The organism is Chitinophaga sp. (assembly GCF_039596135.1).
Lineage (GTDB): Bacteria > Bacteroidota > Bacteroidia > Chitinophagales > Chitinophagaceae > Chitinophaga.
Window position 1 is genome coordinate 1 of sequence record NZ_JBCNKH010000016.1, and the last position, 57,671, is coordinate 57,671.

The 57,671-nt window shown below is 42.8% G+C and carries 44 protein-coding genes and 1 tRNA gene (1 of these 45 running past the window's edge); 25 read left to right on the forward strand and 20 right to left on the reverse strand.

Features of this window, described 5'->3' with window-relative positions:
- On the forward strand, positions 1–347 hold a 347-nt coding region (locus ABDW16_RS12405), incomplete at its 5' end, for a hypothetical protein (protein ID WP_343670107.1).
- 404 nt (positions 348–751) lie between these two features.
- On the opposite strand, the gene ABDW16_RS12410 is transcribed toward ABDW16_RS12405, so the two are convergent.
- A complete protein-coding gene (locus tag ABDW16_RS12410) occupies positions 752–1,390 on the reverse strand; it encodes a biopolymer transporter ExbD (protein ID WP_343670108.1) in 639 nt (212 codons plus the stop codon).
- Positions 1,391–1,445: 55 nt separating this feature from the next.
- Between ABDW16_RS12410 and ABDW16_RS12415 the strand changes: the two genes are divergently transcribed.
- Entirely contained in the window at positions 1,446–1,745 is a 300-nt protein-coding gene (locus tag ABDW16_RS12415; RefSeq protein ID WP_343670109.1) for a hypothetical protein, read from the forward strand.
- Between the two features lie 158 nt (positions 1,746–1,903).
- Here ABDW16_RS12415 and ABDW16_RS12420 read toward each other — a convergent pair whose 3' ends face one another.
- The 6 genes from ABDW16_RS12420 to ABDW16_RS12445 all read right to left on the reverse strand — a co-directional run bounded on the left by ABDW16_RS12420 (position 1,904) and on the right by ABDW16_RS12445 (position 10,498).
- On the reverse strand, positions 1,904–2,815 hold the full coding sequence (locus ABDW16_RS12420) for an AraC family transcriptional regulator (protein ID WP_343670110.1): 912 nt from the start codon (positions 2,813–2,815) through the stop codon (positions 1,904–1,906).
- Positions 2,816–3,085: 270 nt separating this feature from the next.
- Positions 3,086–3,820 (reverse strand): DUF4421 family protein, encoded by a 735-nt coding sequence (locus ABDW16_RS12425; RefSeq protein WP_343670112.1) that lies wholly within the window; start codon positions 3,818–3,820, stop codon positions 3,086–3,088.
- 304 nt (positions 3,821–4,124) lie between these two features.
- Positions 4,125–5,525 carry an efflux transporter outer membrane subunit gene (locus ABDW16_RS12430; RefSeq protein WP_343670114.1) on the reverse strand — a complete coding sequence of 467 codons (1,401 nt, stop codon included), beginning with the start codon at positions 5,523–5,525 and terminating at the stop codon, positions 4,125–4,127.
- Positions 5,512–8,658 (reverse strand): efflux RND transporter permease subunit, encoded by a 3,147-nt coding sequence (locus ABDW16_RS12435; protein ID WP_343670116.1) that lies wholly within the window; start codon positions 8,656–8,658, stop codon positions 5,512–5,514. The genes ABDW16_RS12430 and ABDW16_RS12435 overlap by 14 nt, the downstream gene beginning before the upstream one ends.
- Positions 8,659–8,677: 19 nt before the next feature.
- Positions 8,678–9,826 carry an efflux RND transporter periplasmic adaptor subunit gene (locus ABDW16_RS12440; protein ID WP_343670117.1) on the reverse strand — a complete coding sequence of 383 codons (1,149 nt, stop codon included), beginning with the start codon at positions 9,824–9,826 and terminating at the stop codon, positions 8,678–8,680.
- Positions 9,827–9,916: 90 nt separating this feature from the next.
- Positions 9,917–10,498 carry a TetR/AcrR family transcriptional regulator gene (locus ABDW16_RS12445; RefSeq protein ID WP_343670118.1) on the reverse strand — a complete coding sequence of 194 codons (582 nt, stop codon included), beginning with the start codon at positions 10,496–10,498 and terminating at the stop codon, positions 9,917–9,919.
- 274 nt (positions 10,499–10,772) lie between these two features.
- Between ABDW16_RS12445 and ABDW16_RS12450 the strand changes: the two genes are divergently transcribed.
- The 9 genes from ABDW16_RS12450 (at position 10,773) to ABDW16_RS12490 (ending at position 23,660) form a co-directional block, all read left to right on the forward strand.
- Positions 10,773–14,870: a PA14 domain-containing protein gene (locus tag ABDW16_RS12450; RefSeq protein ID WP_343670119.1), complete on the forward strand. Its 4,098-nt coding sequence runs from the start codon at positions 10,773–10,775 to the stop codon at positions 14,868–14,870.
- Between the two features lie 159 nt (positions 14,871–15,029).
- Positions 15,030–15,569, forward strand: coding sequence for a heme NO-binding domain-containing protein (locus ABDW16_RS12455; RefSeq protein ID WP_343670120.1), 540 nt, complete (start codon positions 15,030–15,032; stop codon positions 15,567–15,569).
- Position 15,570: 1 nt separating this feature from the next.
- On the forward strand, positions 15,571–16,398 hold the full coding sequence (locus ABDW16_RS12460) for an ATP-binding protein (protein WP_343670122.1): 828 nt from the start codon (positions 15,571–15,573) through the stop codon (positions 16,396–16,398).
- Complete coding sequence (locus tag ABDW16_RS12465; RefSeq protein WP_343670124.1) at positions 16,395–16,826, forward strand: response regulator; 432 nt, start codon at positions 16,395–16,397, stop codon at positions 16,824–16,826. Before ABDW16_RS12460 ends, ABDW16_RS12465 begins: the two co-directional genes overlap by 4 nt.
- A gap of 292 nt (positions 16,827–17,118) precedes the next feature.
- Positions 17,119–19,092, forward strand: coding sequence for a thiamine pyrophosphate-binding protein (locus ABDW16_RS12470; protein WP_343670125.1), 1,974 nt, complete (start codon positions 17,119–17,121; stop codon positions 19,090–19,092).
- Between the two features lie 13 nt (positions 19,093–19,105).
- A complete protein-coding gene (locus ABDW16_RS12475; RefSeq protein WP_343670127.1) occupies positions 19,106–20,770 on the forward strand; it encodes an FAD-dependent oxidoreductase in 1,665 nt (554 codons plus the stop codon).
- Positions 20,771–20,937: 167 nt separating this feature from the next.
- Positions 20,938–21,492 (forward strand): hypothetical protein, encoded by a 555-nt coding sequence (locus tag ABDW16_RS12480; protein WP_343670128.1) that lies wholly within the window; start codon positions 20,938–20,940, stop codon positions 21,490–21,492.
- 282 nt (positions 21,493–21,774) lie between these two features.
- A complete protein-coding gene (locus tag ABDW16_RS12485; protein ID WP_343670129.1) occupies positions 21,775–22,329 on the forward strand; it encodes a dihydrofolate reductase family protein in 555 nt (184 codons plus the stop codon).
- A gap of 275 nt (positions 22,330–22,604) precedes the next feature.
- The gene (locus tag ABDW16_RS12490; RefSeq protein ID WP_343670130.1) at positions 22,605–23,660 is read left to right on the forward strand and encodes a hypothetical protein; all 1,056 of its coding nucleotides are present in this window, start codon (positions 22,605–22,607) and stop codon (positions 23,658–23,660) included.
- Between the two features lie 282 nt (positions 23,661–23,942).
- On the opposite strand, the gene ABDW16_RS12495 is transcribed toward ABDW16_RS12490, so the two are convergent.
- Complete coding sequence (locus ABDW16_RS12495) at positions 23,943–24,917, reverse strand: WG repeat-containing protein (RefSeq protein ID WP_343670131.1); 975 nt, start codon at positions 24,915–24,917, stop codon at positions 23,943–23,945.
- A 157-nt stretch (positions 24,918–25,074) separates the two neighbouring features.
- Between ABDW16_RS12495 and ABDW16_RS12500 the strand changes: the two genes are divergently transcribed.
- Positions 25,075–26,481 carry a RagB/SusD family nutrient uptake outer membrane protein gene (locus ABDW16_RS12500; protein WP_343670133.1) on the forward strand — a complete coding sequence of 469 codons (1,407 nt, stop codon included), beginning with the start codon at positions 25,075–25,077 and terminating at the stop codon, positions 26,479–26,481.
- A 1-nt stretch (position 26,482) separates the two neighbouring features.
- The gene (locus ABDW16_RS12505) at positions 26,483–27,370 is read left to right on the forward strand and encodes a glycerophosphodiester phosphodiesterase family protein (RefSeq protein WP_343670134.1); all 888 of its coding nucleotides are present in this window, start codon (positions 26,483–26,485) and stop codon (positions 27,368–27,370) included.
- A 333-nt stretch (positions 27,371–27,703) separates the two neighbouring features.
- Here the strand turns inward: ABDW16_RS12505 and ABDW16_RS12510 are convergent, their stop codons facing one another.
- Both ABDW16_RS12510 and ABDW16_RS12515 read right to left on the reverse strand, forming a co-directional pair.
- Positions 27,704–28,096 (reverse strand): hypothetical protein, encoded by a 393-nt coding sequence (locus tag ABDW16_RS12510; RefSeq protein ID WP_343670135.1) that lies wholly within the window; start codon positions 28,094–28,096, stop codon positions 27,704–27,706.
- 53 nt (positions 28,097–28,149) lie between these two features.
- Positions 28,150–29,070 (reverse strand): hypothetical protein, encoded by a 921-nt coding sequence (locus tag ABDW16_RS12515; RefSeq protein ID WP_343670136.1) that lies wholly within the window; start codon positions 29,068–29,070, stop codon positions 28,150–28,152.
- A gap of 416 nt (positions 29,071–29,486) precedes the next feature.
- Between ABDW16_RS12515 and ABDW16_RS12520 the strand changes: the two genes are divergently transcribed.
- Positions 29,487–30,413, forward strand: a complete 927-nt coding sequence (locus ABDW16_RS12520) for a DUF4238 domain-containing protein (protein WP_343670137.1) — start codon at positions 29,487–29,489, stop codon at positions 30,411–30,413.
- 355 nt (positions 30,414–30,768) lie between these two features.
- Here the strand turns inward: ABDW16_RS12520 and ABDW16_RS12525 are convergent, their stop codons facing one another.
- The gene (locus ABDW16_RS12525; protein WP_343670138.1) at positions 30,769–32,283 is read right to left on the reverse strand and encodes a WG repeat-containing protein; all 1,515 of its coding nucleotides are present in this window, start codon (positions 32,281–32,283) and stop codon (positions 30,769–30,771) included.
- A gap of 221 nt (positions 32,284–32,504) precedes the next feature.
- Positions 32,505–33,362 carry an SDR family oxidoreductase gene (locus ABDW16_RS12530; RefSeq protein WP_343670139.1) on the reverse strand — a complete coding sequence of 286 codons (858 nt, stop codon included), beginning with the start codon at positions 33,360–33,362 and terminating at the stop codon, positions 32,505–32,507.
- A 143-nt stretch (positions 33,363–33,505) separates the two neighbouring features.
- Here ABDW16_RS12530 and ABDW16_RS12535 point away from each other — a divergent pair, with 143 nt between their 5' ends.
- Both ABDW16_RS12535 and ABDW16_RS12540 read left to right on the forward strand, forming a co-directional pair.
- Entirely contained in the window at positions 33,506–33,910 is a 405-nt protein-coding gene (locus ABDW16_RS12535) for a helix-turn-helix domain-containing protein (protein ID WP_343670140.1), read from the forward strand.
- Positions 33,911–35,524: 1,614 nt separating this feature from the next.
- Positions 35,525–37,078: a family 43 glycosylhydrolase gene (locus tag ABDW16_RS12540; protein ID WP_343670142.1), complete on the forward strand. Its 1,554-nt coding sequence runs from the start codon at positions 35,525–35,527 to the stop codon at positions 37,076–37,078.
- Between the two features lie 302 nt (positions 37,079–37,380).
- Here ABDW16_RS12540 and ABDW16_RS12545 read toward each other — a convergent pair whose 3' ends face one another.
- Positions 37,381–38,814: a serine hydrolase gene (locus tag ABDW16_RS12545; RefSeq protein ID WP_343670143.1), complete on the reverse strand. Its 1,434-nt coding sequence runs from the start codon at positions 38,812–38,814 to the stop codon at positions 37,381–37,383.
- 956 nt (positions 38,815–39,770) lie between these two features.
- Here ABDW16_RS12545 and ABDW16_RS12550 point away from each other — a divergent pair.
- Positions 39,771–40,988 carry a hypothetical protein gene (locus tag ABDW16_RS12550; RefSeq protein ID WP_343670144.1) on the forward strand — a complete coding sequence of 406 codons (1,218 nt, stop codon included), beginning with the start codon at positions 39,771–39,773 and terminating at the stop codon, positions 40,986–40,988.
- 349 nt (positions 40,989–41,337) lie between these two features.
- On the opposite strand, the gene ABDW16_RS12555 is transcribed toward ABDW16_RS12550, so the two are convergent.
- The gene (locus ABDW16_RS12555; RefSeq protein ID WP_343670145.1) at positions 41,338–41,682 is read right to left on the reverse strand and encodes an EthD domain-containing protein; all 345 of its coding nucleotides are present in this window, start codon (positions 41,680–41,682) and stop codon (positions 41,338–41,340) included.
- Positions 41,683–41,782: 100 nt separating this feature from the next.
- Between ABDW16_RS12555 and ABDW16_RS12560 the strand changes: the two genes are divergently transcribed.
- Positions 41,783–42,133: a helix-turn-helix domain-containing protein gene (locus ABDW16_RS12560; RefSeq protein ID WP_343670146.1), complete on the forward strand. Its 351-nt coding sequence runs from the start codon at positions 41,783–41,785 to the stop codon at positions 42,131–42,133.
- A 357-nt stretch (positions 42,134–42,490) separates the two neighbouring features.
- Here ABDW16_RS12560 and ABDW16_RS12565 read toward each other — a convergent pair.
- Positions 42,491–42,574 (reverse strand) — tRNA-Leu (locus ABDW16_RS12565).
- A gap of 151 nt (positions 42,575–42,725) precedes the next feature.
- On the reverse strand, positions 42,726–43,538 hold the full coding sequence (locus tag ABDW16_RS12570) for a 2,3,4,5-tetrahydropyridine-2,6-dicarboxylate N-succinyltransferase (RefSeq protein WP_343670147.1): 813 nt from the start codon (positions 43,536–43,538) through the stop codon (positions 42,726–42,728).
- 137 nt (positions 43,539–43,675) lie between these two features.
- Here ABDW16_RS12570 and ABDW16_RS12575 point away from each other — a divergent pair, with 137 nt between their 5' ends.
- The 5 genes from ABDW16_RS12575 (at position 43,676) to miaA (ending at position 48,451) form a co-directional block, all read left to right on the forward strand.
- The gene (locus tag ABDW16_RS12575) at positions 43,676–44,806 is read left to right on the forward strand and encodes a glycosyltransferase family 1 protein (RefSeq protein WP_343670148.1); all 1,131 of its coding nucleotides are present in this window, start codon (positions 43,676–43,678) and stop codon (positions 44,804–44,806) included.
- Positions 44,807–44,809: 3 nt separating this feature from the next.
- Positions 44,810–45,385, forward strand: coding sequence for an L-threonylcarbamoyladenylate synthase (locus ABDW16_RS12580; protein ID WP_343670150.1), 576 nt, complete (start codon positions 44,810–44,812; stop codon positions 45,383–45,385).
- 48 nt (positions 45,386–45,433) lie between these two features.
- The gene (locus tag ABDW16_RS12585; protein WP_343670151.1) at positions 45,434–46,867 is read left to right on the forward strand and encodes an HD domain-containing protein; all 1,434 of its coding nucleotides are present in this window, start codon (positions 45,434–45,436) and stop codon (positions 46,865–46,867) included.
- A 103-nt stretch (positions 46,868–46,970) separates the two neighbouring features.
- Complete coding sequence (locus ABDW16_RS12590) at positions 46,971–47,549, forward strand: hypothetical protein (RefSeq protein ID WP_343670152.1); 579 nt, start codon at positions 46,971–46,973, stop codon at positions 47,547–47,549.
- A 5-nt stretch (positions 47,550–47,554) separates the two neighbouring features.
- Complete coding sequence (gene miaA, locus ABDW16_RS12595; protein WP_343670154.1) at positions 47,555–48,451, forward strand: tRNA (adenosine(37)-N6)-dimethylallyltransferase MiaA; 897 nt, start codon at positions 47,555–47,557, stop codon at positions 48,449–48,451.
- Between the two features lie 77 nt (positions 48,452–48,528).
- Here miaA and ABDW16_RS12600 read toward each other — a convergent pair whose 3' ends face one another.
- From ABDW16_RS12600 to ABDW16_RS12615, 4 genes are all read right to left on the reverse strand, one after another.
- Positions 48,529–50,700 carry a DUF3857 domain-containing protein gene (locus ABDW16_RS12600; protein WP_343670156.1) on the reverse strand — a complete coding sequence of 724 codons (2,172 nt, stop codon included), beginning with the start codon at positions 50,698–50,700 and terminating at the stop codon, positions 48,529–48,531.
- Between the two features lie 13 nt (positions 50,701–50,713).
- Positions 50,714–52,588 (reverse strand): transglutaminase-like domain-containing protein, encoded by a 1,875-nt coding sequence (locus ABDW16_RS12605; protein WP_343670158.1) that lies wholly within the window; start codon positions 52,586–52,588, stop codon positions 50,714–50,716.
- A 104-nt stretch (positions 52,589–52,692) separates the two neighbouring features.
- The gene (locus ABDW16_RS12610) at positions 52,693–54,273 is read right to left on the reverse strand and encodes a hypothetical protein (protein WP_343670159.1); all 1,581 of its coding nucleotides are present in this window, start codon (positions 54,271–54,273) and stop codon (positions 52,693–52,695) included.
- Between the two features lie 89 nt (positions 54,274–54,362).
- Positions 54,363–55,346 carry a hypothetical protein gene (locus ABDW16_RS12615; RefSeq protein WP_343670160.1) on the reverse strand — a complete coding sequence of 328 codons (984 nt, stop codon included), beginning with the start codon at positions 55,344–55,346 and terminating at the stop codon, positions 54,363–54,365.
- Positions 55,347–55,623: 277 nt separating this feature from the next.
- Here ABDW16_RS12615 and proS point away from each other — a divergent pair, with 277 nt between their 5' ends.
- Together proS and ABDW16_RS12625 are read left to right on the forward strand one after the other, a co-directional pair.
- Positions 55,624–57,099: a proline--tRNA ligase gene (gene proS / locus ABDW16_RS12620; protein ID WP_343670161.1), complete on the forward strand. Its 1,476-nt coding sequence runs from the start codon at positions 55,624–55,626 to the stop codon at positions 57,097–57,099.
- 172 nt (positions 57,100–57,271) lie between these two features.
- Positions 57,272–57,671: the 5' portion of a histidine kinase gene (locus ABDW16_RS12625; RefSeq protein WP_343670162.1), read on the forward strand. The gene runs 2,477 nt beyond the window's last position; only the first 400 of its 2,877 coding nucleotides appear in the window; it begins with the start codon at positions 57,272–57,274; its stop codon lies beyond the right edge, outside the window.

A 57,671-nucleotide genomic window follows, 5' to 3' on the forward strand; every position in this document is an offset into this window, starting at 1 on the left:
TGGAAGATCCGGAGCTGAAGGCTTATTATAAGTCGCTGGCAGGCCCGGGCCAGAATGCTTATAATATGGCGGTGAAGGATGCTTATCGGTCTCCTGAAATCCAGAATATTCAGTTCGAAGAAGAGACTGTGGTGGTGACTGCGAAAAACGAATTCAGGGTAGCGGAAGTGAATGTACGTGTACTTGATGCTGCAGGCGGTATACTGGAAAGAGGAAAGGCAGTTTTAGGCCGGAATGGTGTGGACTGGTATTATAAGGTATCAAGTCTGCCGCCGGACGGAAAATTAATAATTGTGGCGGTGGATTTGCCGGGCAATGAAACGGTCCGGGAACTAAGACTAGAATAACGAAAGTTGGTGTGAAGTACACAGGCAGGATATGTGCTGTGACAATTAATCAATGATTATTGTTGCATGAACATGGTAGTGTTGTCATGTAATCAAATATTGGTGTTGCACGAATATGTTGATGTTTTCATATAATCAAATGATTATTGTTGCATGAACATAGTAGTGTTTTCATAAAATCCAATGATTATTGTTGCATGAACATGGCAGCGTTTTCATAAAATAAAATGATTATTGTTGCATGAACATGGTAGTGTTGTCATAAAATCAAATGATTATTGTTGCATGAACAAACTGCTATTTTCATATAATCAAATCACCTACTGCTGTTTTCACACGGAAACATTTGCCTCAGTAATCTTAACCTACCGAGACAAATGCCTGTGTCAAATCAGAAGCCTATCTTAACTCTTCTCTGCCGCCGCCGTCCCTTCAGGCGCTGCTTCCAGATTCGTAACCAGATTAACATGCTGAATGTTCTTCTGTTTAAATGTCTCCAGCACCCTCCTGATTACCGGGTACGGCGTTTCATTATCCGCCTTGATACAATATTTCAATTGCTTAATATTACTGGTCTGCGCGGCTCGGCCGTACTCAATCCAGGATACTAATTCATTATTAGTTGAATCAGTTGGAATGCCTTTTTCCAAAGGAGATTGTTTCCTGGCATTAGATTTCAGAGAAAGATAATTTTTCAGATGTTGAAAATCTGTCCCTACTGATGCACCCATTGTAAAGTTAATCATCTGCGCGTCTGACAATCCCAATTTAAACTGATCATTGATATCCTGGATTAACTTTTGCCGTTGTGGCTGACCCTCTATGTCAAAAAATACCCGTCCATTTTTATCAATACTAACTAAAATTACATCCGCGTCAGGTAATAATGCTGTATTTATAGAAGAAGGTGTAACGATCGCAACAGGTTCATCTGGTTTAAACGTGGTCGTCATAATAAAGAAATTAAGGAGAAGGAACACCACGTCACACATTGCTGTCATATCAACAGACGTAGACTTTCTTGCTAATTTAGCTCTTGCCATAACATTGCTTTTTTGAAATTTTGCCTTAGGAATATTGCCGGTGCTTAATATTGCTATGGTAAAATTGCAAATTGCAGTGATGTCAACAAATAGCCATTCTTCGCCAGTATATGTCTATTTCACTTCTGAGTGTAACTATATCGATAAAAGATTCCTATATCCTGATGAAGCAAGAATGAAAACCGGTCACTATATCGATAAAAAATTTCTATACCCTGATGAAGCAAGAACGGAAACCGGTCACTATATCGATAAAAGATTTCTATACCCTGATGAAGCAAGAACGAAAACCGGTCACTATATCGATAAAAGATTCCTATATCCTGATGAAGCAAGAACGAAAACCGGTCACTAAATCGATAAAAAATTTCTATACCCTGATGAAGCAAGAACGGAAACCGGTCACTATATCGATAAAAGATTTCTATACCCTGATGAAGCAAGAACGGAAACCGGTCACTATATCGATAAAAGATTCCTATACCCTGATGAAGCAAGAACGGAAACCGGTCACTATATCGACACAAGGCTTCTATATTCACTGGGACTGATACCCGTGGCTCTTTTGAAAAATTTACTAAAGAAAAACTGGTCGCTGAATGCCAGATGCTCCGCGATTTTACTGATCGGCTCCCCCAGGTTACTTAACATGAATTTTGCTTCCACAATAACCATCTGCGTAATTACTTCGCTCGTTGCTTTGCCAAAAATCTCTTTCACACATTTAGTAAGGTATTTAGGCGTGACGTTCAATCTTTCGGCATAAAACTCAACATCCCGTCTTTCCCTGAAGTTGGATGTCAGCTCGGCATAGAACTTCTTAACCAGCACCTCTTTACTATTTAACTGAATTTGCTGGGCAGCTATCTTGTCATGCAGAATAGCTGCAATTTCAAAGAATAATACCTTGAATAAATTAAGTAGCAGTTCACTAATGAAAGGATGATCTTTGGGTAATTTATTTTTTGTGGATAGTAGTTCCATGATGGTTTGAATATTACGAACTTCTGCAGGCAGGAGACTGTGAACTGGCATATGTTGCCTTGTGTAAATGCCAAAGCCATCCATGTATTTTTTATTCAATGCAGTTTCTGCCAGCAGTGTCGCGCTAAAATCAGCGGCTATGAAAGTACACTTTCGCATATCGCTCAGAAATTCATGAATTACGTTGGGACTACAAACCAGTAAAGAATTAGCGGGAATGTCGTACTCAATAAGATTTAAACGCATTTTCAATTTCCCACTTGTGACAAGTATAATTGTATAATGGTCTAAAATATATGGAATTGAGATTTCCGGTTCTATTTCAAGTTCTCCATTACTGAAAATGTTAAATTCCTTCCCATGTTTGTTGCCTGCAGCAACCATGATTTCCTGTATCGTTAGTAACCTTACCGTTTTCCCCTTAGCGGTCCCCTTTTTCATGTCATTTGTATTTTAAACCCCCATATAATATAAATTTATATTATTGTCCGGATAAAACCGGGATAAAAATATCCTGTCAAGGCATACAAGGTTAAAATGTCAAGTCTCAAGATTAGGGGAAGCTTCCCCCGAATTACGGTGATCATATTTCCAGATAACAACACCATAATTGTTCTTTTCATAAGAATTACCATTTGTTGAAGAGAACCGTAAACTGGAAACCATAGGAAGATGACTAAAACAGGTAACCAATCGATTAAATGAACGCATTTAATGAAAGAGGTTATGAATATTTTTCACATATGCCAACTGCATATTTACAGAAGTCTGGCTTATTTTCCCCGCATCAGGAACGTACAGTAGCTTATTATGTATCAAAAACAGAAAAGAAAGTCCCCAGTCAGCATAACGGTAGTTAATAGCAGTTCTTCCCAGCACACCAGGGTAGAGCTTGATCATACCAGGTTGATGCCCCACATTGAGCCCTATAGTAGCCATACTAGCCAATAGCCAGTGACGGCTCATAACCCAGGAATAAGCATAACCCGCATTCATCCCGATCTGCTCGCTATTGATACGTGTTTCATTGACAGGCAATAGCTCTGTACCTGCATGAATACTATTATAATAGATGCCACCCCCCAGGATAAAGGTGCCGGCAGATCGTACCTGGAGTTCACTTTGTTCGAAAGCTGCTTTTGCCGAGAACTTCCGGCCATTAAAAAGATAAGCCACTTCGACGCCTATCTGGCGTACTGCAATATCCGGAAATAATGAAACGGAATCTTTAGCAGGTTGTGTATAATATCCTTTATACCTTTGAAAGAATACATCCAGCAGTAGTTTTCTACCATACCGGTGGAATTGTATATCCAATGATTGTGTCTTACCATATTTTCCATCTCTGATTGGAATGACCCCCATCCCCGCACGTACATTAATGGCTGTATGATCTACCAGAAGTCCCACACCGATATTCATCCGGTTATTGGGGTTGTATAACACCTTATTTTTCCTAAGCTCAATCTGATCATCGCCAGGAAGCCAGTTATCATCATTTTCCTGTTATACTGCCCTACATACGAGGAATCAATATACTGCCCCTGACAGTTTATACTTAACTGAAGGAATAATAATATGTGAAGAATCCTTATTCTCATACTACCCTGCAAAAATATCTAATCCGGACATAAGAAAGAAAAGAAACGGTCCGAAGCGTTCAAAATTGAGGTTGAAAGGACCAAACTAAAAATGCCGTTCCTAAAAAGGAACGGCCTGCGTCAATTCAAAGATTCATACAAATGAAAACTCATTTCCATCCACCACCTAACGCTCTGTATAAATTCACCACTGCCTGCAGCTGTTGTAACTTATCCTCTACTCCTGACAGCTGTGCCGATAGTAAATTCTGCTCTGATGTCAGCACATCTGTAAAATTCGTACTGGAACTATACGTGAGCAGGTCTTTTGTAAAATCCACCGACTTCTCCAGATAACTGATCTGCATCTCCCTGCTATGCTGCTTTCTGCACGCCACACTATAGGAAGACATAGCATTTGAAACTTCCTTACTGGCTGTCAGCAACGTTTGCTGAAAGGTATTCAGTGCCTCCTGTTGTTGTGCCTGCGCTGTGCGTAACCGTGCCTTATTTTGCCCCTGGTTTAAGATAGGCTGTGTAAGTGCCCCCGCAATGCTATAAAACAGCGACTTCTTAAACATATCCTCCAGCGCAATACTCGATATACCACCTCCCGCAGTAATAGCAAAGGAAGGATAGAAATAGGTCCTGGCCAGGTTCGTATTTTCAAACGCACTCATAAACGCATACTGTGCCTCCTGTACATCAGGCCTGTTCTTCAACAGATCGGAAGATAACCCCGTTTTAAGATCTACTTTCATCTCCTGGCTATCCAGCGAAGTCCTGGAAACCGCTCCCGGAGCCCTGCCCAGTAAAATACTCAGCGCATTCTCCGTTTCAAGTATACTTTGCTCCAGGTCTGGAATAGCTACTTCTGCCGCATATCTGTTCGCTTCACTTTGCACGACTGCCGCTCCATTCACTACTGCATTCTCCTTTAGTGTCTTCATCGTCTCCGCATCACTAATTCTGTTAGTCAACGTTTGCTTTGTGATGGCCAGTTGCTTATCCAAAGCCAGCAATGTGTAATAGTTATTGGCAATGTCCGCGATGAGCTGAGTTTGTACAGCCCTTGCTGCAGCCTCCGACTTCAATACATTTGCAAGCGCCATCTTTTTGGAGCTTTTTAATTTCCCCCAGATATCTATCTCCCAACTTGCATTTACCTGCGCCCGGTAAGTAGTTGTATTCAGTTTCATTCCTGAAAAATAAAATGCCTGTGCTGCCTGTGATAGCTGTGATTTGGTTACATCCACCCCTGCTGATAAAGTAGGAAGGAATGCCGATTTACTTTGCTTCAGCGTAGCTTCAGATTCAAGTATCCGTTGCAGTGCTGTTTTCAGATCAAAGTTGTTTTTAAGCCCCTCACTGATCAATGCCTGTAGCTCAGTATCCGGAAATAGCTGCTGCCAGGGAAGGTCAGCAAGATTGGTGCTGCCTGTACCAGTAGTATCCCTGTACAGATGTGCTGTTTGTATACTATCAGGTTTATAATTCTTTGTTACCCTACATGATGCCAATGCCCCAGCCAGTGCCAGGCCTATCAATATTTCATTATTAGTGCGTTTCATGTTTGCTTACATTTTTTACCCCAGTGCCAGTGATCTTTTCCTGCAGTGTCTGGAAGATGATGAATAATACAGGGATGATAAATACGCCGAATACAGTACCTATCAGCATCCCCCCAACGGCGCCCGTACCAATAGAGCGGTTGCCCACTGCACCTGCTCCCGATGCCAGCATCAATGGCACAAGCCCCAGGATAAAGGCAAAGGAGGTCATCAGGATTGGCCGCAAACGGGCTGTAGCCCCTTGTATTGCTGCATCCCTGATACTCAATCCACCCCTGCGTCTTAGCACGGCATATTCCACTATCAGGATAGCATTCTTAGCCAGCAATCCGATCAACATGATCAGTGTGATCTGCATATAAATATTGTTCTCTATCCCGAATATCTTCGCAAAAATGAATGCACCTGCTAATCCCACTGGTAATGACAAGAGCACGCTAAATGGCAGGATATAACTTTCATACTGTGCACACAACAGGAAATACACAAATACCACACAAAGAAGGAATATGAACATCGTCTGGCTATTACCTGCTATCTCCTCACGGGTAAGGCCGGAGAATTCATAACCATATCCCGAAGGCAATGTCTCTTTCGCTACTTCCTCAATAGCCCTGATAGCATCTCCTGAGCTAAACCCGGGCTTGGGAGCTCCCTGTACTGCTATTGACGTAAAGAGATTAAAACGGGTAATAGACTCAGGACCATACACCCTCTTCAATGTCATAAAGGAAGTAATAGGTGCCATATTGCCACTGCTATTCTTCACATAGATGTCCTTCAGGGTTTCCTCATTGCCACGATAACTGGCATCCGCCTGCAGCATCACACGATATTGCTTTCCAAACCGGTTGAAGTTGGCCGCATACAAACCACCATAGTACCCCTGCAGCGTAGCAAGTACATCACTTGGAATGATGCCCGCCTGCTCACATTTGGCTACATCCACATCCACCTGGTATTGTGGAAAATTGTTGTTGAAGGAAGTAGCCGCATACATTATTTCCGGACGTTGATTCAGTGCTCCCAGGAATTTCCCTGCTACCTGACTGAAATTATTAATGTCGCCCCCCGTTTTATCCTGCAACTGGAACTCAAATCCATTACTGTTGCCAAAGCCCTGCAAAGTAGGAGGGGAGAAGAAGATGATATTTGCTCCTTTAATGCCTGCCGTCATGCCAAACAGCTTCCCTGTCACCGCTTCTATTTGCTGATCCTGCCGTTTACGATGCTCCCATGTCTTCAGTCGAATGATCACTATTGCATAAGAACTACCAATACCACCAATAAAACTTTGCCCTGTAATGCGGGAAGCCAGCTCTGTCTCCGGCAGCTGCCTTGCAATGCTCACTACCTGATCAGCAATAGCGGTAGAACGCTCCATAGAGGCCCCGGGAGGCAAGGTAATATCAGCGAAGATCACACCCTGGTCCTCATTAGGTACAAAACCTGTAGGTGTTACTTTCAAAAGATACCAGCATATCACTCCAAAGAGTGCAATACCCCCGATCGCCAGGCCTTTCTTCCGTGAAAGGAACTTCACAGTCTTCTTATATTTACCGGTCATGGCATCAAATGAAGTATTAAAGGCACTATAAAACCTTTTCAATAATCCCTTTTGCTCATGCTCTTCCGGATGATGTGGTTTCAATAAAAGTGCACACAATGCAGGTGACAACGTCAATGCATTGATCGCAGAAATGATAATAGAGATGGCCAGCGTGAGACCAAACTGTTTGTAAAATACCCCAGCAGAACCACTAATAAAGGATACAGGAATAAACACCGCCGACATCACCAGCGTTATAGAAATGATCGCTCCGCTGATTTCACTCATCGCATGTATGGTAGCATCCCGCCCCGATTTAGATCCATGCCCCAGCTTTGCATGCACCGCCTCTACGACGACAATCGCATCATCCACCACTATACCAATAGCCAATACAAGCGCAAACAACGTAAGCAGGTTAATAGTAAAACCAAACAACTGCAGGAAGAAGAAGGTACCTACAATGGCCACTGGTACTGCAATAGCAGGTACCAGGGTAGAACGGAAGTCCTGCAGGAAGATAAATACAACGATAAATACGAGGATAAAAGCCTCTATAAGTGTATGTATCACTTTCTCAATACTCGCATCCAAAAACTCATTGGCATTTAATATAGCGTTATAAGATACCCCCGGAGGGAAAGTCTTAGAAGCCTGATCCAACGTCTTTACACAGTTATTGATCAGCTCATGGGCATTGGAACCCGCCGTCTGATAAATAGCTACTGCAATAGATTCATTACCGTTAGTCTTCGTATTACTATTATAACTAAGAGAGCCCAGCTCAATCCGCGCAATATCTTTCAGTCTTAAAATATGCCCATTCGCATCAGCACGGATCACAATGTTCTCATACTCTTCCACAGATTTAAGACGACCTTTATACTTTAAAGTATACTGGTAAGACTGATCACTATTCTCTCCAAACTTACCAGGTGCTGCTTCCAGACTTTGTTGTGCCAGGGCAGTATTCACATCCTTCGGTACCAGCCCATAACTAGCCATCACAGAAGGTTTTAGCCAGATGCGCATGGCATAGTCCTGTGCCCCGAACACAGAAGCATCACCTACCCCACTGATACGCTTGATCTGGGGCAACAAGTTGATGTTAGCATAGTTCTGTAGAAAATTACCGTCATAAGATCTGTTAGTACTGGATAATGTGAAAATGAGCACCATACTGGTTTGTTTCTTCATGGTGCTCACACCTACCTGGGTTACCTCTGAAGGAAGTACGCTGGTAGCTTTGGATACCCTGTTCTGTACATTTACAGCAGCCAGGTCAGGATCAGTACCCAGTTTAAAATATACATTGATAGTGGCAGAACCGTCATTGGCAGCAGTGGAAGTCATATAGGTCATATTCTCCACACCATTGATCTGCTCTTCAAGAGGAACGATCACACTGTTCATCACTACATCTGCACTGGCGCCGGTATACGTAGCAGTTACCTGTACGGTAGGAGGTGCGATTTCCGGGTATTGGGAAATGGGCAATGTCAGCAGCCCTAGTATACCCAATATGACTATGATGATCGAAATCACGGTACTAAGTACCGGACGCTCGATGAATTTACGTAACATAAGAATTTGATTTTAATGGCTACCTTATTTCTGTTTCGGTGGTCTGAAGCTGTGGCTGGATCTGGTCTCCATCTTTCAGTTTACTGATACCATCAGTAACGATCTTATCACCGGCATGCAATCCGCCGGATACCACATAACACTGTGAGAAAGTAGTGTTCACGATCTCTATTTCAGTGTTCTTTACTTTTCCGGAAGGGGTTACAACGTACACAAAATGTTTACCCTGCATCTCAAAACTGGCTTGCTGAGGAATGATAAGCGCCGTATCCAGTGTCTGTGGTATTTTCACATTCGCACTACCGCCACTACGGATCAGGTTTACAGGATTAGGAAAGGTAGCTCTGAAGGTGATGGAACCAGTAGCGCTGTTAATAAGACCATTTACAGCCGCAATCCGTCCTTTTTCGGGATAAACAGCACCATCCGCAAGTACAAGTTCTACATCCGGCAACTGGCGCAGCTTTTCTTCCAGGGTTTTTCCACTATAGCGTTTATAGAGATCAAAGAGCTGTTTCTCATTGAGGGAGAAGTAGCCGTAAATATGCTGAATATTGGAAACGGTGGTCAGTGGCTGAGCAGAAGTACTACTCACAAGACTCCCCTGTTTATAAGGCAATGAGCCGATTACTCCTGCTACAGGGCTGTTGATCGTCGTATAGCCTACATTGATACGGGCCGTATTCAGGTTGGCTTTTGCCTGTGCCAGTGCCGCACGTTTAGCCTTCAGTGAATATTCGGCAGACTCCAGATCATAGTGGCTGATGATACCTTTTTCAACCAGTGGTTTAGTCTTGTTCACCTGCAGTTCAGCTGTGCTTACATCCGCCTCTGCACTACTGATAGCCGCAGCTGCATTGCGCATGCTCTCCTCGTACTGGGGAGCGCTGATAGTGAATAGCAATTGACCTTGTTTTACAAAATCCCCTTCATCTACATAGATCTTATCTACGAACCCATCTACTTTAGGTCGTATTTCAATATTCTGTTCTCCCTGTAAAGTGGCAGGGTAGAGGGTGCTGATCTCCACTTTCTGTGTCTTCAGCGAAATTACGGGGTAAGGAGCAGGTCCCTGGTTATTACCCTGTTCATGGTTGGCACTATGGTTACAGGCGGTAAATCCTGTGGCGCCCATAATGATTGTGGCGACGATTGCAATCCGGTTCATTGTATGATTTTTACATTATAGTTTGACGATGATGTCAATTAAAGGGCAAAAAATAATTTGACAGAAGTGTCAAATTGCAGGCAAAAAAAATTACTCAGGGAAATGGAGCTTCATGACAACATCCTTTCTTTGTTTAAGCAGGTTGGCATAGTCTGTTTCGGTCATGGTAAACAGCACTTTATACAACGGCTTCATCAGGAATGGATAAGCAATGAGAGAGAATATATTGACCATAAAATGTACAGGGTTCATTTTAATGACCTCCCCCTTTTCCATATGTTCGGCTATCTCTTTCAGGAACAACTGCATAGAATGTTTGTTCACTTTCGACATACTATCAGGATTGTAATGAAAATCTGAGATAAGGAATATCTCCTGGTAGGGATATCGCTGTAATTGCTCCAGTAGTACAGTCACCAGGTTATCCACCTTTTCCCGGAAAGGCAGTGTTCTCGTCATTACATCGTTCAGGCGGGCTTCGAATTCCAGTCCTGACTGCTCATGGATCTTTTTAAAAAGGCTGTCCCGTGACCTGAAATAATAGTTGAGCGAGGTTCTCGTCACTTGTGCAGCATCCGCAATTTCCTGCATGGTGGCATCGATCTTTCCTTCAGTAAAAAAGACTTTCCTTGCTACCTGGAGAATGTGTAGCTCTGTATCTGTACCTCTCATTGTTTACCTGTTTGTTTGACCAAATTGTCAAAACAAAGGTAGTGGTGTTTTTTAAAAAAACAAAATTTGTAAAGAAAGTAGTACCTGGGTTTCGATTTTTTTAGCCGGTTTTGAGTGTGGTAACCCCAAATTATAAACTATCGGGGCGTTATTACCCCTTTTTATTTTTAAGCATATCTTTTACCCGGACAATACTGATAAATTCACGTATTTTAGATACTGATAACCTATCCCTCAAAATCGCTCCAACCTATGAGCATAATCCCTCATTTTTATGAACCACACAACGATTTTCAGGAACTATTTGTTCCTCTTATTCTGTCTGTTTTCCACTATTAAAGTTAACGCGAAAACAATCCCAGACACCCTTACTCAGGTCGTATTCTTCGGTGATATCAACTATGGTGGCGCCGCCGTAGGTTTCACCTCGGGCAACTATACCATCGCTGATATGACCGCGGCAGGTATTGCAGACAATACCATCTCTTCCTTTACCATACCCGCAGGGTACCAGGTAACCTTTTACGAAGATGATAATTTTTCCGGCGCCAGTTTTACCGCTACCGCTTCTTCCACATGGATAGGAAGCGCCTGGAACGACAGGGTTTCATCTGTCGTCATTAGCCGTGTCACTGTTACCAGCGGTACTGCCAACTGGATCTGGTCATCCACCGCAGGACCCAATAACACCTGGATGGCGTTTAGGAAAAAAGTAACCCTCTCCGCAAAACCCGGTACCGCCATCACAAAGATTGCAGCTGAAAATAAGTACTGGCTGTATGTCAACAATACACTGGTGGTTAAAGATGGGGGACTGGATATACGCCCGGACCTGATCAACACTTACTATGACGAGGTAGACCTTGCACCTTACTTACAGGCAGGAGAAAATACCATCGCAGTACTGGTATGGTATAAAGGGGGTAACAACGGTTACACCCAAAGAGCCGTAGGCAATGGCGGGCTACTCTTCGATGCACAACTATCCGGCAGCACGCCTTCTGCCATCACATCTGACGATACATGGAAATTACTGGTGCACCCATCATTTAACGCTACTACACAACTGATCCTAAACGGGCAGGATTATAAATGGATTGCCTTCCCCGTATCATACAATGCAGCAGCAGAACCCAGTGGCTGGACAACCGCTGCATACAATGATGCCGCATGGACCACTGCTACCAAAAAAGGAGCACCGCCCGCTGCACCCTGGAATGCATTGGTACCAAGAACAATTCCCTTCTGGAAAGAATTTGATCAGACCAATTATCAGAATTCATCTTCCATACCTACATTCGTTACCAGAGATTCTACCATCACCGGTACTGTTGGTATCAACATCCAACTTCGCCCATACCTGCATGTAAATGCACCTGCTGGTGTACACATTAAAATTGTAGTGAACAGGCATTACTGGCAGGAATACATTACAAAAGCCGGCGACCAGGAATTTGAATGTTTGCCCTGGCAGAATTCCAGTGATCATACTGTACAATACCAGTTCACCAGCGTTACCGGACCTGTACAGATATTGGGTTTAAAATATCGTGAAACAAGTTACAATGTAAATGTCGTAGGTGCTTTTACTTCTTCGGATGCTGCCATGAACACACTGTGGACAAAATCAAAGAACACATCCCGCGTATGTATGAGAGACCAGTTCTACGATTGCCCGGATCGTGAACGTGGCCAGTGGTGGGGAGATGTATCCGAACAGATACTTTATTCATTGTACCTCTACGATACCAGCGTAGCAAAGTTACCGCGCAAGGCTTTCAGAGAATTGATGTATACACAGAAAACCAATGGCTCATTGTATACCACTGCTCCGGGCACCAGCTTCCATCTTCCTGATCAGAACCTGGCAGCAGTGGCTATGCTATGGAAATATTACATGTACACCGGCGATAGAGCATTGCTGCAGGAATTATATCCACAGATAAAAAAATACATTGCATTCTGTGCGGCCAGTTGCAACAGCGACGGTATGATTGTGCTGCAGAGTGGTGCCTGGAACTGGATTGACTGGGGTTCTAACCTTGGTTCCATGGATGTAGGCAATGCAAACACCATCTTCAATGCACTGTACATTAACGTGCTGGAAACTGCTATCAATACAGCAGACCTGCTTGGACAAACTGCGGATAAAACTTATTATCAGGCACTGCAATCCAAAGTAAAGAACAACTTTAATAAATACTTCTGGAACCCCACCGCAAGAGCATATGTATTCCATAACCAGAATGGTGCACAGTCTACTACTATCGATGATAGAAGTAATGCCTGGGCGTTGCTGGCCGGAGTAGCAGATGAATCTCAGCAACAGGCCATACTGGGGGTGCTTAAAAATCAATATAACGCGGGTCCTTACCAGGAAATGTACGTGGAGCAGGCCATGTTCCAGCTGGATGGCAAAGAAGCCGTAAACAGGATGAAAAGCCGTTATACAGGCATGATCAATAGCTGGTCTTCTACGCTCTGGGAAGATTTTACAGAAAGCACCAATAATACGGGATATAGTAGTAATGACCATGCATGGTCTGCCGGCCCTTTGTACCTGATGAGCGCTTACCTGCTGGGCATAAGACCTACCCAGGCTGCTTTTGCTGAGTTTACATTTATGCCGCAGCCAGGGGGCTTAACTGTTTTCGCAGGTCAGATACCGACCGTGAAAGGAAATATCATCGCTTCCTTTACGAATAATAATACCAGCTTTGTGCAGACCCTGACTTCCCCTGCCGGCAGTACTGCAATTGTAGGTATTCCAAAAGATGTATTCAATACCCTGACTTCCGAAGTACAGGTGGGTAGTACTACTATATGGAGGAACGGCACGTCTGTAGCAACTGTTACAGGTGTTACCTTTTACAAAGAAGATGCAAAGTACATACAGTTTAAAGTAGCACCGGGTGCATGGACATTTACAGCTTTGCCACGCAGCACCAGCAATCCTGTTATTACTTACAGTGATTGTGGATTCAGTGGTAATCCGGTTAGTTTAGGAGTGGGCGATTATACACTTGCACAGATGAAAGCACTGGGCATAAAAGATGATGATATTTCTTCCGTGGCAGTTGCTGAAGGGTATAAAGTGATTTTGTATGCGGATGATAACTTTACCGGTACATCGGCTACTTACACGGCTGACAATACCTGTATTGTAACTTCCCCCCTGCAGGATAAAACAACTTCCATCCAGGTACGTCCTAATGGCGTAACCAATCTTTCTGGTACCTATTTTCTGAAGAACAGGGCGAGTGGATTAATGATGGATGTAAATGGTGCATCTACTGCCGATGGCGCAAGTATTATTCATTCCGGGTATAATGGGAACGATAACCAAAAGTTTGTATTTACTCATCTGGGCAATGGTAATTATAAAATACTGGCACTGCATAGTGGTAAATCGCTGGATGTAAATGGCGCTTCGCTGGACAATGGTACAAACGTGATCCAGTACCCTTATCATGATCCTGCACAGCCCCATCAGAACTTTATCGTTGTGGCTACAGGCGATGGGTACTTTAAATTAATTGCGGAGCATAGTGCGAAAGTACTGGAAGTAAATGGTGTTTCTGGTGGCGGGCAGGTACATCAATGGTCCAATACCAACCAGGCAAATGGCCAGTGGAACTTTACGCCGGCCTCCATTGTACCGGGTACTGGTGATGGTCTGACCGGTAATTACTTTAATGGTATGAACTTCGAAACTGCTGTATTCTCCCGGAAAGATGCAACTATCAGTTTTAACTGGGGGGGTGGTTCTCCTGATCCAACTATCAGTGCAGACCAGTTCTCCGTACGCTGGACCGGGCAGATACAACCTAAGTATTCGGAGAATTATACTTTTTATCTGAATACAGACAATGGAAGAAGACTTTGGATCAATGGTCAGTTGGTAGTGGATAAATGGCTGGATGATGCGGGCATTGAATACAGCGGTAGTATTACATTGACTGCAGGTCAGAAATATGATATCAGGCTGGATTATTTTGAGAATAATGGCGATGCAAATGCAAAATTGGAGTGGTCCAGTGCTTCCCAGATCAGGGAGGTGATCCCGAAGAACCAGTTGTATAGTACTGCAGCAGCGGCGGTAGCGGCAAAAATAGCGGCGGCTGTTCCGGCTGTATCAAAGACTTTCTTGACTGTGACGCCAAATCCATTTAATAATAATATTACTGTTAAAACCTCTTCGGGGGAGAAGTTATTTGTGCGGATTTATAGTATTTCCGGTGTAGAAGTGATTGCTCCGGCGGTGATCAACAACGGGCAGCAAATAGACCTGTCTAAGTTGCCGGCTGGCGTATATGTGGTGAATGTGATGGTGGGGCATGAGGTGTTTAGTAAAAAGATAATAAAGTATTAGTGTGATTTAGAGAAAACATGGCTTAGAGATGTTTACTGGCGCTCTGAGCCATGTTGCCCATTCTATGCCGGGCATATCCAACAATATTTGCATATATCCCAAACCTATTCCCTGGTTTTTTGTTAATAACTGATAAGTAGACATATTTTCTATCTCAGTATGAAAGGTATAATATTTAATATTACAGAATCCTTCATTACCGAAAGATTCGGGGACGATGTTTTTGATGAAATTATTGAAAGCTGCTCTTTAACTACCCGGGAACCATTTGTATCTCCCGGCACCTATTCCGATGAAGATTTCATCCAGATAGTGACGGCAGCAAGCAGGAAATTAAATATAAGCACCGCTGATTTTTTTAAGCAATTAGGACATTTCGCTTTCTTCAAACTTGCAGGATTTTATCCTCAATTTGTACAATCATTTTCTCATCCCAAAGAATTTCTGCAAACGGTTGATTCCATTATTCATGTTGAGGTCAGGAAATTATATAGTGATACTTATCTGCCTGTTATCTCTTATAGCTCACCGGCTCCTAATGTGCTTGTTATTACATATTTTTCCCAAAGAAAACTGTATGCATTAATGGAGGGATTGATAGCAGGGGTAGCCGACTATTTTGAGGTGCCTTTAAGACAAACACATACGCTATATCAAAGAGACGGAAAAGAATATTGTGATTTCGAATTAACTTTTTAAAATGCCTGAAAACAACGATAAATCACATTCACAAACCCTTCAACGGAAGTTAGACCAGGCAAATGAGAAGGTCCGTATCCTGGAGAATATGATTGAGGAAAGGACCCGCGAGTTATATTATAAAAATGCGAACATCCATTCGCAGAACATGGAGATGATGCAATACTTATATATTGCTTCGCATGACCTGCAGGAACCATTAAGAACCATCAGTTCCCTGGTGGACGCCCTGAAATATGAGCTGCGCGAGGTCACACTTAGTGACGATGCCAATGTCTATATGGGAGGTATTACTACGCTTACAGAAAGGATGGGGACAATCATCAAAGACCTGTTGGATTATTCAAGGCTGGGAAGAGAAAAAGTATTACAAAAAGTCGATTGTCAGCACATTGTACAGAGTGTTTTAGAAGATCTTCATACTACTATTGAAGCTGCCAACGCCGAAGTAAATATTGGAATACTACCCGTGCTAACAGCCTACCCTACTGAGTTGAAATTGTTATTTCAAAACCTGATCGGCAATGCCATTAAATACCGGAAAACGGACGTTGCGCCTGTTATTCATATTGCAGCTGAAAGGGGACCAACATGTTGGGAATTCGCCATTAGTGATAATGGTATTGGAATAGAAGAGAAATACCAGGAGAAAATATTCATGATATTTCAACGATTACATACCCGAAACAAATACGATGGAAATGGAATAGGTTTAGCGCATTGTAAGAAAATTGCAGAACTACACGAGGGAAAAATCTGGGTAGAATCTACAATCGGTGTCGGCAGCAAGTTTCACTTTAACATTCCGGATAAAATTAATAACACATGAACAAAAAATTGAATTGTGTATTGTTTGTGGATGACGACGAATTCACTAATCTCATTAATGTAAAATTAGTGGAGAGTGTAAAAGTGACAGAACATATTCAAGTTTGTTGCACGGGTAAGGATGCGCTTGAATTTCTTACAAACAGTGGTGAGTATAAGAAGGAAAATGAGCCATTTCCCTGTCCTGATATTATTTTTCTGGATATTAATATGCCGGGTATGAATGGTTGGGAATTTCTGGAAGAATATAATAAGCTACCTAAAACAAGGCGGGATAATCTGATCATAGTTATGCTAACTACCAGTTTGAACCCGGAAGATGAAATAACAGCTAATAAGCTGGCTTATGTTACAGCATTCAGGCACAAACCGCTGACGGTGCCTATGATAAATGAGATAATACAGACGTATTTTCCGGAGGTTGGATAGTTGCACGTAACATAAACAGCGTTCCCAAGTCAATTGAAATTATTTCCATTTCAAGTATGCATATAGGTTTTTCTAGAAATGATTAAAAGCGGTAATGTGTAAACATAAACAACCATATTAACATTTTCGTTTTTTTCAATCAACCGTAAACAATCCGAAATAAACGATTGTTTACAAACTGGACTTCGGCGAAATGACAGACAGTTAAAAATACAAAACCCTAATTCGTAATACCAAAACAAATTCCCACGACAAGAATCCTTTGAGTAACCAAACTCCAAAACTCCCTTATATGACAACACAACAAATGGCTCAGGCTGCACGCCAGACCAGTGACGACGTGATCGGTCAAGCCTTCGACCAGGCCACACGCTGGACACGTGACTATGTATTCGATATCCTGAAAGACCTGGGTATCCATTACATTTTTGGTGTACCAGGTACCAATGAAATTCCTATTATTGATGGTACTTCTTACCCCGAAAATGAAGTACGCTATATTGAATGTCTTCATGAAAACATTGCCATTGGTGCCGCAATGGGATCGGCCCGGATAACAGGTAAACCAGGTGTACTGGTTGTACACGTTACCCCGGGTATTGGCCATAGCATAGGCAACCTGTTCAATGCTTACCGTTCCCAGGTGCCACTGGTGATCCTTTGTTGCCAGCAACAGAATGAACTGGTCACCCAGGAACCACTACTCGCATCTAACCTGGTGGACCTTGCCAAACAGTACACTAAATGGGCGCATGAAGTACGTACCCCTGAGGAAATTCCATTAGTATTACAACGTGCGTTTAAAGAAGCGATGGCGCCACCTAATGGCCCTGTATTCATATCCATCCCATGGGACTTTACCATGGTAGCCATTGAAGATGAAGATAAGGTGAAAGGCGTGACCCGTATTTCCCCACATTTTGTAGGGGATGATGCAGCTATCAAACAGGCTGCAGGTATTCTTGCTGCAGCTAAGAATCCGGTCATAGTAGCAGGCGATGCAGTAGGGTATGCAGATGCCTGGGCAGAGCTGCAGGAACTGGCTGAACTGCTGGGTGCACCCGTAGTATTGCAAAGCTTTAGCAGCCTGGCTAATTTCCCTAACAATGACTATCACTGGCAGGGAGAACTGCCCGGTAGTCAGGCAGGCATACAGGGTGTGTTCAAAGACCATGATGTAGCATTCCTGGTTGGATTTGGTGCACAGGCACAGCTGGCAGTATATAAATATTCCGACGGACCACTATTCCCTCCTGAACTGAAACAGGTATACCTGACTAACAATACCTGGGATATTGCGAAGAACTATTATGGAGAATCAGCCATTTTCGGCGATATTAAAGCAACACTGCCTATACTGAACGGTTATATTAAACCAACTCCTCCGGCAGGTGCTGCTGCTAGAAATGAACAGATGCGGTTGTTGTCTGTAAAAAGAACGGCAGACTGGGATGCTTACCTGCTGGAAGCCATGGAGCAGGAAGATATATGGTCTGTTGTTATTGCCAATGCATTGAAAGAGGAGATTGAAGAAAGAAAGCTGGTAGACAACTTCGTATACGTGCATGAAGCAGTATCCGATGGCGCACCTTTTCAGTATTACCTGCCATTCAGCACCAATGGTGCTAAACCAGTAAGCTATTACTGTGTAGCCGGAGGTTCATTAGGTTGGTCAATGCCGGCATCCCTGGGCATTAAACTGGAAAATGCCTCCTCACAGGGCACCGGTACAAAGCTGGTGATCAATGCAGTGGGAGACGGTTCTTCACTGTTCTATCCACAAACCTACTGGACAGCAGCCCATGAGCAACTACCCATTCTGTATATTATTACAAACAACCAGGAGTACCATACCCTGCAACTAGGCCTGCAACAGGTAGTGGGGGCCTATGGCAGCGCGCCCGGTTATGGCTGGAACCCCAAAACGATGGACCCTCCATATCTGCGTCTCGAAAGGCCCAAACTCGACTTCGTATCACTGGCAAAAGCATTTGGTGGTGAGAACGGAGAAGTAGTGGAAACACCAGGCGCAGTGAAAGCCGCGATCAGGCGAGGCATTGATCATGTACTCACTCAGCCTACTTCTTATATACTGGATATGAGAATAGCTGGCAATACTCCAACAGCTCCATCCACATCCGATTCAATCACCGCCTATTACAGCAAGCAACCAGTATTGGATTATTTCCACCAGGATGCAGTAAAATCAAAACTGTTGGCTGCAGGTAATGGACATATACCATCCAACATTCCTTCAATCTTCTAAAACCATTATCATTATGGCAAATGAACAAATCGATATCGCTATCGTAGGTGGCGGTGTTTCCGGGGTATATAGTGCCTGGAAACTGAAAAAGCAATTCCCCAATCAAAAGATCGTTGTATTCGAAGGCAGTGATCATATCGGCGGACGCTTATTGTCAGTGAAACCACCTGAAATTCCCTACATGACAGCAGAACTGGGTGGTATGCGTATCCTGGAAAATACCCAGAAACTGATCGTAGACCTGATTGATACCCTCAATGAAGAACTACCGCCAGAAGAAAAGATCACACTCTATGATTTTCCGGTGGACGAACCTCAGAACCTGGCCTACCTGCGTGGTGAATACCTGCGCCTGGTCGACTTTGTAACCAGGCCGGATAAGGTGCCCTACAATATGTCGTTCCTGGAAAAAGGGAATGGTCCGGGTACTATCATTGTGAATGCCATTGAACAGATTGTACCAGGTATCACTAATCCTGATCTGACAGAAGAAGAACGTCGTGAAATGACCCGGGAAGCCTCTTTTGATGGCGTGCCTTTATACCAATGGGGTTTCTGGAACCTGTTGTACAGGGTGATCAGCAGTGAAGCTTACCAGTTCAGTATGGATGCGGGTGGTTATGATTCTACGCTGGTGAACTGGAATGCAAGCGATGCTATTCCCTGGTATTTATCAGACTTTGGTATCTCTCCAAAATACAAAGGCTTTACCAATGGTTTCCAGCAGGTTCCTATTGCCCTGGCAGAGCTGTTTGAAAAGGATGGGGGAGAAGTGCGCCTGGAACAGCAACTCAGTGGATTTGAATATACAAACGGACAGTTTACACTCACTTTCAGTAATAGCCAAACTATTATTGCAGGAAAACTGATCCTGGCTATGCCTCGTCGTGCACTCGACCTGGTAACGCCTGGTAGTCCCCTGTTACAACAGATCCAGCCATTGATCAAGAGTGTAACACCAAGACCACTGTTCAAACTCTTCACCACTTATGCGAATCCATGGTGGAGAATAGCTGGTTATACCACTCCGGATGGGCAATTCGTGCCGGTACAATCAGGCCGTTCTGTAACTGACCTGCCGGTAAGACAGACCTACTACTGGCCAAACAGTAATGGTACACCAGCAGTGAATGGCAGGGCGATGTTGCTGGCCAGCTATGATGATGGTAATAATATAGGTTTCTGGGATGGATTAAGACCTCAGCGCAGTGAAGCCTGGAAGGCAGGTCGTTCGCATGCGAAGATCGCTGATCCATTTATTGGAGATGATGATAAAAAGGGTGCAACAACACCACAGGGTCAGCTGAACCAGACATGGGACGAATACCAGGCGCCCCGTCGTATGGTGGATGAAGTAGCCCGCCAGTTGCAACAGATGCATGGATTGGATTATACGCCATTGGTGAAGAGTGCTGCTTTCCGCGATTGGGGAGAAGATCCATATGGTGGTGGATGGAATAGCTGGAATATAGGTGTGAAGAGTTGGGAAGTAAGAGACCAGATTACATACCCGATAGCAGGAACACCATTATATATTTGTGGAGAAGCATATTCTGATGCGCAGGGATGGGTAGAAGGGGCTTTGCAGACAGCAGAGATCATGTTGGGTAAGTTCCTGTCAGCGCAATTGGCGAATGCTAAGCAAGCTAATAATGTTAGTCAGCTGCAACCCAGCTGATAAATGGATGATATGATATACTGACGGCAAAGCAGGTATTAAACTGCTTTGCCGTTATTTATTGGTGCCAGATAAGTTCCTACCAAAATCTCTTACCGGACTGACCAGGAACATATTTATTACAAATAATTATCATTAGGTTAGTACCTTACTAACATTATAGTACTATGAAATTATTCTATTATTTGGCTCTTTCCATGTTATGTTTTACTGCCTGCAACAGTACTCAAAGTAAAAAACTAGTTAAAAAAGAGGGGCTTGTCATAACAGACAAACTTTTAGGAACTACATCCTTATGTAGTATTGGCGAAGTGATTAAAACACTTGCTCCAGCGAGGGTTGACACGACCAACACTGATTATGAGAAAGGAAAATGGTATTATGTGAAAGCTACCTTGAAAGATAGCTCTTTCCTGCTGATGGAAACTTCGGATATCAGTTCCGGCAAGGTACAGCGTTTATCAACAAATTCTACTAAAGTAGTGACTACAACAGGATATGGTGTTGGAACCACTATAGGAGATTTGTTCGACAGGAATGAAGAGGTGGCTGTGACAAAGGAGTGGAGTAAGATATTCTTCAAGATCAAAAAAGATAATGTATCTCTTCAGGCTGATGAAAGGTTTTTCCAGGATTTACCTGCAGAACTGACTTTTGATGTTTTTAAAAAATATCGTCAGGTACCTTTGACATTACTGGTTATTACACCTGTTTGTCAGTAAGCAGGGGTATTGGGGGCGGGTGAGGTCGATCGTGTCGGCAGATTTTGCCGTAATTGGTGAGAGGGGTATTGCTCCCAATACCTGTTGTTTCCAATTGGATTTTGGTTTGCACCCGATGATGTTATGCATAACGTACAGCAGGCTGCAAGTAGATGATCTCCGGGTTTAAGTGGAGCATTTTCGAATCGCTGAGGTTTATTTGTAAATTAAGACTGCGACAGGCACATTAGTGGCATAAGATTCGCTGAAACTTCCTAATTTGAACACAATAAACTTTATTCCATGCGGAAGCTTGTTTACGGTATTAACATTAGTTTGGATGGTTGCTGCGATCATACCAAATTCAGCGGCGGAGATGACATTCTCGACTATTTCAGAGAACTGTTGGAAAATGTCGATCTGATCATTTACGGGCGGAAAACTTATGAACTGATGGTTCCTTTCTGGCCGGAGGTTGCTCAAACCCAATCAATGAATGAAGCTGCAAATGCATTTGCAAACGTGTTTGCTAACCTTAAGCGCGTTCTGGTTTCGCGGTCCATGCAGCATGTAGATAACGAGCAAACAATGATTATCCGCGATAACCTGCGGGAAGAGATCTTAAAACTAAAACAGCAGCCCGGTAAAGCGATATCCACTGGTGGGGTAGAGCTACCAGCCCAATTAATCGAATGGGGTTTGATAGATGAATTTCATATGGTCGTTCACCCGCTGATCGTTGGTCAGGGGCGGCGTTTGTTTACCGAAATGTCCTTGCCGGATAACCTGGGTTTGAAATTAATGGGGTCGAAGACGCTGAGTAGTGGGTGTGTGGCACTGCAATATGAAAGGGTTTAAAAGTAGGGATGCAGTTAGGTGCATGAAAATGTTTAAAAGTAAGGTTCTCTTCATGCTATATATGCTCAGGTCCATGTTGATCATGTCCAATTAAAAACAATTATGCCAATAAGTCTTCGTTCCGCATTACTAAGTGCCGTATAATGATTAATAAAAGTTATATCTTTTTCCCGATTTTCGTTACTTTGCGCCCCTATAAATCCTATGTCGTAAACTATGCCATTTATATACCCGCAACCCATTCGATACAAAACAAAGCATAAATAAATAGTCAGATGAGAAAAAAATTGTTCCCTACCTTATTCCTTGTCATGGGATATGTGACAGCGACAAATGCCCAAACCCTCCAGAGCGTAACTACCACCGGCAATTATACCACCAATAGGGTCGTAATCGGTAGTTCAACAGATGATGGCGTCGGTAACCTGCAGGTAACAGGCAAAATTATTTACACTTCTCCTTTCACCAACACATCAACAAGACCACTCATTAGTACAAGTAGTGAGTTCCGTGCGAGAAGTGCCACCAGCTTACTGGCAGATGATGGTTTCATGCGTATCTCCGCCGGTGGGGGCAGTTCCTCCAATGTTAAATCCTACATTGACCTGTCCGGTTATTCTACCGTTGATGACATGAAACAAAATATCGTATTAGGTACTTCCGGCACTGAACGCATGCGTATTTTGTCCAACGGTAACGTCGGTATCGGCACTGTAGCCCCGGACCAGAAATTAACCGTGAGCGGCAACATCTCTGCCAGTGGCAGTATCACCGCCGGCAGTGCTATCCTGAATGGTAATTTTGAACTTGGCTTAGCGCATTCGATCGGACTGTCATTAAGCGATCAATTTACCTATAATGGTAAGCAACAGCCGCATTATGGTATGCAGTGGGTATCAGATCCATGGAATAGCTACGGCCCTTCCTGCTGGTTAGCATCATACGGTGGAATCAAATTATTTACAGGTGGCGTGCAAAGATTCTCAATAGACGCTAATGGTGGTGTGGGCATCGGTGTTACAAACACGATCAATACTGGCTATAAACTTATGGTAGACGGTACCATCGGCAGCAGAAGAGTAAAAGTAACGCAGGATACCTGGTCAGACTTTGTATTTGCCCCTGACTACCATTTACCTTCCCTGGAAGAAGTGGAAAAATATGTGATCGAAAACAAACACTTACCTGACGTTCCTTCAGCTGCTGAAGTAACCCAAAACGGTCAGGACCTCGGTGAAATGAATAAAATCTTATTGCAGAAAATAGAAGAGCTAACGCTCTATATCATTGATCTAAAAAAAGAAGTGAGTGAGCTGAAAGCAAGACAATAAAATAGCCTTAATGAGAATCCGTCCAAAAAAGGGGGCACCTTTTTGGGGATTCTCATCAAGAGGGTCCAAATACTTTTTTAACCTGAACTTTTCCTTCGATTGTTTTAGCCATCAATACATAGTGGCTGTTGCACTAATTTATAATTGCACCTATATTTTAAATGGCGGACGCTGAGCTAAGAGTAAAGAAGATAAACGATATTTTAAGCGGTAAGTGTTCGAACCAAATATTGTTAATTATTAAGCAATTAGGGGAGTCGAATTTCTAGTAAACCAGATAATTCAAAACTCTGAAGGTACGATCAGAATAGCCCATTCGCCATCGTCCTTTAAAATGCCATATTCATGCTTGGTAGCGTTATCTATAAAGCTTGATTTATATGCAAACATTTTACCATTATGGTAATCGGAAAGGTGATCATACTTGCATTCCAGAATCACTTTACCATATTTGTCAACCAGGCCATAGCTTGTACCATAAGAAAATATGCCTTTCCCTTCATCGACCAGTTGTTTCAATGTTTCTGAAACATAAAAAGGGTAATCCGGGCTATCTCCACCATAAATTCCTGCTGATGGTGTAGCATTGTCAATGTAGGATAAATCTTTTGGGAAGGTGGTTACTACCTTTCCAGTACTATCGATCATAAGCGCTGGAGTACCATATTTTTCGCGAACCAGCGCATAGCCTTTATAAAAGACTGTGGCATCTTCATATTTGGGGGCAATAACTACTTCATTTGATTTGTTAATATAACCTTTTAGCCTATCTTTATTTTTCACACATGCAAGTCCTGACATAAATCTTGAAGGCTCTCTGGAGTAAGTATATGGAATAACAAGTTTTCCTTTCAGATCAATAAATCCCCAGTTGCCATCTTCATTTTGCACAGCTGCAAGTCCATCCGAAAATGGTCTGGCTTTGTTGAAAGTAACAGGAATAATAAGTTGAAGATTTTTATTGATGTACCCGTATTGCTTTTTAAGATCGGATTTTATAGGGGTTAATCCATTGGCAAATGGAAGGAAATCGGATAACGAAATAAATGAAATCCCCCCGCTTTTGCTGAGTGGCTGCACAATTGATATATACTTTTTTACATCAAATCTTACAATCTCTTTACCCAGGGTATCTATATAAGCGACGATCCATGTACCCATTGGACTGGGAATCCGTGCGACAGTGTTATCTGTTGTAAACGGAAGGATATCCATATATTTACCTGTCCCTAATGGTTGCCCCTTGATGCTTGGCAATAACCTGTTTACAATTACGCAATTCAAGGGCTACAATCCGGATGCTACATCTACGGATAATGTACTCACCAATGGGTTGTCCAACTCAAATTATCCATTGGCAAAGTCTTTCATCATCGGCTGTAATGTTACCTTCTAACCAGTTAAATGCAAGAATATGAAAAAGAATATCCTCATACCGGCAGTAATTGGCATGTTGCTGACGCTGTGCGCCTGCACAAAAGAATTATTCCAGGAGCCAACTACGGAGAAAAATGCAGGTAGTTTTCCCGGCAATGAAACAGAGGCAGAAGAATATATGAATGCTACCTATGGCAACCTACAGGAAAATGGTCTGTATGGACTATACCTCCCGGCACTTTCCGAAATACCATCTGATAATACCTTTGATGAGGTGCCGGCAAATGATGACGGCGTCTATGGGCAGCTAGACCAGTTTTCAGTCGCACCTGCTAATAATATCATAGCTAGTAACTGGCGACAGTCTTACTATGCTATTCAGAAAGCCAATCTCGTACTGAATCGCATTGATAATATTACCTATGCTTCAAACACCACAAAAGAGGCCAGAAAGGGAGAAATGAAGTTCATCAGGGCCTTGCTATATTTTAACCTGGTTAGATTGTATGGCGATGTACCGCTGGTTACACAGGAAACAACAGATCCGAATACATACTTTGGTCAGGGGCGAAATGCTGTTGCAGATGTATATACCCAGATTACAAAAGACCTCACAGAAGCCATCGACCAATTGCCGGTCACTGCCACACAAAAAGGAAGAGTCGTGAAAACTGCCGCTCAGACCCTGTTGGCAAAGGTGTACCTTACACAGGGAAATTATAGTGCTGCCAAAACCTTGCTGGATGCAGTGGTTAGTTCTGGTAACCATCGGTTAATGAACAATCCTGCAGATGTGTTTAATATCAGTAATGAGAACAATGCTGAAATCATTTTTTCAGTACAATTCGCATCTGGTATAAACGGGAATACAGAAGGGTCTATTATGTTTCAGATCTTCAGCCCTTCTGGTACACAAACCGGTGCAAAGGGACATAATCTGCCTACAAAATCATTGTATAATTTATATACAAATGATGACAAGCGGAAAGGGATATACCTGGATGTGACAGCGGCAGGTGTTCCGTATTGCAAAAAATTGACCAAACCAACCACAGTAATTACAGATGGCGGCAGTGATGTGGTCGTATTAAGATATGCGGATGTACTTTTGATGCTGGCAGAATGTGAAAATGAACTGGGCAATACTGCTGCTGCTATTCCTTATCTTGACGCCATTCGCACAAGAGCTGGATTAGCCGGCACTACTGCCACCACCCAGCAGACCCTGCGGGATGCCATTGCAACTGAGAGAAGATTTGAACTGATAGGCGAGGGGCATCGCTGGTTTGACCTGGTACGCACGGGCACCGCTATCAGCGTGATGAACCAGTGGTTTACAGATAACAATATCCAGATCTCCATTGATGCGCATAACCTGCTGATGCCTGTTCCTCAGGGCCAGATAGACACAGATCTATCCATTAAACAAAATACCGGTTATTAATATGAAACAATTATTGACGTTATTGATGCTGGCAGGTAGTGTAGCTGCTATGGCGCAAAGACCTGTAGACACTATTATTAGCGCGTTTAAAAATCCACAGAGTAAAGAGGTACTGGTAGCAGCACATCGTGGTGATTGGCGAAATGCCCCTGAAAATTCGCTCGCTGCTATCCGCTATGCGATTGCAATGGGAGTGGATATTATAGAAATAGATGTACAGAAAACTGCTGATGGCGTTCTGGTATTGATGCATGATGAGACCATCGATCGTACTACTACCGGCAAGGGGAGAGTGCAGGATGTAACATTTGCTTATCTGAAAACACTGTACCTGCGCAATGGTGCAGGAGTGCCGACTACTCACCGTATTCCTACACTGGAAGAGGCTATGCTGGAAATGAAAGGAAAGGTGATGGTCAACCTGGACAAGAGTTACAGATACATGGATGAAACTTATGCCGTACTTGAAAAAACAGGCACAGTTGACCATGGGATTTTTAAAGGTGAGGCTGCATTGTCAGCATTAAAGGCAGAACATGGTGCTGTCATTGTAAAAGCGTTGTATATGCCAATCATCAACCTGGATAAGAGCGATGCTGCTGCTACATTGCATGAATATCAGTACCAGTTGCATGCTGCGGCATTTGAATTTATTTTCAAAAGTGATACCGCATCGATCTTATCCAACCTGCCTAAAAAAGATTGCCGTATTTGGGTAAATGCACTGTGGGGTAGTTTGAATGGAGGCCATTATGATGATATGGCTTTTGACGATGGTAACTTGAAGGATAGCTGGGACTGGCTGGTGGCTAAAGGGTTTACGATCATTCAGACAGACAGACCGGCTGCGATGCTGGGTTATCTTCGGAGGAAGGGGTTGCACAGATAGTGCGATTTTTTGTGTTGGATTAATGTGGAGAGGTGATTATTGTGGGAGTGGATTAAATAATTGTGGTATGCGGGGAGTTGGCATTGGGGATTGAAAATAAGAAAGCCGGAGATAGTATCTCTGGCTTTTGCCAGGTGCCTGGTAGGGGAAGGTTTTGGGGGCAATTTTTGTTGATTATTAAAGAGTCATTATGATCGGTGTCGTGTGCCACAACCTGTGGCTCACGACACCATGGTCATATCAATGAAGGTAATGATAATAGACTATAGAAATAATCAAAATATGGGTTTGAGCTTTACCCGAAAATGGTTTGATTACTTTCTTCATTGACAGCTACTTTTTCTTAGTCAAACTCAATGTACTATTATATCCCACCTGTAATACCGGATATCCTCTATTAAACGAGTTAGTCACTGCCTTAAATCTTACAAACACGCCATCCGCACTCGTATCTCCCGGATAATAAAACATGGTCACCTCCGGATTTACATAAAATTCTACCTCATTATTAATCACATTCAATCCCGTTCCTGCTATTCGTTGCCATAATAGCTTGATATTATAATTCATCCCAAAATGCCTTGATTTAAGAATAGTCCCCGCATTCTCGACTGAATACCCGATCAGATTATTAGCCATTATACGCCCTGTATCGGAAAACTTGACATCAACGAAGCTATAGTAGATCCCTGTATTCAGCTCAGTCGATACAGTAGAACTTCTCATTTTAAATAAATTTAACTTCAATCCCAAGTTCAGATAAGCATATTGATTCATTGTTAATTTCTCTCATAACTGATGACATGAGGCGATACCGTATCCCCAATTACGACACCGTTGTACTTGCTATCAAATTTTGAATACTGAAAACAAGGTTCTACATAATTAAATATATACAAGTTTAAATGTTTCATCACCGGACTAGAATTAAAGAAAATTTTTGACTTCACTTCTGTTTGCACAAGTCCATTTCCTTGTTTGTTGAAGAGCCCTAACAAGTCAGTATAGATTCGAAAATCAAGATTGGAATTTAAATCCAGACTGGCAGATAACAATTTGTTTTTATATTCACTATTAAATCTTACAGTATCATCATTAGGAATGATGTCGGCTTCGGGCTTTGGCAAATACAGAATTACGTCATTAATTTTTAAGAAGTTATTCGCATCCTTCATATCATACAAAAAATTCAGCTGCGCAAAGCCATCATACCCACTCAGCGGAATATTACTCTTATTCTCAAAGGTACGATGATCCTTAGTTGTTACCCGTATCCACTCAATCACACCTTCCGAAATGTTAAATTCCACGCTGTCCAGGTCAATTTTCGACAATCCGATCGTATCAAACAAATTAACACTTTCAAAATCTTTGTCTGCCGACTTTCCCTTTTTGAAATCCTTCTTCAACTGTTTATTCGCATGTCGTACAACTTTAGCCTTATATTTTGCTTTTAAATACTTATCATATTTGTACTCATATGGATGCTCCGAAAAATAATTAAACCGCCCTACCAAATATCCTTTATTAGCAGCAGTAAGTAAATTCAATTTATCGTTTATCGCTTTTAATATTGTGCTATCTTTATTAACTACGGGGGAAGTAGTGTCTCTATCCAGCTTGATAAATGAGGTGGCATTAGCTGAAGTTAAACAAACAAATATTAATACAAACTGACATAAAAGTAAACGTCTAATCATATGGGGGTTTTTCTTGGCAAATTATTAATTCAAACGCAGTAAAAAAATACCAACTAGTTTGTATTTTTGGGGCGATCAGTTAGTATTTTGGTGCAACAGTATATTTAAAGTCCTTACTTTATTATTTCCTCCGACGTCTCACAATTAAAGGTAAAATGGGCTAAACGAAAATGCAATTCAGGTAGATCTAAATGCATTTCATGATCTATATTATAATCACTTATTGATAATAGCTAATTTTATAAAGAAAAATAAAGTACAAAATCAGGTAGGCCAATTCGAAAAATGATTTGGTAAGTAAAGCATTGCTATTCAAACATCAAAATTAATTACATTAGAGATTATTTGCCTTCATTGAACGAAGGAATCGGGGTGGAGGGCTATTTTCTTAATTTACGAGCAACTCAATTTGAAGCATGACGCATAATGCACCAAAAAAACACCATTTTGTACCGGTTTGCTATCTGAGAACATTTACAAACGCTCAGAAGTCTTTTTGGAAGAAAAGAATCGATAATGGCAGAATAAGTATCACGACACCTTCTAAGGTTTGTTATGAAGAGGATGCAAACCGCTTCAACGTTGAGCAAAGTTTATACTTTAACGGCATTACGGATGAATATCATATAGAAAAGCATGCTTTCAAATTCCAAGAGAACAACTATGGTAAAATCATTTCAAAAATAACAACCTATCAGTCGGAGCCTTTGATACTGGAGGCAAAAATATACCGTCTATTTATCGAGACGCTTGTCACGATAAAACGTCGAAACCCTTCTTTCCGAGAAGGACTTATAAACACTTTTCGTCAAGGGCATACTAGCGAAGAGGGCGTGAAAAAATTTAAACAATTTTTGGCAGGGGTGAGTGAATGTACAGGTGTAGAAATACCTTCTGACCAAAAAATAAGAGAAATGCTGAAGAATCGCGCACAGGATTCAAGTTATTTACATGACATGTATCTTACCGGCTATTTAAATAAGTCCCCTCAATCTGGTATGTCCAGTGTGATTGCTGAACTATATCAACTTAAGCAATATATACTACATGCACCTGCAGATATGGAATTTATAACGTCTGATAATCCTGGATTTACTTTCTTTGAAAATCGGGTTGAAAGTGCAACGGGATTTGGCCGGGAGTATGAGTTTTATTTTCCACTATCACCTAAGACATGCCTTTATGTTACAACCAATGACATGAATAGCGGTAAATCTTCAGAAAAAATACTCTATCACGAGAAAACGGATTCAGACAAAGTCCGATTTATCAACACTGCCACCAAAAAAGTTAGCTCGAAGATTATTATTGCATTTTCCGAAAATGTACTGGTTAATATCTGATAAAATCGTTTATCATTTATTAAACTATAACCAGCGAAAATCATGGTTACAATATCGAATTGCTCCATCGCCACCTGCGATATCTCCGCTTCCCCAATTGGGAAAAACAAATCATTAGCCCGATATTCCCAGAAAAACTGATATGTCATAGGTTTCGAACTGTAGAAACCAAATGTAATACTTGAGCTAATAAGCAGACTCAAGGGGGGAGATATCCTAAAACAAGAAAAGGTCGGAGAAACCTCCGACCTTTTCGCCAGGTGCCCAGCAGCAATAAGTTTTCGAACCAATTGTTACTGATTGCCCAAAAGTTGCACAGTTTATAAGACGCTCATCTGTAAATCTCCCCACAATTTTACATTCTGGAAGGTAACTTAAAAGCCTTCCAGCGTCCATCTACTCTTGTAAGATCCGATGGCTTAAACACAATCTTTATATCACCTTCCTGAAAAATTACGGTTTTTGTAAACGTTTCAACAGCATATTTTTCATCGCGCAAATAAGTAAAGTCGGGAGATAAGCCTATGTATCGGAGTTCCCCGATCACACCTTTTTTATCCCATTGCTTACGCATATCCTGTAACCTGAGGAACCAGCTCTCCGTAATGCTTTCCATAGTATATGCTTTATGCTCAATGTCATGTATGAAATCCCGGTGATCCAGGTTTATACTTTTCATAAACGCCAGCGTATAAGGTTCAGGAGTTACACGTCTACAAAACTGCATCAGCAAAGAATCGTCTTTAGTACTCATCACCCTCGCCATATCTCTAAACAAAGAATCTAATTCAGTATATCCTGAACAGGCATAGGGTTGATACTTACCAACCTGGCCCTTCACATCCATATAAGCCATCTTGTCGTCTTTAAACACAGGTACCATACCATTCACAAACACACCAATATGATCAAATTCTTCTTTCGTAACAGCTTTCCCCGTGCGATCGATAATTTTATACTTCCCAACACTACGTACCTTATAAAATCCACCGGAAATACTCTGCAGATCGTTGAACTGTGCAGCAAGCGTAGTGCTACCAGCAAGCCCGTATTTATCTCCTGCTTTTATCAGCAGCGGTTGCGTATCATCAATCACTGAAAGGAATTTAAGATAGTCATATTTGCACGGGAGCACTACATTCCCATTTGTGGTAACCACACCATATTTACCAGCAGATACAACAATTACACGATGTGCACTCACATCGGCTATAGAATCATATTTTGCGGGAAAAGCCAGTAATTGCGTAGCCTTATTCCACAAAGTTTTTTTAGATTTTATATCTGTAAGCACATACCAGGGTGTGGATTTATTGGCACTATTAGAAAGAAGGTCAAGTGAAGTATACGCAGGTACTAATAATACCTGCCCGTCTGCAGTAACAAAACCATACAGCGAATCTTTTTTTACAAGATAAATCTTCCCTTCAAACCCAAGGCTACTCACGTCATCATAAATAAAAGGGATCTTTACAGTACCATTCATGTTCACAGTGCCCCATTTTCCTTTTTTAGCCGCTGGGAAAAATTTCCGTCCATCATAATTGATGGAATCATAAGCAAAGGGTAATAGTGTTTTCTGATGAACATCTATACAGCCCCAGAACCCGTTTTTCTTTGCAGCAAAACAATAGGCCTCATTTTCAAGGTAACATTGTTTTAGTGCATCATAAGCATAGGGGATCATCATTTCACCACTTCTGTTGATAATCACGCCACTTTTCCCGGTTTGAGGATCTTTTTGGATAGCGCAGGCAGGGTAATCGTACTGCGTACGGTCTTCTATCATCACTGGCTTATCTTGTAAATTATTTTGGGCAAAAACAGGATAGCATAATAAAGAGAATAATAAGGCGACATATGCTTTCATAAGATATAGGGTGTTGGTAGTGTTGTAAGTTCGGCTAAAAGGTGTGTATTTCAAAAATTCTTTTAACAGCTTCTTTAGCCGGCCCGCAACGGGCTTAGATATAAATTGGCGAAAGCCGGAGATATTATCTCTGGCTTTCGCCAATTCGGTGCCCCGGAACAGGTAGGCTTTCTGACCAAATTGTGTTGATTGTTAATGAATTAAAATGGCCCGATGTCTGCTCAATGCAACGCTGCTCCACCCAGTAATTCCGCCAGATAATCTTTTAAGTCCAATGGTTTCCTATGTAACAGCATTTCCAGGGTATCATCAGTGATATCTGCTTCCCCTTTTAAAATGGCGTCTGCTCCACTTATGATTAAATTGATCAGGGCTGGTGGGATACCAGATTGTTGCATACCTTGTCTCATAGTTTCCAATGAAATGGGAGTGTATACAATCGATTTTCCTGCAATGCTGCTAATTAATCCTGCTATTTCACTAAATGTGTAAGAATTAGGAGACGCAATTTCATACGTCCTGTTTTCGTGCATGGTTGGATTAACCAATACATTCGCCAACGCCTCGGCAATATCCTTTCTTGCAACGAAATTAACTTTTGCATTGTCTGCGGGATAATACCATGTCCCGGATTGGAGTGCATCACCTATTAACATTGGTATTATATCCCCATAATATGCATTCCGGAAAATTGTGTACGGAATGCCTGTTTGCTTTAATAGTTCTTCTGTATGATAATGATCAACCGCCGGCTCAAATGTGGAGCTTGCAGAAGCTTTAAGCATACTTGTATAGACAATATGTTTGACACGATTGTCTGCTGCTGCCCGAAGTGCGTTTGCATGTTGTTGCAATCTATGTTCGGTAGCATTTGTAGAGATCAACAACAAGGTATCCACTCCTTTAAAGGCATGTAGCAGAGATGTAAAGTTATTATAATCTCCAATCCGAACGTCAATGTCGTTCCACTTCAAAGATGCATCTCTTGCCATCACCGCAATATCTGCAATATTTTTGATCTGTAAGTATTCCAGAGTGCCCCGTCCTAAATGACCAGTAGCGCCTGTTAGTAAAATCATAGTAGTTTCTTGTTATTTTCGTTTCAGTAAAAATGTTACTTTGGTATATTAAAATTAAAAAGGATCGCTCTTAGAACCAATAAGGCACATGATTATAACCTACTTACACGAATGTTACTAATGCTAATAATCAATTAAATAAAATGGAAAAAAGTTTAGAAAAATATATGGATCATGTAGATTGCCCTATTCGGCAAATACTAGATCGCTTTGGCGACAAATGGTCAATTCTTGTTTTATGTCTATTAAGTCATAAGGGAACACTTCGTTTTAATCAGATCGCCAGTCATATTAATGATATATCTCAGAGAATGCTGACGTTTACCCTCCGCTCATTGGAAACAGACGGACTTGTATCCAGGGAAATATATCCTGAAGTGCCACCTCGTGTTGAATATAGATTAACACCACTTGGGAAAAGCTTAGTTCCATATATTGAAAAATTAGCTGAATGGGCAGCACAGAACATGCCTGAGGTTATGAAGAACAGGAAGGCGTGTGATAAGATCGTAAACCAGGAATACGATCCGGAAATCGAACCTGTTTGAGCCTTAAGATGAGAGGATTATGGAAAGATTGGAAACCACATGCTTCAAGTGAACATGTGCCTGCTTCTCATTTTGTCATTGCATATTATATAAAAATGAAACCAGCTCTTAGAGCTGGTTTCATTTTTACGTAGTTTTTGAGCCGTTTATGTTTAATTAATCAAATTGTTAACTTGGTACGACCTAATATTCCTTCCTCTTTTGTAATACGATCTCTGAAGCAATAACCACTATATCCAACATCGCGTGTACGTGTATTAAACCACAGAACGGGAAAAAACGAATTTATTTTTAAAGCGAGTCAGGGTAAAGTTTTTATAGCGTGTTTTTACTGATATAAACAATAAATACCCGACATGAATATCAAATCGTATCAACACAGCTTAAAGTGGGTAGTGCTATTGCCAATGATGGTAATTCCTGCAAACATCTTTGTTCAAAACTATAGCCCTGCCTTTACAAATGTTATCTGCCACGATGCCACTGGAATTCCTGCATCACTTTATTCACCAGCATTTAGTATTTAAATATTAGCTATGCAACCCACACCCGATAAATTGACGGACCCGGTTTTTTCAAAACCGGAAAATTATAATCGCCTGGATAAAATTCTTTATTCGGTTTATTCGTGATGAACGAGACCTGCCTTTTATTTATTTTACGAGCAGGATTGTCTTGTTCCTGATTCCGTATGCCCTGGTTTTGTTCAGTCACCTGCTGGTAGGAACGTACTGGATTGCAGCGGCAATTATTTACATAATACTCAATGCTGCTTTTTTCATTGGCCGGTTTTCGCTGATGTTTCATTGGGCTGCTCACCGAACTTTATTTAAACTATATACTTCCCTATTTGATCACTCCCTTTTTCGAGCATATGGTTGATACCTACTATGTCTATCATATTGGGATGCACAATCCCGAAAACAACCTCCGGGACGATGAAAGTTCTACCATGGCGTACCGACGTGATTCTTTGAAAAGCTTCTTGTCGTATCTGTCAAAGTTTATCGTTGGAGGGCTATATGACTTCGCGTCCTATTTTAAAAAGAGAAACCGGAAAAAATTGATGTACAGTGCTATGCGTGGAGAAATTCTGTTGATCGTTGTTTCTTCGGTTTTGTGCTGCTTTAATTGGCCGACCACGTTCTGTGTGCTTATTTTCCGTATTTCTTTTACCGGCTGATTGCTATGCTCGGCAATTGGGCGCAACATGCCTTTATTGATCCGGATGATCCAACAGGACGAATTTATTGCAATGAATATGTTCAATATCTTTCTTTGTGCAAGTGGGATTTCCAGATCAAACCTTTACTATCCTGTAAAATGGATATCACTGAGTTGTGTGCCAATCCATCATTAACCTGGTAGTGTGTAAAATAATATTGCTGATAACAAGATAGTGTGGCAAGCTGCAATATCAGGCTTATAAAAATGGAGATAGAAACAAATATTCGGTTGGGGAAATGTACGAATTTGCCATTGCTGCTCCTATATGTGAAAATCAATCATTTGTAAATGAGTTGGGATAAATCGACAAAAAGTTGAACAGATTATGCACTATTCATTCGTTATTTTGAATGGTACTAAATCAAATCACTTAACTACAAATTCCCTATGAAAAACGAGTTATTTACCAAAACTGTTGTTGCCATCGCATTGGTGACGGCCGGTTGTCAAAAAAAGCAATCGGAGAGCATTACTCAGTTAAGTCTCCCCACGACGATCAGCGTTGCACCTCCATTGGGAACACTGGAGGATAGTGCTATCTATCGCATCAGGGGTTTCTCTTCATTACCAGCCGGCCCGGTCGTTGAAGTGACCGGCAACTCAACGGCTGCAGGTGCAAAAATTCAGCAATGGGGATGGTTTCCCAATAACGGACAGAAATGGCAACTTATAAAGACCGATGCCACTTATTATAAGCTGGTCAATGTTACCAGTAGCAAATGTCTTCAGTCGCCATCGGCAATTTCCGGCGAGGTATTACAGCAAGGAACTGATGATGGTTCTGATGCACAACGTTGGGCAATTGCCTATTCCGGCAGTAACAATGTTTTTTCACTGACCAACAAGCAAACAGGTATGAAAATGGTTGTTGATCCTGAAGATAGTGTGCCCGGCAGAAAAATCAGACAGAAAAGTAGTGTAACAGGCACACAGGATCTATTTGAATTTCGTAACCTCAATTTTAAGAACCCTTTAATTACTGCCAGCCGTCCTGATCCTTTCATAGCGCAAAGAGATGGATATTATTATTTCCTGTATACTAAAGGCAATAAGATAGGTATTACGAAAACTCCATCCATATCATTACTGGCTGCTATGACTGAGACCATCGTCTGGACTCCTCCTGCAGGTACAGCCTATTCATCTAATATATGGGCGCCTGAATTGCATTTCTTATCCGGCAAGTGGTATATTTATTTCGCTGCTGATGATACGGGAGGCGATGATAATCACCGCATGTTCGTGCTGGAGAATCCCAATGCTGATCCAACAACCGGAACATGGACATTCAAAGGAAAAATATTTGATTCAACTGATCAATGGGCTATTGACGGTTCGGTGCTGACCATTGGCACGAAAAATTACTTCATATGGTCGGGTTGGGAGAATGTGGCTACCAAATATAAACAATATATATACCTTGCTCCTATGTCTAACCCCTGGACCATCAGTGGTGCGCGGGTAGCAGTATCATCGCCTACCAATACCTGGGAAAAATATGAGCCCAGTTCAGTAGGGTTGGGTGTGAATGAGGGGCCCATCATGCTACAGAAAGATGCCAGCAGCCCGGTATTCATTATATATTCAGCAAGCCGTTATACGAGTGATAATTATTGCCTGGCGCAGATACAGTTAAAAAGCGGAGGTGATCCCACTGTTGCGGCCGACTGGATAAATAAGAAACAGGTGTTTGTCAGAAATGATGCTAACAGTGTTTATGGACCAGGGCACAACGGCTTTTTTACCAGTAGTTATACAGATGCAAACAATGTGTTGCATACCGAGAACTGGTTTGTATATCATGCGCGTAGTGTAGCCGCGACTACAAACGGAGGCAGAACGGCGAGGATACAAAAACTAACCTGGAATACGGATGGATCACCAAACTTTGGCGTAGCCGGAGCGACAGGCGTTAATATCCCCATTCCGATAGGTGACTGATAAGGTTGTCAGGAGATATTTATGGGAACCAGGCTTCGGTAAGTATGAATAGGAGAGGATTCGATTGATGTAAAAAAGTGAACCCGCTACCAGAGCGGGTTTACTTTTTTGTGCCCGGGTTTTCGGTTACGGTGTGCAAAGTCCGTGATAATAGAACCAAATTGGAGTTGAATATGAAACACCCTCTTTTCGCCAAGTGCCCGGTACCGGTAAATTATCGAACCATTTAAGATGGATTATAAAAACGTTATACCAAAAAATTTAGGGTTAAATCGGAGCTATCTATAGCAAGATAGGCTATTCTATTTGATCTTTTTTGCCTCCTGCTGTTCCCCATTTTGATAAAGTATCAAGGCATTTACTTTACCAGTGTTATCTTTTGTAAACTCCAGTTTCGCTGGAAATTCTCTTGTGAAAAACCTGGTCTGCGTTTCGGGGACTATTTCAAAGCTCCCCTGCCTGGTGGCTTGTGCAAATAGTACTTTACCTTCTTTGTAAATTGTTATAATAAAGTCAGGGGACAGTGCATATTCTCCAATATAGGTTTGTAGCACTGAATTCGGTATAGTTACTGATTCTTTAATGGTGGAATAATACAATCCTTTAAATCCATAGACCTTTGCGACACTATTTATCACTTCAGGTATAATGCTACCGTTGTCAGAGTTCACCATCACCACAACGCCATTCCCGTCTTTCAGGCTTCCGTAATATTGGCAGCGAAATCCTTCATTTCCGCCACTGTGCCCAAAGTATCCACTATCAGGGTCAATAAATACACCCAAAGCCGCGTTTTTATCGAGGTAAGGTGTTAGTCTGAGTGTGGTTGTTGCCTGGTTTAGCACTTTGGCAGATTTGCCTTCAGCAGCCAACTGTGTTTCGATGATATATTTTGCGAGGTCAGTTGGATTTGTCCATAATCCTGCAGGAGCTTCTTCGGGGTAGACATGGTAATTTCCCTCGATTGGTTTCCCATCTCCACGATAACCGGTAGCAAGGAGTGCTGGTTGAATTTCCACAGGTGGTTGGGAAAAGGTACTGGCAGTCATGCCTAAAGGTTGCAATACTTCTTTTTTCATATAGTCAGCATACGGCATATGTGTTATATCCATTACAATCAACTGGGATATCATGGTGCCACCGCCTGAATATTCTGATTTTATGCCAGGTTCGTACATGGAGCGTACGGGGCCCGAGTTTGCGGGTTGCACACCATTCAGGATCTGTATGATAGTTGGCAACGGAGCTCCCTGCTGGTAGCCTCTAAAGCCATGTACTGTCAATCCTGCGGTATGGCTTAACAGGTTCGCTACTGTGATCTTTTTGCCTTTAGTCAGGCTGTCATAAGGAAAGCGCCAGCTGGTGAGATAAGTGTTAATATCCGCATACAAATCCAGTTTATTATTCTGTACAAGTTTAAGGACACCTACCCCATTTAAGGATTTACTAATAGAAGCCGCCTGGAAAAGCGTATTGGCGGTAACTGGTATTTTCAAACTATCATTAGCCCAACCATATCCTTTTGCCCAGATTAGCTTATAATGCTGTATAACAGCAATACTTAGCCCCGGTATTTTATAATGGGTCATTCGTTCAGCTATTGTCCAGGGTGTTTCGCCGGACAATTGTATTGTGCCAACTAAGTTCTTCTCCACCTGCAGTATTTTCTCCTTGTCGGCTTGGGCGTAAGTGGTTAGCTGAATTAACAGGAGTAATGGTATAACGAATAGTTTCATAATTGGTAGTTAGATTATTGAATGGATACCCTAATATATAGCAAAGGTTGGAACTTTTGGTAGAGATTGGACAGGGTAGTTTTACCGGGGAGGCATTGATAACCTGTTCATCAAAGGTGGTCAGGTGGTAGACGGGCAGGTAATCACCGTTCCGAAATCAGTGCTGTTGAAGAAGATTCATGCTCATATTTATGAGTAACAAATGACGGAAGGAATCACTTGTAGAAGATCATAGATAATAGAGACATAAGTAAAGAAAAGGCCGGCTCAGTATTTCATGTTATAATTGGCCCTTATGCTTTTTTCATTATTCCTTCAATCATTAATATAATACTCACAATAAATTTTGAAATCCCCCTTTATTCTCTAATTTTGCTCACATCTAACTATTTTAACCTTTTCTGTCTGTGAATTGCCTATACCTGTTTTTTAATCCAAATAAAAAACCTATGGCATAATTTTTACTCATTAAAATTCATTGAGACCCATTACCGGTGTAAGTATACCTATACATGTTTATTCCCAGTCATAACTGTTTAAATAACAAGTTGAAATCACTATAGATTATGTTATTCTTCCTTACGGCCGGGAGTATGGTAAACTATGGCCAATTATAACGTAGTGCCTCGCTGCCCGGTGTCCTGGATAAAGGTTCTATAGTTGTATTGCCCCGTTGCCATGCCGGGAATACCAAATTCACCGGAAATACCTTCCTCATATTGAAACAATTCATAATAGCATTTATTGGGGAAATGAAGCCTATTATGAATACTACAAGCATGGTCCGCTGGCTCGTGCAGTCATTGGTCAGCAACAGGTACAGGATATCTGAGTATGAAATTAGAGCAATCCTTTTTATCAGCAAGTCAGTATCTCCATATTAGTAATATGATAATAGGTCACTGATACTTCATAACCTAATTAGAAAATTCTTATAAATACTTAAAATGTCGTGTATGAAATCACTATCTCTAATTTTATCCTTTATTCTTTTTCTATGTTTTTCCAGCTATGCGCAGGAAATCGATACTGTTGCGTGTTCATATAAAATTAATGGTACGCCCGTTAATGGAACGAAGATAAAGACCAATATACCTTTTGGTCAAAATGTTAGTATGCCTACACTTATGATTGAAGGATTTGACTACCAAAATACCAATCCGATAAATCTTACATTAGTCTGGTATGTTAGTACTACTGCAGGGTTTTATCATTATGCCGTAACCTCTTCAGGATCATTCAATCCACCCATAACCCTGGCAAATGAAAATGGAAAAATTTCAATTTTTATCGATTCCAAGGCTCCTTATCTAAGGTTTCATGTTAGAGTTTTTGCAAAGGGACTCCCTGGCGAGACGTCTACAAATTTTTCTGGTTGGATGGTTGTAGATAGTGCATTAATTGCTTCAGCTACAAATCAAGTCATTGTACCTTATAAGAATTCGTTTGCAGGAAATGTTAATCTGCCCGATAGTGTAATTTCCACGGATAAGGGAACCTTTGGAATTGGCACTTTATCTCCCAGAGCATCATTAGACGTTGCCGGTAATACTGGCGATTCCCTTACTACTGTTTTGGCGAGATTGTCCAATGGGAATTACACGGGTAAGGGAACCTACTTAGGAACCCGATCATATTCATTTGCGAATGCCTCCCCTTTATTTGGCCTCGTTTCCAGCATTGCTGGTGTAGAAGGTGCAAAAATCCTTTTCATGCGACATACTAGCGCCAACGGGCAATATTTAGCTTTTTGTACAAATGATGGTACAGAAAAGATGCGTTTGGATGTAAATGGGAATCTTGGTATCGGTACCACCCTACCTGGGAATTATAAGTTAGCGGTTGAAGGAACTATTGGTGCAAGAAAGTTACAAGTGACGCAAACTAGTTGGGCTGACTTTGTTTTCAAGCCATCTTACAATCTACCGTCACTTAGTTATATAGAGAAATATATTAGTGAAAATCAACACCTGCCTGGCATTCCCGCAGAATCGGATGTAATAGCCCATGGGGTTGATCTTGGCGAAATGAATAGACTGTTGTTGCAAAAAGTTGAAGAGATCACTTTATACCTTATTGAAGAACATAAAAGTAATGAGAGGTTAAAAGAAGAGAATGAAGAATTGAAAAAGCGTGTTGACAAAATTATGTCATTACTCGCGGCTAAAAGATAATAGGGATTGATTTTCATTCAATGCATATATCTTCTATGACTTGAAATGTGTTCATTGTTTTTTATCCTGCCCGACAAGGTCTAGTCAACCACCAGAAGCGAGTCTTGCGTAGTCATCAGAGATGGTGGGTGTCTGTTTACGGAACCAGTATCTTAGCCACACTAAATGTACCAGAGACATGAAAGAAGTGTTAACAGTAGAAATGCAGATAGCGGCACGGGCAAGGAAATATCCGGGAGAAGCCCTGACGAACCGGCATGAGTCTTTTCTAATCTAATTCGTCATCACGTAAATCAATAAGGCACATCTAACTAATGGGTTAGATGTGCCTTATTGATAAGGTTATTAATTATGCACCAGCTTTAATGATTGTTTCATTGGTTGCCATTGCAATATAGTTTGCAGTATCAAAAAAATTGGGTTCATCGGGATGAACCTTTGTTAAATAATTTTCTGAATTGAAGAAGGTGTTGAAATCCTCAAACGAGTCAAATGAGATTTCTACTACAGCATCGTATAAAGGCTTAGGAAAACCTTCAGCTACTATAGGGTGGTTAATTACATACTTTCTAACGTAAAGTTCTGTCTCAGGGATGGAACAGAATAAAGGAGCGTGTTGATTTTTGTGATAATCCACAAATTCTTCAAGGCTCATACCGGGTAGTTTTTGTACTAAAAACGTAAATTTGATCATTGTCTATTTATAATTTGACACGAAATTATTTCATTACTTACCCCATAGCAAGTACGCACAAAGTTGTGCGTACTTGCCATGACAATTGATTGACCAAGCGATGTACAAAAAAAAAATCCCTATTAGAACTGACTGCGGCCTGCACATATTTAAGGAACTTTTAGATGGCAAGTGGAAACTGATGCTTATCTATTACATTTCAGAGCAGGTAAAAAGGCCAGGAGCATTGCAGAAGAAAATAGCGGTGGACAGGCGGGTAATGAACAAGCAATTGGATGAATTGGTGAAATATGGATTTGTGGATAAATTTTCTTTCGACACTAAAATTCCTAAAGTTGAATATCAGCTAACACCTCTGGGATTTAGTCTGTTGCCGATAATAAAAGATTTGGAGCAATGGGGCGAGAACAATAGAGCTGTTTTAGAGGCAGCGCTTAGTGAAAAACCATGATAAAATCATCAAAAGACGTATCCCTCCGGGCAATTGAAATTTGAAAATCAATAAGTTCTCTAATTTCCATGATCAATAACAGATCACAATGAGAACTAAAAAATCACAAGTCAATAAAGAGGAGTACATGTTTTTCCTCATCGCTGAGCAAGCCACCAGTGGTCAATCTATTAAATCCTTTTGTGCCAGACATGGGATACCTTCCGGCAACTGGTTTTACTGGCAGAAAAGGTACCCAAAAATTTATGCTTAACGAACAAATCCCCCAGATATTCAACTTGATCCAAAACCTGTGATTTATTGACATGCAGAAATTAAAAATGGCCCTGTAAATCAATTGATTACAGAGCCATTTAGTGCCCAGAACTGGATTCGAACCAGCACACCCTTGCGAGCGCTGCGACCTGAACACAGTGCGTCTACCAATTTCGCCATCTGGGCAACTGATACCGTGTTAAGGGATTGCAAAGGTAGGCAGTTTTTTCAATATTCCAAATTTTCGCAAAAAATATTTTCAAACTACCGCTCATGCCTACACAAAAAAAAGCTGACCCCACTAAAGGTCAGCTTTCCCATTAAAAATTCTTCCTGCTTATACAGCTACATTAAACTCTCTCAGCGTATCGTTCAGACTCGTCTTCAAATCTGTAGACGCTTTACGCTGACCAATAATCAGCGCACATGGAACCTGGTATTCACCAGCAGGGAACTTCTTGGTATATGTACCTGGAATTACCACACTGCGTGCCGGTACACGACCCTTGTACTCCACCGGCTCAGCACCAGTTACATCGATAATCTTGGTGGACTTGGTCAGTACCACGTTCGCACCCAGTACCGCTTCTTTCTCCACTATCACACCTTCTACCACAATACAACGACTACCAAGGAAACAACCATCTTCGATGATTACCGGACTAGCCTGCAGCGGCTCCAGCACGCCACCAATACCAACACCACCACTCAGGTGTACATTCTTACCAATCTGTGCGCAGGAACCTACTGTCGCCCACGTATCCACCATTGTACATTCATCTACGTATGCACCAATGTTTACGTAAGAAGGCATCAGGATCGCACCTTTGCCAATGAAAGCACCATAACGCGCAATCGCGTGAGGCACTACACGAACACCCAGGTCTTTATAGTTGGATTTCAGTTTCATCTTGTCATAGAACTCGAATGGTGCGAGGTCTATGGTTTCCATTGGTTGGATGGTGAAGTACATCAGGATCGCCTGCTTTACCCATTCATTGACTTTCCAGCCTTCTCCTGTGGGTTCTGCTACCCTGATCTTTCCTTTATCTACAGCTTCAATAACAGCTTTGACAGCATCGCTGTAAGTAGATTCCTGTAGCAGACTGCGGTTTCCCCATGCTGCCTGGATGAGTTCTTGTAGCTCCATTGTTTATCGAAATTTTTCACAAACATAGTAAAAGAGGGGGGAATTTTTAAGGGTACCTTTTCAGGTATATAAAAGGCCCCAAATATAAAAGCCCCCAATTTTTTATTTACTACCTTTACCCCCCTTTAAACCATACTATGAATATTGCTTTCGATGCCAAACGGGCTTTCCAGAATAACACAGGTCTCGGCAACTATAGCCGGACCCTGATTAGTTCTCTGGCTACCTATTACCCGGAGCACCACTACTACCTGTATGCTCCCAAAGTAACAGGTATGTACAGCACCGCTGCTTTCGGCAATATGACCACCATATTGCCCCAAAAGCCGCTGCATCGCCTCCTCAAAGGTCTGTGGCGCAGCAAATACGTAGTTCGTGAACTGGCACAGCAAGGCATCGATCTCTATCATGGTTTAAGCCACGAAATTCCTTTTGGTATTCACAGGAGCGGTGTTAAAAGCATCGTTACCATGCACGACCTGATCTTTGAACGCAACCCGGAACAATACAATCCCATCGACGTACTGACCTACCGGAAAAAGGCTAAATATGCCTGCCAATACGCCGATAAGGTCATCGCCATCAGTGAGCAAACTAAAAAGGATCTGATTACCTATTATAATACCCCAGCCGACAAAATCGCTGTCGCTTACCAAAGCTGCGACGAGTCGTTTGGTGTACAACACAGCAAAGCGGAAATCGCACAAATGCTGGAGAAATACAATTTTCCGAAAGCATATTTCCTGTACGTTGGATCGCTGATTGAGCGCAAAAATTTGCTAGGCATCTTACAGGCTATGGTAAAACTGAAAGGCAAAATGGATCTTCCACTGGTAGTCGTAGGCAGTGGTAGCAGCTATAAAAAGAAGGTGATTGATTTTATTACTGCCAATGACCTCCAAAAAAGCGTTATCCTCGTAAATGATACGGTGAAATTCGCCTACAACGACCTGCCGGCTTTGTACCAGGGAGCTAAAGCACTGATCTACCCTTCTTTCTTCGAAGGATTCGGCATCCCCATCCTGGAAGCTATGTGGTGCCGCACCCCCGTGATCACTTCGGCTGGCTCCTGCTTTGGAGAAACTGCCGGGGACGCCGCACTCTATATCAACCCGGCAGATCCAACTTCGATAGCAAATGCCATGAAAGAGGTGGCTTATAACCCCGCACTCATGGAAATGCTAAAAGAGAAAGGCATATTACAGGCACAAAAATTTACAAGAGATAAATGTGCTGCTGAAGTGATGAAGGTGTACCAAAGTCTATAATTTATGACCACTGATTTTGAAAATGATGTAACGGCTTCACTCGCCGCCCTGAGAACGGGCGGGTTAATCTTATACCCCACAGATACCATCTGGGGCATAGGTTGCGACGCAACCAACGAAGAAGCCGTAAAAAAGGTCTTCTCCCTTAAACAACGTCCGGAAAAGAAAAGCCTGGTCATTCTGCTCGCCGACGTAAAGGACCTGCTCAAATACCTGGCACACCCCGATCCGGCTATCGCTGATCTGATTGCCAGCTTTGACCGCCCCACCACTGTCATTTACGAAGGTGCCCTCGACCTCGCACCCAGCGTTATCAATGAAGATGGCACTGTAGCTATCAGACTGGTGCAGGATCCCTTTTGCCGTCACCTGGTAAAACGCCTCCGCAAACCACTGGTATCTACCTCCGCCAACCTGAGCGGCCAGCCTTCTCCCGCATTTTATGCAGATATTGACCCCGCCATAAAAAATGGCGTAGATTATGTAGTGTCCTACCGTCAGGATGATAGTACCCCCCGACAGCCGTCCCGTATTGTTAAGTTGCTGAAAGACGGCTCCTTACAGGTAATCCGGGAGTAGTACTGGACTATCGGTTAAAAAAAGCTACTTTTGCCGTTTTATTTAAATATGATCAGCAGAAAGCCTATTGACATACCCTGTACCTTACAGGAACGCAAAGTGTTGGAGCAGATAGCGTTAGCAGCCCATGAGCTGGGCGTGCCCTGCTACCTGATCGGTGGCTTCGTGCGTGATAAACTGCTGAACCGCCGTACCAAAGATATGGATGTGGTGTGCGTAGGAGATGGCATTGCCCTGGCACACAAGGTGGCTACTTACTTTGATAATGCCAAAGTGAGCTTCTTTAAAACCTATGGCACTGCACAGGTAAAGTGGAATGACCTGGAAATTGAGTTTGTAGGCGCCCGCAAAGAAAGTTACAGACAGGAATCCCGCAACCCCGATGTGGAACCGGGTACCCTGCAGGACGACCAGCTGCGCAGGGATTTCACCATCAACGCACTGGCTATCAGCCTGAATGAAGAAGATTATGGAAGCCTGGTAGACCCCTTCAATGGTCTGGCGGACATGGATGCAAAAATCATTCGTACCCCGCTGGCCCCCGCCCAGACTTTCAGTGACGACCCGCTACGTATGATGCGGGCCGTCCGCTTTGCCTCCCAGCTGCAGTTTACCATTGCAGACGATACCTTTCAGGCTATCAAAGAGCAGGCAGACCGCATTAAAATTATCTCACAGGAGCGTATTACCGATGAACTGAATAAAATCATGTTGTCAGCAGTACCCTCGGTGGGCTTAAACCTCTTGTTCAAAAGCGGGTTGTTGAAGATTATCTTCCCGCAACTGGTAGACCTGGCCGGGGTACAAACGGTAGACGGCAAGCGGCATAAGGAGAACTTTTCACATACCTTGCAGGTAGTTGACAATATTTCCCGGAATACAAAAGACCTTTGGTTACGCTGGGCTGCCCTGCTGCACGATATCGGGAAACCAGCTACCAAGCGATATGAGCAGGGCCATGGATGGACCTTTCACGGGCATGAGATGGTAGGGGCCAAGATGGTTCCCCGCATTTTCTCAAGACTGAAACTACCTACCCATGAACCCATGCGCTTTGTCAAAAAACTGGTAGAACTGCACCAGCGGCCTATTAGTCTGACAAAAGAAAATATCACTGATTCTGCTATACGCCGCCTGCTCTTCGAGGCGGGTGACGATATAGAGGCGCTAATGATGCTGTGCGAGGCGGATATCACCTCCAAAAATGTATCGAAGGTGCGGAGATATCTCGATGATTATGAGATGGTAAGACAGCGCATGAAGGAGATAGAGGAGAACGACCGGCTGCGCAACTGGCAGCCACCGGTAACCGGGGAGATGATCATGGAAACTTTTAACCTGACACCCTGCAAAACCGTTGGTGATCTGAAAAATGCTATCCGCGAAGCCATCCTGGATGGGGTGATACCCAATACCTACGATGCCGCTTATGCCTTTCTGCTGGAAAAGGCAAAAGAGATGGATTTGACACCAGTTAAATAAAAATGTTAATTTAGTAGAGTGTGTTTCCGGATATAGGTTCGATAATTGTATATAGAAAGCTAAACCGGAGACATCCAATTATTCAATAAAATCCTTTATTGTCATGCCTGTTTTGAAATTCAGAGTTTATTGGGAAGAAGATGAAAGTGTGTACAGGGATATTTCCATTAAACCAGACCAGACATTTTTACAATTCCACCAAGTTATTTTGCAGTCATTCGAATTTGACAATAAACATAAAGCGACGTTTTTCCGTAGCAATGATAACTGGCAACGGGGAAGGGAGATCATTCTCGAAAAAGACAATGTACTCCGTAAGGCAGAGCCATTGCTGATGGAGGATACTGTCATTGCAGCAGCTGTGAAAACCCCTAATCAGAAGTTTATCTACCTGTATGATTTTGCGAAGAACTGGACATTCCTGGTGGAATTGATCGGGGTATCCAAGGATGAGAATTCCAGGGTCACCTACCCGCTTTGCGTAAGAAAAGAAGGGTTGGCCCCCAGCCAGTACGGTACCAAAGGACTGGTAGGCGATAAGCTTGTAGAGATGGAAGAGAAGTATGACCTGAATAAGGAAGGGATGAGTGAAGATGGATTTGGAGAAGAAGGGGAAGAGGATGAAAGCAGTGAAGGCGATGAGGAGGGTATGGATGAAGGTGGTAGTGAAGACATGTATTAATATACATGAAGGGAAAGAAAGTAATAGTAATAGCAGGACCTACGGCTGTCGGCAAAACGGCGATGGCTGTACGGGTAGCACAATATTTCAATACCGCGGTAATATCGGCAGACTCCAGGCAGTGCTATAGGGAAATTAGCATTGGCACGGCAAAGCCCGGTGCTGCTGAGTTAGCGGCTGTACCCCATTATTTTATCAATTCTCATAGCATTCGTGAAGAGGTGAATGCGGGTATCTTTGAGAAGTTAGCATTACAGTATGCGGAGGAAGTGTGGAGGAACAATGATGTTGTCGTGTTATGCGGCGGCACGGGGTTGTATATAAAAGCGTTTTGTGAGGGGATTGATGATATACCGGCTGCGCCGGCGGAGATTAGAAAGGAGGTGATTGCGAGGTATGAGCAGGAAGGGTTGGGGTGGTTACAGGAAGAAATTAAAGCTAAAGACCCTGGGTTTTATGCAGTGGGGGAAATTCAGAATCCACAGAGATTGATGAGGGCTTTGGAGGTGTTTAATGCTACCGGTAGGTCGATATTGGAGTTTAGAACGGGGAGTGTGATCAGGAGAGATTTTGAAATTATTAAGACGGGGATTGAGTTGGAGAAGCCACAATTGCATGCTAATATAGCGACAAGGGTGAGGCAGATGGTGAAAGATGGATTGGTAGAAGAAGTGCGGGCAGTGCAGGAGTTTAGGGGGCATAATGCTTTGCAGACGGTGGGGTATACGAAGATATTTGATTACCTGGATGGGAAGATTAGTCTCAAAGAAGCGGAAGAGTTGATAGTGGTGCATACGAGGCAGTATGCTAAGAGGCAGATGACCTGGTTTAGGAAGGATAAAGAAATAAGGTGGTATGAGAGAGGAGAGGGGTTGTTGGAGGATGTGATTCAAAAAGTATAAATAAAAACGCTTTTGTCGATTGACAAAAGCGTTTTTATTTTAAGAGAATTTGGGCCTGCGGCAGCAAGGAGTAGCCCCTATATTTTCTTCAACAACACCTTCTGTTTCGTAAAATCCGCCGCCGCATCCATAAACGCCATCATCTGCTCCCACGCCCCTACAGCCTCATGCTGGTGATTATAACTCTTCGTAATATTCACCACCAGTTTATTCCCCTCTATCTTAGTATTACTCACAAACTGCCCCGTAGCATTAATCACCGACTTATTCAGGTTTTCCACCCCCTCCAGTGTATACCCCTCCGGAATATTCACCCACACCTCATAAGACACCGTCCTGGGAAATGCCATATGCACATCATATGTACGTTTCCTTTCCTCCGGCGTCAACTCTATCTGACCAGTAATTAATTTCCCAATATCCAGCATGTAATTATTCCCCGCCTTCTTTACAAAACCATCCATCGTAAAGGACTGATGCATTGTAAACGGCTTATTCTGCTTCTCCAGCCCCTGGTCCGCTACTTTATAATAAGTCACCGCCGTAGGCTGAATACTATAATCATTATAGATATTTTCTTTCACCGTCTCATCCATATCTTTTCGCGCCTTACCAAAGGCCGCCTGATACTCAGCAAAACGTTTTCTGTTCCCCCCATCAGCAGCTAAGTCACGCTCAAAACTGGTAGACATACTCAACGTCTTCCTTTCCTCCTGCAGCATATCTTCATACAGCAACATATCTACAAACTGATAACGATATTGTCCTTTTGCACGAATCATCCTGTCAATATTCAGCGTTTGCAGGTTCTCTGCATTAAAGGTGATATTCAGTTTCTCCGCATCCACATTCTGCGCCGCAGTACTTACCGGCAATGTGATTTTTCTAAAGCTGGATGATTTTTCACCTTTGCTGCCCGTCACACTTACTGCATAAGCTTCCTGTCCTTCCAGCCCTGTTGGCAACTCATCAGGATAACTAAACATAGACCCAAGGTAACAATACATCGGCTGATCATCCGGTTTAGCTATGATAAAGTATTCCAGGTCATCCAGCGAAACCGCATCCTGCAGTGTACCTACACTACGTGGCACTGCCGCCGCCAGATCGGTATCAATATCATACCTGAGTAACAACTGGCGAAATGCATTGGCCACAAAATGAGACCTGGGAGAATACAATTTCCTGTTCTGTCCTACTTCTATATCCGCGCCTAAGCCCACCTGCTCGCGGTAAAGCGCTGCATAACGAATGTAATAATAAGCCAGTTCCGCAATCTCTCTCTTTGACATATCCGGCTTATTACGTTCCTTCTTATAATTTTTCAGTACATCCGGAAACTCCTTCAATATAAAAGGCAATGCTGCATACTGCGCTCCTACACTGATGATCTGGTAAGTCAGGTATTCCTTAATATCTCTTTCATTTACCCCATTTACCATGTCTTTCGCGCCATTGTAAGTTAACCTTAACGTTGGCAGACTACGATTGGAATACAACCAGCGCTCATCCGTAATTTTAGCAACATCTTTTTTATGAATAGAAAATACATAATCCTCATCTTCTTTTGCCCGTTTCAATACACTTGAATCATCATTGAGGTATCTCCAGGATACACCCATTTTCCTGAAGATCCGAATGTCCAGCACAAAGTCGAGCATAGGGTATTTCTCACCAATGCTGTAATCCAGCGGGTCCGGGTTGGTAAACCAGCTGGCGGCGTCCTTATTGATACGTACATAATAATCGATGATATCGCCTACTTGCAGATCAGCAATGGCGATCTTTTGTTTCTTATCATTCTTTTCATCCTTTACATTCACGGCATCATTCATGTCAATGTCGCGCTGCTGGCCATTTGGCTTGATCACACGAATCCCCATAAAGGATACGAGTTTGTAACCACGTGCCCAACTGCTGCTTTTCAGTTTCTGTATATTGAATTCAGAATACTCTTCCAGTGCAGCTTTGTCCTGGATTTTGACACGCTCGTGCAGTGTAGTGGTAATATGATCTTTGCGCCGGCTATGATCCGCATCCAGCGAGAATTTTAAAGCGAGAATGACAGCCGATTCATTCTGATATTTTTCAGGTACAACTGTCTGGGCAAAGGATGGATCTTTGGCATCCTGTATTTCTTTTTTCACCTGGTCAGCTTCTTCCTGATAGGCTCTTTCCTGTTTTGACTGTGCCTGGGTATACAGGCCTGTGGTGATTAGCAGGGCCGTAATGACAATGCTTTTATACATAGGTTGTGCTATTTTACTGTTGGGTAAGGGTTATTTGTTCCAGGTATTTTTTTGATAATGCGACTACCGCTTTATTCCAGTCCCCGAAAGCGGCTTTTTGCAAATAAGTGTTATTTATCTGTAATTGCTTGCGGTAAGTGATTTTATTGCCAGTGGCTTTGTAAGTGATGTCGAAAATGAAGTTGGGTGTAGATATGTGCAGGTCCTCCGGCAGGAAGGTCATTTTGTATCCTGCGGGAATGAGCAGCTCCGTCTCTGTGATGTAATTGTTCTTGGAATCGAAGCGGATGTCAGTCTTACGTTTTACCGTATCGATAACAGCATTGTTGTATTCCTTGTTGTAGTCTATATCGATGTACATCTCTTTGCCAAAAGAGGAAACGGCATCGGGATAGAGCAGGTCAAAACTCACTTCCAGGTCGCCATCCCGCTGATCCAGCCGGGTGGTGGTGACATTGGATATTTTATAGTGACTATTCTTGTTGGTGATGTAAGTTTCCAGCGCTGTTTGTACCCTGTCTTTTTTAGTCAGGTTGATGTTGTATAGCAGGTCCGATTTACTTTCACCATTGTATTTATATTGGATCTTCCCGGTCATATTGTTGCCTTCTATGGCCAGCGCTTCCCTGAAGAGACGGGCATTCTGTGCCGGTGTAGTAACAGGAATATTTTCCAGCAGACAGTTGTCCCCGTTTTCAATCATGACTTGTCTGCCGGCAATGCGTTCTGCATAGATGCCGGGTTGCATATATTTTTCAGTGGCATCGAGGAACCACCATTTGTTGTTGTATTGTACAGCGCAGATCATGTGATTGTCGGCATTCAGGGAGGGAATGCTGTGATCGTACATGATATGATTGGTGCCTATCCAGCACAGTCTTGCATCCAGGCCACAGCGCAGCAGCAGCTCTTTCGTAAGGTTTGCCATACCTTTGCAATCTCCGTATTTCTTACGCATTACTTCGTGGGCTTCGTCGGGGCGAAACCCGGCAAGACCATCTTCGAAGGCTATGTAGCGGATGTTTTCTTCTACCCAGTAGAAGACAGCTTTGAGCTGATCAAACTTATCCGGAATGCCGGCAGTGATTTCCCTGGCTTTGGCGCCTAATACAGCGGTGTCAGGGTGTAGCTGGGAAGCAAGATTATGACACCATTGATAAAGGTCGTTGGTCGTATTGAAGTAAACTGTTTTTTCACCTTTGTAGTCTGCACTCTTGCTGCGAACCAGGATGTGCGGGTAGATCCAGCTGGGACCTGGGCTCATGGTACTCTTTTTCATGGCAGCCAGGTTGGTGGCGGTATAAGTATACACATCCGCATCACGATCTTTGTCGTACGACTTTTCCGTTTTTATTTTCTGATTTTCGAAATGAAATGTATGGATGTCGATGTTCATCCAGCGGGGTACGATGATGGTGATGGTTTTTAGTTTGGAAGGGTAGTAGTCGGTCAGATAGACGGTGGTTAGGTAGCGGGGATCGTGAATGGCTTTTTCGATATTTACTTCATTGTGTGCGCCTTGTTTGGAAAAGGGAAGGTTGAAATAACAGATCTTTTGGTCAGAGTAGAAGTATTCGTCAATATTCAGGTAATCGTAGGTGGGGGAGATAGTCCGGTTTTTCTTGCCGTCTGTCAGGATCGTGAGGTCGGTGATCTCTTCCTGGTTATTGTAGGGCTCGGAGAAGGGGATAGTGGCGCGGAAACTGTTGCAGACAAAGTCTTTATGGATGAGTTGTTTTACCGTGACCTGCTTTTGTTTGGCATTGTATTGAAACTCGAAGGTTTCGGAAGAGGAGGCCAGCTCAATGTTGTCAGGGTCATCCTGTGCTTTTGCATAAGCAGATTGCAGTAGTAACAACAATAGCACGGTATAGGAGCGGATATTCATAATATATAGGAAAATAAGTATGGGATTAAAAGTATGTTTTTTGGGTGAAAACAAAAAGCGCTTCTGCTATTAACAGAAGCGCTTTTCAAATTTTATATAAAACTTTAGAATTTCCAGCCAAAGGTAGCCAGTCCTGTATAAGAGTGTTTCTCAATCTTTGCAGGATCTGGTGTTACATAATTCATGTTATTGGCCAGCATGGTATATGGCTGGTTATAACTGGTAGAAGCGCCATAAATAAAGGCAAAGTCCATATAGAAGCCATTGTTGCGATAGCCAACGCCACCGGAGTAGTAGGAGCGTGCACCATCCAGGCTGCTTACTTTGTAAGGGCTGCCATAGTAGCTGTAACCCAGGCGGAAAGCCACGGTATGTATTTTCAACTCACCACCTACGCGGAAGTTGGACGCCGCCTGGTAAGTATCCTTAATCGCATTGTTCCTGTCGGTTTCTGATTCGCGGTCATAACCGTCATTGTTTTTGAACCGGAAATGCATGGAAGCATAGTCTACATACTCATAATCGAAGGAGATGAAACCTGTAGGTTTACGGGTATCGGCAGAAGGAGCGAACAGGTAGGTAGCACTCAGAATGCCTTTCCATGGCGTACGGATGGTGTATTTGGATTCATCATCCAGGCCATCGTACCGGCTATCGCGCGAAGAGAATGAATTTACACCATTTGTCTTCGTAGAAGTGGTCATATCGGTATGGTACTCGTCTGTGAGCCAGATCCAGGAAGGAGAGTGTACGGTTGCACCCAGGCTCAGTGAACGAACTGGTCTGTAAATGACACCCAGTTTTGCATTGATACCGGTACCGTAGGTTCTCAGTACTTCAGTAGTGGTGAAGTAGTTGAGGTCTGCAGCTACGGTATTGATATTTGTTTCTCTCCAGGTCAGGTCTCTTCTGTATTGTACGTTTGGAACGCCGATACCACCACCAATGTAGAACTTATCGTCGTAGTTTGCACCGAAGGAACCAGCAAATTCAGTATTACCCCCTCTTTCAAAACTGGTGCTTTCCTGACGTACTTTTACGCTGTTATCAGTCGCTTCTGCAGCAGAGTAGAAGGTACCTGCGAAGGAGCCGTCTGCATTCTTAACAGGGTTGATCAGGTATGTCTGGTAGGCCAGGGAAGAGGAGTGTGCCAGGATGGTCTGGTCCGGATTTCCGCCCAACTGTGCATTGGGATCGGTAATTCCTGCTGCATCTGCCGCCAGGTAATAGTTTAAAGAAAGGGAGGAGTTAGAGATATCGCCGGTGTAATAAGTACGTTGGTTATAGTTGTACGTACGGTTTACGCCGATACCGCCGCTGAAGTTTTGCCATTTACTGCCGGGTTTCTTTCTTCTGCCGCCCCAGATAATGGTAGCGTTAGAGATATTCAGGTTAGTCCTGGAGTCGCTGGATGACAGGCCCTGGTAAGTACCGGTAGAAGATATAGAAGGAACACCAACGGTAAAAGAGAAGTCGCTTGTTCTGAAGAAACCTACTGTAGCAGGGTTAATGTACATGGAAGAGGCTTCCCCGCCCAATGCGCCCTGTGCCCCACCTACGGCCTGTGCACGGGCTGTTCCTGATGGAGCGCTGCTGCTGAATCGTAAAGCGTCGTCAATATTTTGTGCTTGAAGTGAGATACAGGCTCCTGTCATAGCAATGGCTAACACCATTCTTTTCATCATTATGGTAGAATTAAGGGTTAAAAAATACCCCGGCCTATTTTGACCAGGGTAGATTTTTAAGAATATCAATGATCAAATCATTTTAAGGTTTAGTTACGGCCTCTTCCACCGCCACCTACGCGACCACCGCCGCCTCCGCCACCGAAGGAACCACCACCGCCGCCGCTCACACGGCCTGGGCTATAAGATGGAGCTGGTGAATAGGAACGCTGTGGTTGATAAGATTGCTGCTGTGGAGGTGAGTAAGACCTGGCAGGTGTATAGTTGGATCTGCTGGGTTGATATGTACTACGGCCACCGCTGTTGTCAACTGTGGTAGTACGCTCACCAGATGAAGGCGTATAGGTACGTCTTGGCTGGTAAGAACCTGCAGAAGAACCGTTGTTGCTCAAACGGCCACCTGAATTGTCGTTCACCACCCTGCTCGGACGGAAGTCTGTACTTCTCACACGTCCACCGTTTGAACCTACTAAACGACCACCTGAAGATCCCCCTGTGGAAAATGAGGTGTTGCGTGTAGCACGTCTGTAACCACCGGCATAACCATAGCCATGGCCATAATAGCCACCATAGTATCCGCCGTAGTAGTATGGATAACCATAATATCCGTAATAAGGATAGTAGAATGGATCATAAAAGCCATAGTAAGGATAGCCGAAGCCAAAACCAAGGCTGAATGCAGAACCCCAGTAAGGATAACCGTAACCATATCCAAAACCTAAGCTGAAGGAACTGCCATAGCCATAATAATATGGATTGGCATACATGCTGGAATAAATACCAGGTGTGCCATAGTAATCATAGAAACCACCGGTATAAGTATTGTTATTAAACAGACTTAAACGGCGTGCATAATCCCCCTGGTCATCGTCGTAGTTAACATATGTTCCCCCATCTTCAGTATCGGTATATGAAACGTTATCATCCCGGTTATTATTATTTGAGGATGCATAGGTAGGCTTAACTCTCGGAGAGTAGTACACATCGTCCGGTGTTTGAGTGGTTTTATATGCTGACGAACAGCTACTTAATATCATTAGCGTCAGTACAGCGAGGTAAGGAGCTGATTTCATTGTCGGAATTTTTAGCCTGAATTACACTATAAATTTACACTATTTTAACGTTCAAATGTCGGTAAACGTTACAAGAATACTAAACCGCTCATAATATTTTACTAAACTATTTGCACGTTTCTGATTTTCATGTAGGTTTGTGACATTTTACCTTTTGGTAATATATCAAGTGCAAATATTACGCCAAAATATCTAATTAATGTATAATATTTTGGACAACTTACGTAATAGGTTATAAATGAGTACAATAATCGACAATTATATAATCAAGTTTTAAATGAGTAAAGAGATCACGGCCCGTTCCGAAGACTATTCACAATGGTATAATGATTTAGTGCTGAAGGGCGGTTTAGCCGATTATTCTGCCGTAAGGGGATGCATGGTCATCAAGCCTTATGGATTTGCGCTCTGGGAAGGAATGCGCGATGTATTGGACAAAAAATTCAAAGATACAGGGCATCAGAATGCCTACTTCCCGTTGTTCATCCCCAAAAGCTTCCTGAGTAAGGAAGAAGATCACGTGGAAGGCTTTGCAAAAGAATGTGCCGTGGTAACTCACCACAGGCTCATGAAGAATCCTGACGGCCCCGGTGTAGTAGTAGATCCTGCTGCAAAGCTGGAAGAAGAGCTGATTGTGCGCCCAACCTCCGAAACAATTATCTGGAATACCTATAAAGACTGGATCAAGTCTTACCGCGACCTGCCGTTGCTCATCAACCAGTGGGCAAACGTTGTGCGCTGGGAGATGCGTACCCGTTTATTCCTGCGTACAGCAGAATTCCTGTGGCAGGAAGGGCATACCGCCCATGCTACTGCCGATGAAGCTATTGCAGAAGCAGAACAGATGCTGGAAGTATACGCTGACTTTGCAGAAAACTATATGGCCCTGCCAGTAGTAAGAGGGGTAAAATCTCCTGCAGAGCGTTTTGCCGGCGCACTGGATACTTACTGTATCGAAGCGCTGATGCAGGACGGTAAGGCACTGCAGGCAGGTACTTCTCACTTCCTTGGCCAGAATTTTGCTAAGGTATTTGACGTAACTTTCACTAACAAAGAAAATAAACTGGAGCATGTATGGGCCACTTCATGGGGTGTATCTACCCGCCTGATTGGTGCCCTGGTGATGGCTCACAGTGATGATGATGGGCTGGTACTGCCTCCACGCATTGCCCCACTGCAGGTGGTGATCGTGCCTATATATAAAGGTGCTGAGCAAAAAGAAAAGATCGATGCGAAAGTGAATGAGATCATGAGCGATCTGAAAAAAGCAGGTATCCGTGTGAAATATGATGATGCAGACAACAACCGTCCTGGTTGGAAATTTGCGGAATACGAAATGAAGGGTGTGCCTGTACGTATTGCACTTGGTGCCAGAGACCTGGAAAACAATGTAGCTGAAGTAGCCCGCCGCGACTCCAAAGAAAAATTCAGTCAGTCCCTGGATGGCCTGGGTGCTTATATCGGCACATTGCTGGATGATATCCAACAGCAAATGTACAATAAGGCAAAAGCCTATCGTGACGAGCACATTACACCTGCCAACACGATGGAAGAGTTTGAAAAACTGCTGGACGAAAAAGGGGGGTTCATCTCTGCACACTGGGATGGTACGACCGAAACAGAAGAAAAAATCAAAGAGCGTACAAAGGCTACCATCCGTTGTATTCCTTTGAACAATCCACAGGAAGCAGGTACCTGCATCCTGACCGGTAAACCTTCTACGCAGCGTGTATTATTCGCGAGAGCTTATTAATTGATGAGTTGATAAGGCCGGATTACTGCCTGTTAACTCCTCTACTCAGAGATATTCCGGGAGCAGGGCTGATCCTTAGATTGGTCCTGTTTTCCTTCGGATAGATAATCTTCAAAATCTGACCTTATTCATGCCTGCAGTCCGCTACATATTATGTTGGATACTGTTGACTGTGTGCTTATGCAATTCCGCATCGGCACAGGGGCCCATGATCCGCAACTATAATGTAAAGGATGGTCTGGCCAATGCCACCGTGTATGCCGCCGTACAGGATAAAGAAGGTTTTATCTGGTTCGCTACCCCCACAGGTGTGAGCAAATTTGACGGAAAACGCTTCCGCAACTACGCCAAAAAAGATGGCCTCACAGACAATGATGTGGTGAAACTGTCGGCCGATTCCAAAGGCAGGGTATGGTTTTCCACCCTGAATGGACTGCCCTCTTTTTACTTTAATAACCAAATTCACTCAGCTGCCAATGATTCCTCGCTGCGTATCGACTCTCATGGACAATATATGCAGTACATGTTTGAGGGTGATGAAGATTATATTTGGTTTCTCAATACAGACAACA

Excerpts from the sequence above, each read along its gene's own strand:
- ABDW16_RS12410 (WP_343670108.1), bottom strand. The coding sequence starts at position 1,390 with ATGGCAAGAGCTAAATTAGCAAGAAAGTCTACGTCTGTTGATATGACA.
- ABDW16_RS12415 (WP_343670109.1), top strand. The coding sequence starts at position 1,446 with ATGGTAAAATTGCAAATTGCAGTGATGTCAACAAATAGCCATTCTTCG.
- ABDW16_RS12420 (WP_343670110.1), bottom strand. The coding sequence starts at position 2,815 with ATGAAAAAGGGGACCGCTAAGGGGAAAACGGTAAGGTTACTAACGATA.
- ABDW16_RS12430 (WP_343670114.1), bottom strand. The coding sequence starts at position 5,525 with ATGAAACGCACTAATAATGAAATATTGATAGGCCTGGCACTGGCTGGG.
- ABDW16_RS12435 (WP_343670116.1), bottom strand. The coding sequence starts at position 8,658 with ATGTTACGTAAATTCATCGAGCGTCCGGTACTTAGTACCGTGATTTCG.
- ABDW16_RS12440 (WP_343670117.1), bottom strand. The coding sequence starts at position 9,826 with ATGAACCGGATTGCAATCGTCGCCACAATCATTATGGGCGCCACAGGA.
- ABDW16_RS12445 (WP_343670118.1), bottom strand. The coding sequence starts at position 10,498 with ATGAGAGGTACAGATACAGAGCTACACATTCTCCAGGTAGCAAGGAAA.
- ABDW16_RS12450 (WP_343670119.1), top strand. The coding sequence starts at position 10,773 with ATGAACCACACAACGATTTTCAGGAACTATTTGTTCCTCTTATTCTGT.
- ABDW16_RS12455 (WP_343670120.1), top strand. The coding sequence starts at position 15,030 with ATGAAAGGTATAATATTTAATATTACAGAATCCTTCATTACCGAAAGA.
- ABDW16_RS12460 (WP_343670122.1), top strand. The coding sequence starts at position 15,571 with ATGCCTGAAAACAACGATAAATCACATTCACAAACCCTTCAACGGAAG.
- ABDW16_RS12465 (WP_343670124.1), top strand. The coding sequence starts at position 16,395 with ATGAACAAAAAATTGAATTGTGTATTGTTTGTGGATGACGACGAATTC.
- ABDW16_RS12470 (WP_343670125.1), top strand. The coding sequence starts at position 17,119 with ATGACAACACAACAAATGGCTCAGGCTGCACGCCAGACCAGTGACGAC.
- ABDW16_RS12475 (WP_343670127.1), top strand. The coding sequence starts at position 19,106 with ATGGCAAATGAACAAATCGATATCGCTATCGTAGGTGGCGGTGTTTCC.
- ABDW16_RS12480 (WP_343670128.1), top strand. The coding sequence starts at position 20,938 with ATGAAATTATTCTATTATTTGGCTCTTTCCATGTTATGTTTTACTGCC.
- ABDW16_RS12485 (WP_343670129.1), top strand. The coding sequence starts at position 21,775 with ATGCGGAAGCTTGTTTACGGTATTAACATTAGTTTGGATGGTTGCTGC.
- ABDW16_RS12490 (WP_343670130.1), top strand. The coding sequence starts at position 22,605 with ATGAGAAAAAAATTGTTCCCTACCTTATTCCTTGTCATGGGATATGTG.
- ABDW16_RS12500 (WP_343670133.1), top strand. The coding sequence starts at position 25,075 with ATGAAAAAGAATATCCTCATACCGGCAGTAATTGGCATGTTGCTGACG.
- ABDW16_RS12505 (WP_343670134.1), top strand. The coding sequence starts at position 26,483 with ATGAAACAATTATTGACGTTATTGATGCTGGCAGGTAGTGTAGCTGCT.
- ABDW16_RS12510 (WP_343670135.1), bottom strand. The coding sequence starts at position 28,096 with ATGAGAAGTTCTACTGTATCGACTGAGCTGAATACAGGGATCTACTAT.
- ABDW16_RS12515 (WP_343670136.1), bottom strand. The coding sequence starts at position 29,070 with ATGATTAGACGTTTACTTTTATGTCAGTTTGTATTAATATTTGTTTGT.
- ABDW16_RS12520 (WP_343670137.1), top strand. The coding sequence starts at position 29,487 with ATGACGCATAATGCACCAAAAAAACACCATTTTGTACCGGTTTGCTAT.
- ABDW16_RS12525 (WP_343670138.1), bottom strand. The coding sequence starts at position 32,283 with ATGAAAGCATATGTCGCCTTATTATTCTCTTTATTATGCTATCCTGTT.
- ABDW16_RS12530 (WP_343670139.1), bottom strand. The coding sequence starts at position 33,362 with ATGATTTTACTAACAGGCGCTACTGGTCATTTAGGACGGGGCACTCTG.
- ABDW16_RS12535 (WP_343670140.1), top strand. The coding sequence starts at position 33,506 with ATGGAAAAAAGTTTAGAAAAATATATGGATCATGTAGATTGCCCTATT.
- ABDW16_RS12540 (WP_343670142.1), top strand. The coding sequence starts at position 35,525 with ATGAAAAACGAGTTATTTACCAAAACTGTTGTTGCCATCGCATTGGTG.
- ABDW16_RS12545 (WP_343670143.1), bottom strand. The coding sequence starts at position 38,814 with ATGAAACTATTCGTTATACCATTACTCCTGTTAATTCAGCTAACCACT.
- ABDW16_RS12550 (WP_343670144.1), top strand. The coding sequence starts at position 39,771 with ATGAAATCACTATCTCTAATTTTATCCTTTATTCTTTTTCTATGTTTT.
- ABDW16_RS12555 (WP_343670145.1), bottom strand. The coding sequence starts at position 41,682 with ATGATCAAATTTACGTTTTTAGTACAAAAACTACCCGGTATGAGCCTT.
- ABDW16_RS12560 (WP_343670146.1), top strand. The coding sequence starts at position 41,783 with ATGTACAAAAAAAAAATCCCTATTAGAACTGACTGCGGCCTGCACATA.
- ABDW16_RS12570 (WP_343670147.1), bottom strand. The coding sequence starts at position 43,538 with ATGGAGCTACAAGAACTCATCCAGGCAGCATGGGGAAACCGCAGTCTG.
- ABDW16_RS12575 (WP_343670148.1), top strand. The coding sequence starts at position 43,676 with ATGAATATTGCTTTCGATGCCAAACGGGCTTTCCAGAATAACACAGGT.
- ABDW16_RS12580 (WP_343670150.1), top strand. The coding sequence starts at position 44,810 with ATGACCACTGATTTTGAAAATGATGTAACGGCTTCACTCGCCGCCCTG.
- ABDW16_RS12585 (WP_343670151.1), top strand. The coding sequence starts at position 45,434 with ATGATCAGCAGAAAGCCTATTGACATACCCTGTACCTTACAGGAACGC.
- ABDW16_RS12590 (WP_343670152.1), top strand. The coding sequence starts at position 46,971 with ATGCCTGTTTTGAAATTCAGAGTTTATTGGGAAGAAGATGAAAGTGTG.
- miaA (WP_343670154.1), top strand. The coding sequence starts at position 47,555 with ATGAAGGGAAAGAAAGTAATAGTAATAGCAGGACCTACGGCTGTCGGC.
- ABDW16_RS12600 (WP_343670156.1), bottom strand. The coding sequence starts at position 50,700 with ATGTATAAAAGCATTGTCATTACGGCCCTGCTAATCACCACAGGCCTG.
- ABDW16_RS12605 (WP_343670158.1), bottom strand. The coding sequence starts at position 52,588 with ATGAATATCCGCTCCTATACCGTGCTATTGTTGTTACTACTGCAATCT.
- ABDW16_RS12610 (WP_343670159.1), bottom strand. The coding sequence starts at position 54,273 with ATGATGAAAAGAATGGTGTTAGCCATTGCTATGACAGGAGCCTGTATC.
- ABDW16_RS12615 (WP_343670160.1), bottom strand. The coding sequence starts at position 55,346 with ATGAAATCAGCTCCTTACCTCGCTGTACTGACGCTAATGATATTAAGT.
- proS (WP_343670161.1), top strand. The coding sequence starts at position 55,624 with ATGAGTAAAGAGATCACGGCCCGTTCCGAAGACTATTCACAATGGTAT.